46 protein-coding genes and 5 pseudogenes are annotated in these 48,268 nt (G+C 68.2%); 25 read left to right on the top strand and 26 right to left on the bottom strand.

Going from position 1 to position 48,268, the window contains the following annotated elements:
- Positions 1 to 328 precede the first annotated feature (328 nt).
- Together ACFPZJ_RS38030 and ACFPZJ_RS38025 are read left to right on the top strand one after the other, a co-directional pair.
- Entirely contained in the window at positions 329 to 949 is a 621-nt protein-coding gene (locus ACFPZJ_RS38030) for a hypothetical protein (RefSeq protein ID WP_381031414.1), read from the top strand.
- Positions 950 to 988: 39 nt separating this feature from the next.
- Positions 989 to 1,711: a hypothetical protein gene (locus tag ACFPZJ_RS38025; protein WP_381031412.1), complete on the top strand. Its 723-nt coding sequence runs from the start codon at positions 989 to 991 to the stop codon at positions 1,709 to 1,711.
- 104 nt (positions 1,712 to 1,815) lie between these two features.
- Here the strand turns inward: ACFPZJ_RS38025 and ACFPZJ_RS38020 are convergent, their stop codons facing one another.
- The 6 genes from ACFPZJ_RS38020 to ACFPZJ_RS37995 all read right to left on the bottom strand — a co-directional run bounded on the left by ACFPZJ_RS38020 (position 1,816) and on the right by ACFPZJ_RS37995 (position 9,277).
- Positions 1,816 to 2,976, bottom strand: coding sequence for a cytochrome P450 family protein (locus tag ACFPZJ_RS38020; protein WP_381031410.1), 1,161 nt, complete (start codon positions 2,974 to 2,976; stop codon positions 1,816 to 1,818).
- A 96-nt stretch (positions 2,977 to 3,072) separates the two neighbouring features.
- On the bottom strand, positions 3,073 to 4,023 hold the full coding sequence (locus ACFPZJ_RS38015) for a hypothetical protein (RefSeq protein WP_381031408.1): 951 nt from the start codon (positions 4,021 to 4,023) through the stop codon (positions 3,073 to 3,075).
- A gap of 104 nt (positions 4,024 to 4,127) precedes the next feature.
- Positions 4,128 to 5,162: a hypothetical protein gene (locus ACFPZJ_RS38010; protein WP_381031406.1), complete on the bottom strand. Its 1,035-nt coding sequence runs from the start codon at positions 5,160 to 5,162 to the stop codon at positions 4,128 to 4,130.
- A 41-nt stretch (positions 5,163 to 5,203) separates the two neighbouring features.
- The gene (locus tag ACFPZJ_RS38005) at positions 5,204 to 7,213 is read right to left on the bottom strand and encodes a hypothetical protein (RefSeq protein ID WP_381031404.1); all 2,010 of its coding nucleotides are present in this window, start codon (positions 7,211 to 7,213) and stop codon (positions 5,204 to 5,206) included.
- Complete coding sequence (locus ACFPZJ_RS38000; RefSeq protein ID WP_381031402.1) at positions 7,210 to 7,914, bottom strand: hypothetical protein; 705 nt, start codon at positions 7,912 to 7,914, stop codon at positions 7,210 to 7,212. The genes ACFPZJ_RS38005 and ACFPZJ_RS38000 overlap by 4 nt, the downstream gene beginning before the upstream one ends.
- A 487-nt stretch (positions 7,915 to 8,401) precedes the next feature.
- On the bottom strand, positions 8,402 to 9,277 hold the full coding sequence (locus ACFPZJ_RS37995; RefSeq protein WP_381031400.1) for a DnaB-like helicase C-terminal domain-containing protein: 876 nt from the start codon (positions 9,275 to 9,277) through the stop codon (positions 8,402 to 8,404).
- A 751-nt stretch (positions 9,278 to 10,028) separates the two neighbouring features.
- On the opposite strand from ACFPZJ_RS37995, the gene ACFPZJ_RS37990 reads away from it, so the two are divergent.
- The 3 genes from ACFPZJ_RS37990 to ACFPZJ_RS37980 are packed head-to-tail and all read left to right on the top strand — an operon-like array spanning position 10,029 to position 11,614.
- Entirely contained in the window at positions 10,029 to 10,319 is a 291-nt protein-coding gene (locus tag ACFPZJ_RS37990; protein ID WP_381031398.1) for a hypothetical protein, read from the top strand.
- A complete protein-coding gene (locus tag ACFPZJ_RS37985) occupies positions 10,316 to 11,278 on the top strand; it encodes a hypothetical protein (RefSeq protein WP_381031396.1) in 963 nt (320 codons plus the stop codon). Before ACFPZJ_RS37990 ends, ACFPZJ_RS37985 begins: the two co-directional genes overlap by 4 nt.
- 33 nt (positions 11,279 to 11,311) lie before the next feature.
- Positions 11,312 to 11,614, top strand: a complete 303-nt coding sequence (locus ACFPZJ_RS37980; protein WP_381031395.1) for a hypothetical protein — start codon at positions 11,312 to 11,314, stop codon at positions 11,612 to 11,614.
- A 619-nt stretch (positions 11,615 to 12,233) separates the two neighbouring features.
- Here the strand turns inward: ACFPZJ_RS37980 and ACFPZJ_RS37975 are convergent.
- Together ACFPZJ_RS37975 and ACFPZJ_RS37970 are read right to left on the bottom strand one after the other, a co-directional pair.
- The gene (locus ACFPZJ_RS37975) at positions 12,234 to 12,671 is read right to left on the bottom strand and encodes a hypothetical protein (RefSeq protein WP_381031393.1); all 438 of its coding nucleotides are present in this window, start codon (positions 12,669 to 12,671) and stop codon (positions 12,234 to 12,236) included.
- Complete coding sequence (locus ACFPZJ_RS37970; protein WP_381031392.1) at positions 12,668 to 12,931, bottom strand: hypothetical protein; 264 nt, start codon at positions 12,929 to 12,931, stop codon at positions 12,668 to 12,670. Before ACFPZJ_RS37970 ends, ACFPZJ_RS37975 begins: the two co-directional genes overlap by 4 nt.
- 116 nt (positions 12,932 to 13,047) lie before the next feature.
- Between ACFPZJ_RS37970 and ACFPZJ_RS37965 the strand changes: the two genes are divergently transcribed.
- The 3 genes from ACFPZJ_RS37965 to ACFPZJ_RS37955 all read left to right on the top strand — a co-directional run bounded on the left by ACFPZJ_RS37965 (position 13,048) and on the right by ACFPZJ_RS37955 (position 14,938).
- A complete protein-coding gene (locus ACFPZJ_RS37965; protein WP_381031390.1) occupies positions 13,048 to 13,749 on the top strand; it encodes a hypothetical protein in 702 nt (233 codons plus the stop codon).
- Positions 13,715 to 14,404, top strand: coding sequence for a hypothetical protein (locus ACFPZJ_RS37960; RefSeq protein ID WP_381031388.1), 690 nt, complete (start codon positions 13,715 to 13,717; stop codon positions 14,402 to 14,404). Before ACFPZJ_RS37965 ends, ACFPZJ_RS37960 begins: the two co-directional genes overlap by 35 nt.
- A gap of 234 nt (positions 14,405 to 14,638) precedes the next feature.
- Positions 14,639 to 14,938, top strand: a complete 300-nt coding sequence (locus ACFPZJ_RS37955) for a hypothetical protein (RefSeq protein WP_381031387.1) — start codon at positions 14,639 to 14,641, stop codon at positions 14,936 to 14,938.
- 168 nt (positions 14,939 to 15,106) lie between these two features.
- Here ACFPZJ_RS37955 and ACFPZJ_RS37950 read toward each other — a convergent pair whose 3' ends face one another.
- A complete protein-coding gene (locus ACFPZJ_RS37950; RefSeq protein WP_381031385.1) occupies positions 15,107 to 15,304 on the bottom strand; it encodes a hypothetical protein in 198 nt (65 codons plus the stop codon).
- Between the two features lie 76 nt (positions 15,305 to 15,380).
- Here ACFPZJ_RS37950 and ACFPZJ_RS37945 point away from each other — a divergent pair, with 76 nt between their 5' ends.
- Both ACFPZJ_RS37945 and ACFPZJ_RS37940 read left to right on the top strand, forming a co-directional pair.
- A complete protein-coding gene (locus tag ACFPZJ_RS37945) occupies positions 15,381 to 17,729 on the top strand; it encodes an SEL1-like repeat protein (protein WP_381031383.1) in 2,349 nt (782 codons plus the stop codon).
- Between the two features lie 173 nt (positions 17,730 to 17,902).
- Entirely contained in the window at positions 17,903 to 18,484 is a 582-nt protein-coding gene (locus ACFPZJ_RS37940) for a hypothetical protein (protein ID WP_381031381.1), read from the top strand.
- A 312-nt stretch (positions 18,485 to 18,796) separates the two neighbouring features.
- Here the strand turns inward: ACFPZJ_RS37940 and ACFPZJ_RS37935 are convergent, their stop codons facing one another.
- Positions 18,797 to 19,147 carry a hypothetical protein gene (locus ACFPZJ_RS37935; protein WP_381031379.1) on the bottom strand — a complete coding sequence of 117 codons (351 nt, stop codon included), beginning with the start codon at positions 19,145 to 19,147 and terminating at the stop codon, positions 18,797 to 18,799.
- A 209-nt stretch (positions 19,148 to 19,356) separates the two neighbouring features.
- On the opposite strand from ACFPZJ_RS37935, the gene ACFPZJ_RS37930 reads away from it, so the two are divergent.
- Positions 19,357 to 19,674, top strand: a complete 318-nt coding sequence (locus ACFPZJ_RS37930; RefSeq protein ID WP_381031377.1) for a hypothetical protein — start codon at positions 19,357 to 19,359, stop codon at positions 19,672 to 19,674.
- 582 nt (positions 19,675 to 20,256) lie between these two features.
- Positions 20,257 to 20,412, top strand: a complete 156-nt coding sequence (locus tag ACFPZJ_RS37925) for a hypothetical protein (protein ID WP_381031376.1) — start codon at positions 20,257 to 20,259, stop codon at positions 20,410 to 20,412.
- 157 nt (positions 20,413 to 20,569) lie between these two features.
- Here the strand turns inward: ACFPZJ_RS37925 and ACFPZJ_RS37920 are convergent, their stop codons facing one another.
- Positions 20,570 to 22,915, bottom strand: coding sequence for a hypothetical protein (locus ACFPZJ_RS37920; protein WP_381031374.1), 2,346 nt, complete (start codon positions 22,913 to 22,915; stop codon positions 20,570 to 20,572).
- Between the two features lie 276 nt (positions 22,916 to 23,191).
- Here ACFPZJ_RS37920 and ACFPZJ_RS37915 point away from each other — a divergent pair, with 276 nt between their 5' ends.
- Positions 23,192 to 24,157 carry a hypothetical protein gene (locus tag ACFPZJ_RS37915; RefSeq protein WP_381031372.1) on the top strand — a complete coding sequence of 322 codons (966 nt, stop codon included), beginning with the start codon at positions 23,192 to 23,194 and terminating at the stop codon, positions 24,155 to 24,157.
- 249 nt (positions 24,158 to 24,406) lie between these two features.
- Here the strand turns inward: ACFPZJ_RS37915 and ACFPZJ_RS37910 are convergent.
- From ACFPZJ_RS37910 to ACFPZJ_RS37900, 3 genes and pseudogenes are all read right to left on the bottom strand, one after another.
- A pseudogene (locus ACFPZJ_RS37910) lies at positions 24,407 to 25,821 on the bottom strand (transposase).
- A gap of 1,102 nt (positions 25,822 to 26,923) precedes the next feature.
- Positions 26,924 to 27,470: pseudogene (locus tag ACFPZJ_RS37905) on the bottom strand (DUF4158 domain-containing protein).
- 166 nt (positions 27,471 to 27,636) lie between these two features.
- A complete protein-coding gene (locus ACFPZJ_RS37900) occupies positions 27,637 to 27,921 on the bottom strand; it encodes a hypothetical protein (RefSeq protein ID WP_381031370.1) in 285 nt (94 codons plus the stop codon).
- 64 nt (positions 27,922 to 27,985) lie between these two features.
- Between ACFPZJ_RS37900 and ACFPZJ_RS37895 the strand changes: the two are divergent.
- Positions 27,986 to 28,177, top strand: a pseudogene (locus ACFPZJ_RS37895) (LexA family protein); the annotation flags it as partial.
- A gap of 177 nt (positions 28,178 to 28,354) precedes the next feature.
- Here the strand turns inward: ACFPZJ_RS37895 and ACFPZJ_RS37890 are convergent.
- The gene (locus ACFPZJ_RS37890) at positions 28,355 to 29,752 is read right to left on the bottom strand and encodes a phospholipase D-like domain-containing protein (protein WP_381031369.1); all 1,398 of its coding nucleotides are present in this window, start codon (positions 29,750 to 29,752) and stop codon (positions 28,355 to 28,357) included.
- Positions 29,745 to 33,164 (bottom strand): AAA domain-containing protein, encoded by a 3,420-nt coding sequence (locus tag ACFPZJ_RS37885; protein WP_381031367.1) that lies wholly within the window; start codon positions 33,162 to 33,164, stop codon positions 29,745 to 29,747. Before ACFPZJ_RS37885 ends, ACFPZJ_RS37890 begins: the two co-directional genes overlap by 8 nt.
- 193 nt (positions 33,165 to 33,357) lie before the next feature.
- On the opposite strand from ACFPZJ_RS37885, the gene ACFPZJ_RS37880 reads away from it, so the two are divergent.
- Positions 33,358 to 33,483, top strand: a complete 126-nt coding sequence (locus ACFPZJ_RS37880) for a hypothetical protein (RefSeq protein ID WP_381031365.1) — start codon at positions 33,358 to 33,360, stop codon at positions 33,481 to 33,483.
- 30 nt (positions 33,484 to 33,513) lie between these two features.
- Here ACFPZJ_RS37880 and ACFPZJ_RS37875 read toward each other — a convergent pair whose 3' ends face one another.
- On the bottom strand, positions 33,514 to 34,035 hold the full coding sequence (locus tag ACFPZJ_RS37875) for a hypothetical protein (protein WP_381031363.1): 522 nt from the start codon (positions 34,033 to 34,035) through the stop codon (positions 33,514 to 33,516).
- Between the two features lie 106 nt (positions 34,036 to 34,141).
- Positions 34,142 to 34,867 carry a hypothetical protein gene (locus ACFPZJ_RS37870; RefSeq protein ID WP_381031361.1) on the bottom strand — a complete coding sequence of 242 codons (726 nt, stop codon included), beginning with the start codon at positions 34,865 to 34,867 and terminating at the stop codon, positions 34,142 to 34,144.
- A gap of 192 nt (positions 34,868 to 35,059) precedes the next feature.
- On the opposite strand from ACFPZJ_RS37870, the gene ACFPZJ_RS37865 reads away from it, so the two are divergent.
- Both ACFPZJ_RS37865 and ACFPZJ_RS37860 read left to right on the top strand, forming a co-directional pair.
- On the top strand, positions 35,060 to 35,605 hold the full coding sequence (locus tag ACFPZJ_RS37865; RefSeq protein ID WP_381031359.1) for a hypothetical protein: 546 nt from the start codon (positions 35,060 to 35,062) through the stop codon (positions 35,603 to 35,605).
- An 84-nt stretch (positions 35,606 to 35,689) separates the two neighbouring features.
- Positions 35,690 to 36,529, top strand: a complete 840-nt coding sequence (locus ACFPZJ_RS37860; RefSeq protein WP_381031357.1) for a hypothetical protein — start codon at positions 35,690 to 35,692, stop codon at positions 36,527 to 36,529.
- 759 nt (positions 36,530 to 37,288) lie between these two features.
- Here ACFPZJ_RS37860 and ACFPZJ_RS37855 read toward each other — a convergent pair.
- Positions 37,289 to 37,411, bottom strand: a complete 123-nt coding sequence (locus ACFPZJ_RS37855; RefSeq protein ID WP_381031355.1) for a hypothetical protein — start codon at positions 37,409 to 37,411, stop codon at positions 37,289 to 37,291.
- A 215-nt stretch (positions 37,412 to 37,626) separates the two neighbouring features.
- Between ACFPZJ_RS37855 and ACFPZJ_RS37850 the strand changes: the two genes are divergently transcribed.
- The 3 genes from ACFPZJ_RS37850 (at position 37,627) to ACFPZJ_RS37840 (ending at position 38,896) form a co-directional block, all read left to right on the top strand.
- On the top strand, positions 37,627 to 37,992 hold the full coding sequence (locus ACFPZJ_RS37850; RefSeq protein WP_381031353.1) for a hypothetical protein: 366 nt from the start codon (positions 37,627 to 37,629) through the stop codon (positions 37,990 to 37,992).
- A 122-nt stretch (positions 37,993 to 38,114) separates the two neighbouring features.
- The gene (locus tag ACFPZJ_RS37845; RefSeq protein WP_381031420.1) at positions 38,115 to 38,510 is read left to right on the top strand and encodes a hypothetical protein; all 396 of its coding nucleotides are present in this window, start codon (positions 38,115 to 38,117) and stop codon (positions 38,508 to 38,510) included.
- Entirely contained in the window at positions 38,507 to 38,896 is a 390-nt protein-coding gene (locus ACFPZJ_RS37840; protein WP_381031418.1) for a transposase family protein, read from the top strand. The genes ACFPZJ_RS37845 and ACFPZJ_RS37840 overlap by 4 nt, the downstream gene beginning before the upstream one ends.
- Positions 38,897 to 38,954: 58 nt before the next feature.
- Here ACFPZJ_RS37840 and ACFPZJ_RS37835 read toward each other — a convergent pair whose 3' ends face one another.
- Positions 38,955 to 39,317 carry a hypothetical protein gene (locus ACFPZJ_RS37835; protein ID WP_381031351.1) on the bottom strand — a complete coding sequence of 121 codons (363 nt, stop codon included), beginning with the start codon at positions 39,315 to 39,317 and terminating at the stop codon, positions 38,955 to 38,957.
- A gap of 593 nt (positions 39,318 to 39,910) precedes the next feature.
- On the opposite strand from ACFPZJ_RS37835, the gene ACFPZJ_RS37830 reads away from it, so the two are divergent.
- The 3 genes from ACFPZJ_RS37830 to ACFPZJ_RS37820 all read left to right on the top strand — a co-directional run bounded on the left by ACFPZJ_RS37830 (position 39,911) and on the right by ACFPZJ_RS37820 (position 43,421).
- Complete coding sequence (locus tag ACFPZJ_RS37830; protein WP_381031350.1) at positions 39,911 to 40,816, top strand: polyprenyl synthetase family protein; 906 nt, start codon at positions 39,911 to 39,913, stop codon at positions 40,814 to 40,816.
- Positions 40,817 to 41,039: 223 nt separating this feature from the next.
- Positions 41,040 to 42,326, top strand: a complete 1,287-nt coding sequence (locus tag ACFPZJ_RS37825; RefSeq protein WP_381031416.1) for a cytochrome P450 — start codon at positions 41,040 to 41,042, stop codon at positions 42,324 to 42,326.
- 36 nt (positions 42,327 to 42,362) lie between these two features.
- Positions 42,363 to 43,421 (top strand): terpene synthase family protein, encoded by a 1,059-nt coding sequence (locus ACFPZJ_RS37820; RefSeq protein ID WP_381031348.1) that lies wholly within the window; start codon positions 42,363 to 42,365, stop codon positions 43,419 to 43,421.
- Positions 43,422 to 43,994: 573 nt separating this feature from the next.
- Here ACFPZJ_RS37820 and ACFPZJ_RS37815 read toward each other — a convergent pair.
- The gene (locus ACFPZJ_RS37815) at positions 43,995 to 44,552 is read right to left on the bottom strand and encodes a CGNR zinc finger domain-containing protein (protein ID WP_381031346.1); all 558 of its coding nucleotides are present in this window, start codon (positions 44,550 to 44,552) and stop codon (positions 43,995 to 43,997) included.
- Between the two features lie 127 nt (positions 44,553 to 44,679).
- Here ACFPZJ_RS37815 and ACFPZJ_RS37810 point away from each other — a divergent pair, with 127 nt between their 5' ends.
- Both ACFPZJ_RS37810 and ACFPZJ_RS37805 read left to right on the top strand, forming a co-directional pair.
- Entirely contained in the window at positions 44,680 to 45,576 is an 897-nt protein-coding gene (locus ACFPZJ_RS37810; protein WP_381031345.1) for an EamA family transporter, read from the top strand.
- Positions 45,577 to 45,631: 55 nt separating this feature from the next.
- Positions 45,632 to 45,838 carry a hypothetical protein gene (locus tag ACFPZJ_RS37805; RefSeq protein ID WP_381031343.1) on the top strand — a complete coding sequence of 69 codons (207 nt, stop codon included), beginning with the start codon at positions 45,632 to 45,634 and terminating at the stop codon, positions 45,836 to 45,838.
- Positions 45,839 to 45,877: 39 nt separating this feature from the next.
- Here ACFPZJ_RS37805 and istB read toward each other — a convergent pair.
- From istB to ACFPZJ_RS37790, 5 genes and pseudogenes are all read right to left on the bottom strand, one after another.
- A pseudogene (gene istB, locus ACFPZJ_RS37800) lies at positions 45,878 to 46,675 on the bottom strand (IS21-like element helper ATPase IstB).
- Positions 46,672 to 47,067, bottom strand: a complete 396-nt coding sequence (locus ACFPZJ_RS39880; protein ID WP_417801346.1) for a hypothetical protein — start codon at positions 47,065 to 47,067, stop codon at positions 46,672 to 46,674. Before ACFPZJ_RS39880 ends, istB begins: the two are co-directional and overlap by 4 nt.
- 85 nt (positions 47,068 to 47,152) lie before the next feature.
- Complete coding sequence (locus ACFPZJ_RS39875) at positions 47,153 to 47,593, bottom strand: hypothetical protein (RefSeq protein ID WP_417801345.1); 441 nt, start codon at positions 47,591 to 47,593, stop codon at positions 47,153 to 47,155.
- On the bottom strand, positions 47,594 to 47,890 hold the full coding sequence (locus ACFPZJ_RS39870) for a hypothetical protein (protein ID WP_417801344.1): 297 nt from the start codon (positions 47,888 to 47,890) through the stop codon (positions 47,594 to 47,596).
- A gap of 261 nt (positions 47,891 to 48,151) precedes the next feature.
- A pseudogene (locus ACFPZJ_RS37790) lies at positions 48,152 to 48,268 on the bottom strand (IS5/IS1182 family transposase); the annotation flags it as partial.

The following is a 48,268-nucleotide window of genomic DNA, read 5'->3' as shown; positions in this document are numbered from 1 at the left end:
TGCGTCCTCGTTCTCCACCGCTTGATGGGCCGGTGTCCAGGTGTTCTCCACGGCGGCATTCAACCGTTGCCGCACCAGTCCGGCCAGCGCAATCCGGCGGAACTGATCGCCAATTGAGATGACTTGTTAGCGCTGGGAGCACACGGCGGGGCCACGGACCGCCGAAGCTCCAAGTGACGATGGCTCCATCCGTGTGTGGTTGTTCGGGCACCAACGACCTCTTGACCGAGGCTGTGGACTCCAGTCCGGCTCACAGGCATGAGGACGTCCAGCAGGCGTCTCTGACCAGGTGGAAACGAGAGCCTGCCGATATCGTGATCCTGCCCTTGTGCCCGACGGCGTGTCAACTAAAGTACACAAGAGCAAGATCAACGATGGCGAGAGAGATCACTACGTGGGTGTGAGCAGTGGCGAGGGAGAGTCTCTGAGAGGCGCTGCCGCCGAAGCGCAGGGCTCGCACTCTCTTGCGCACAAGCTGAAGTCACTCATGGCTCGCCGAAAGGATGCCAGGGGCAAAGCGTACGTTTCGCGCACATTGTCACAGGCTGTCGACGACTTGCCAGATCCGCCCACATCGACGTCGTTCGCGCTCATTGCGAAACTCGCAAACGGCCAGCAGGACAACCCGACCATCAAGACCGTCCTCGCGCTGTGCCAAGCTCTCGGCGACGTGCCGCCGGCCTATCTGCTGCCGCATGCGAGCTACGACGACCTCGAGGCGCTCGAGGCTTTCGAGAACCCCCTTGCCCGTCACCTGCTCGCCCTGCTGAGTGACCTGCCAGAGAGCGAGATGCGAGATGTCATCGCCCATTTGAAGCGACGACGGGAAGATCTCGGCTTGCCACCCGTGCCGGACAGTTCGAGCGTTGAGAAACCGAAGAAGGCCAGGCGACGACGTACCGGAACCGAAGCCGCCCAGTATGCGGCGGATGCACTGGAAGGGCTCTAATTGGACGGCATAATCTTCGGCTCCTGCACCGTGGTAGGGGTGATCCTCACCGCGCTTTGTACTCGGAGAGCCATTCATCACCCACGGGTGTTCACCTGGTCAATCGCCGTGGCGTTCGGTGTGTGCACCCTGGGAGTCTTCTTCGCGGTACCCACGGTCGCTCAAGCAGCCGAGCAAGTTACTGGCCTGGACAACGCAGGCAAGTTAATGGCGCACATCTGCGCCATTCTCTGGTGCGCATCACTGCAGATCACCATGGTGGACCTGGCCTATCGCCCGGAGTACCTGCGAACTGCCATGCTTCAGCGGATATTCGCAGCTGCTGTCGAGTTGGCCATCATGGTTCCGCTCTTCCTCGCAACGAACGGCGATGACGTTGAGTTCACCACAGCGTACGTCGACCACCCGTCCGTGGCCGCCTATCTGCTCATCTACCTCTCCTACGTTCTGATCACCTGCGGTGAGCTCGCTTTCATGTGCGGCAGGACCGCCCTTCGCAGCTGGACTACTCGCCCCTGGACTGGCGCTGGCTTCGCCGTGTGTTCTGTCGCGGCCGCCTTGGGCGTCGGGTACACGATGTCCAAGGGGTCGTACATCGTCTTCTACACACTCGGCAACCCGTGGTCCCTCGACGTCGAGGAGGCTGTGAGCCCAGCACTGAGTGGGCTCGCTGTCCTGTTCCTCTTCGCCGGCCTGACCATGCCGATGCTCGGTGGGCTGCTCCAGCGGCTGCGTGAACGGAAGGAAAGCACGGGAGGCTGAGCTGGATTTCCCACGTCTGCGTAGGCCGCATCACCTTTGGTGCGGCCTACGTCGCGTGTGAGGATGCCAGCGCCCACCGATGGCCCGGCTTGGAGAGGATTTGGTCAGTAGCTGACAGGTAGGGCAGTCAAGCTGCGAGAGCGCAGCGAAGGCCGCCACTGGGGCTCGACGTCTGCCAGCTGAAGACCAGGGAGGCGTGCGAGTAGAGTCTGAAGGGCAATCTCCGCCTCCGTCCTGGCCAGTGTGGCCCCCAGGCAGTAGTGGATGCCGAGACCGAGAGCAAGATGCCCAGTGTGATCACGCCCGATGTCGAGCCGGTCCGGATTCTCGAAGTGCTCAGGATCATGATTTGCCGAGGCCAGGGACAGCAAGACTGTCTGCCCTGCTGGCACGGTAACGCCGAGCATCAGATCCTCGGTTGCGAAGCGCCTGATAGCGAGAAGCGCAGGTCCTTCGAACCGCGCGAGTTCCTCAACGGCGCCTGGCAGGCGAGTGGGGTCTTCGCGCAGAAGCGCCATCTGCTCTGGGTGCTGGAGGAGCGTTAGAGCCGCGTTGCCGATCAGATGCACGGTGTTCTCGAAACCGGCGAGGAGGATGAGAAAGGTGAGCGACATGAGCTCGTCCTCGCTGAGAGCGTCTCCCGCCTCGCGCACACTGATCAGGTCAGAAAGCAGGTCATCCGCTGGCTGCTGGCGCTTGTCCGCCAGGAGCTCGGTGAAGAAGCCGAGCATCGCGGCGATGGCATCACGGGCCGCTGCCGGGTGGGCAGGGTCGGGAGCGATGAGTGCGTTGGTCCAGCCGCGGAAGTCAACGCGGTGGCGATCCGGGACGCCGAGCAGATCGCAGATCACAGTGATCGACAGCGGCGCAGCGTAGGAAGCTATCAGGTCGGTGTGACCGTGTTCGCCCAACGCCTCGAGGAGTTGGTCCGCGGTCTTCCGTATCGGCCCACGAAGCTGCTGGATTCTGCTCGGGGTGAAGGCACGACTGACCAGACGGCGGATACGCGTGTGGTCGGGCGGGTCCATGTTGAGGAGGTTGGCATCGAGTGCAGGCGGCAGGGCGAAGCCTGTGTATCCGTCCGTGGAGTGCCTCTTGTCCAGCGAGACCCGGGGATCCAAGAGCGCCTGACGCACGTCGTCGTAGCGCGTGACCAACCAAGCCGTGGTCCCGTCCGGGCCGGCGATCGGATGCACTGGTGATGTGCTGCGCAGGCGCTGATATACCCGGTAGGGATCTTTGATGAGGTCGTCCGCAGGGTCCATGGGCCCCACCCTAGGGCCCTTCACCACGCGGAATGTCCACCGCGTCAACCATGCCCGGCGAAGGGCAACACCACCCGGAACTGACCGCCCGTGACTTCACGGCCCCGCTTGCCGAGCCGAGCGCCGTAGGCGCAGGGAGTGCGGGGTCGGACGTGCGGTCGGCAGGACGCCGGCCACGATCAGGCGGGGGATTTCCGTGGCACTACGGGCGTGCCTGATGATCCAGATGCTGTCTTCGATGTCGCGGTAGCCGCCGGAGTGGTCGCTGGCGTCGCCGACGAGGAGCAGGGCGAACGGCGGTCCGGTGGCGGTGTAGTTCGCGGCCTGGGCGAGGTAGTCACGCTCGACGGCTTGCTGGGTCTTCCACGGCTTGGTGCGCCACTTGATCTCGGCGACGAAGCGGCTGCCCGGCTCGGGCGTGTAGATGACGTCGGCGCGCCCGCCGGCGACGTCCCACTTTTCCCGCTCCACGGTGCCCGGTGGGAAGAGGGGGCTGAGGTGCTGGTGGAAGTCGTCCTGGAGGTTCTTCTCATTCCAGGGGACGACGGTGCCGTCGGTGTCCTTGCGCGCCGGCCCGAGGTAGGCGGTGCGCTCACCGTAGAGGTTGGCCTGGGCATCGAACCGGTCGTAGAGGAAACGCAGGAAGTGCTCCAGCAGGGGGGTGAAGTAGTGGCTGTCGCTCGGCTTCCAGGCCGGGCTGGTCTTCAGGATGTCGAGCAGGGTTTCCAGGTGGGTGTCCACGCGGGCGTTGCCGGTGGGGGTGTAGCCCCTGGCGAGTTGGTGCGCGAGCTGCTCGAGCCGGTCGAGCTGGTGAGGGTCGAGGTCGTCGCGCAGGCCGGTGGCGTCAGATTGAAAGAGCGCGGCAAGCGCGGGACGGCCCTCCAGGGCTTTTCCCGGCACCGCCTCCTGGCGTGCCGCTTCACCAGCCGACTGCTGGCGCCGCTGGCGTACAGCGTCGTAGAGCGTCTGGGCGTCGGGGTGGTCGGTGAACTGGGGGTCGTGGGCGAGGGCTTGCTCGAGCTGGTGCAGCAGGCCTTGGCTGCGCACGAACGGTGCTTCCACGGTCGGGCTGATCAGTGACGTGAGGCCCGGGGCGTCTTTGGCGGGGGTGTGGATGCTGCGGCTGGCGAGGTAGATCTGCAGGAGGTCGTTCAGGGCGTCGGCGGGGCTGTACCAGCTGGGCTGGTACAGGTGTGTCTGTGCTGCGTTGAGGGTGGTGACGAACTTGACCAGGCGCTTTGGGTCAGGCTGCGGGCGCTGAGCCAGTCGAGCTGGTGCATGCGGCCGGTCCAGGCGGCGAGGTGCGCGGCCGTGGTGTCCAGCTGCTCGGCTGCGTCGGTGAGGCGTTGCCGGGCGCTGTTGTCACCCGCCGGGTTCTGTTCGAGGTCGGCGAAGGCGAGGACGGCTTCGATAGCGGCGGCGTGGGCGCGGGCGTCCAGGCGTGCCTCGTGTGTGCGGTCGAGCTCGGTGAACCGCATCAGGGCTCGCCGGAGTTGTTCGTCGGCAGTGGTTCGGTCGGCGGCTTCCAGAGCGGTTCGCTCGTCGGCTATGGCAAGTTCGAAGCTCGCGTCGGCTCTGGTTGCCGGCGTTAGGTCGGGCTGATTCTCCAGCGCGCTGAGGACGTCGAGGAGGGGGTCGGTGTCGGCGAAGTGGTCGCGGGCGATGCCGATCAAGATCGGCAGGCGTTCCAGGGCGTCGGCAGGTTCGGTGCCGGTGATGTCGGTGAGCAGCGCGAGCAGACGGTGTGGGGAGCCTCCGGCTACCGCCAGGCGCAGCAGGCCGGCGATCGCCGGCTGGGCGAGGGCGGCGTCGCAGTCGCCGGCGAGCGCGTCCTCTGCGAGCGTGGCCAGATCTCGTACGGTTCGGTTGCCCAGGCGGGCGGCCAGTTCCGGCTGGGTGCAAACGACGTCGAGTGCGTCGGCGAGGACCCACGCCGAGTGAGGGCGGCGCAGGCCCCGAGCCGCGGCCGCGAGAAGGGGAGCAGCCTGGTCGGCCGGGATGGTGTCGAGGCTGTGGGACAGCGCGGTGAGAAGGTAGGGCAGTTGGGGACCGGCGGCCAGCGTGTCCGCCTCAGCCGCGACGGCGTCTGCTCCGCCGAGGTCCTTCAGGCGGGGTCCGGCGTCCAGTTCGTCATCGCTCGCCCGGCTGGCCCACTCCTGGAGGGCCTGGTCCACGCTCGGAGCCACTGTCCTCTCCTCTCTGCTGGGCCGCGCCGGAAGCGAGCAGCTTAGAACAGGTGTTCACTATCGCGGGTGATGAGGTGGTCGGCAGGCAGATCGTCGAGGAGTTCGGGCTGGGCGGTGGTCAGCACGACCTGCAGGTCGGGGAGGTCCTTGGTGATGGCCTGCAGCTCGGCGATCAGGGTTCGGGCCGGTACTTCGGTGACCTCTTCGGCGGCGACGGAGTCAATCAGCAGCAGACCGGGGTGGGCGGCCACGCCGCGGTCGGCGCCGACACGCAGCAGCGCGATGACCGTGGCGATCCGCATGCGCAGCCGGTCACCGCGGCTGAGGCGTTTGAACGGGGTCTTCACCCCGGCCTTGACGGCGTTGACCCGGCCGGAGCGGTCGAGGCGGACGCTGTCGAGGTTCTGCACCCCGAACCGGGTCGCCAGCTCAACGATCTGGGTATTCATCGTCGGGAAGAGCCGCTTGGCGGCCGCGTCGACGGCCTCTCGTACGGCCTCGGTCACGGCCTCCAGGACCTGGGCGGACACGGGAACGGGCGGCTCGTCGGGCCCGGAGCCGGTGGCGGCGAGGCGTCCTTCCAAGCCAGCTGCCTGAAGCTCCAGCTGGCGAAGCCGCTCATGGTTTTGCGACGTCGCCAGCGCTTCGTGCAGCGCGGCCGCGGACGCCTGCTGCTCGGCGAGCGCGGCGTTCACCGCGGCCGCCGCAGCATCGCGCTGACGACTCGCCGCGACTTCCGCCTCCCGCGCGCTCTCGGGCTGCTGCTCCAAGTCCTGCAGCAGCACTTCGGCGGTTTCTTCGTCGACCTCGGGCAGCGGCCGGGTGCACACGGCACAGGAGGCGTCCTCGCGCTCCTGCTGGCGGCGGTCACGATCGAGAGGCTCCTCGCATCGCGGACAGCACACCGGATCGAGTCGGCCCAGCACCCGCCGCGCCTGCCAGGTCTCACGGGCGTCCAGCAGCGCCTGGTCGGCGCGCACCCGCGCCGTGTTCATGTCGGTCAGGCTCTGTTCGGCCTCGTGGAGCACACTCTGCGTGTCCCGAAGCCTTGCTGCGGCCTGGTCGGCGGCTTGGAGCAGGGGGGACACATCCCGGCTCGCCGCGTCCCGAAGTTCGGCGATCTGCTGGGAAAGCTGATCCAGTTGCTCCTGCCACGCGGTTCGCTCGGCCTTGCGGGCGTCGGCGTCTCCTTCCGCACGGCGCTTTCCTTGCGCGAGGGTCTTGCGCTCGCGCTTGTCGGCGACCGACAGCTGGGTGAGGACGGTGCTGTAGGGGATGTCGACGAAGAGCTCCATGAGCCGGGCGGACAGGCCCACGGCGTTGACGTCGCCGAGGAGGATTTCGTCGCCCCCCGGGTTGAGGTAGCACGCTCCGAAGTACGAGGCCCACCCGTGGACCTGGGGTGCGCCTTCGCCGTCGGCGCCGCCGCTGGCCTGCCACAGGCTGGTGTGCCCCATCCGCAGCGCGTCGAGGAAGAAAGCGCCGATGCTGCGCCCCACCTCGTCGGTCCCGGAAGCCTGCTCCACCAGCCGCAGCCCGTCCCCGCCGTCGTCGGCGGCCAGCAGTTGTTCCATGGTGTCGGCGGTGAGGATCCGCCCGGTCAGCGAGGGATGGGCGCCGGGATCGATGTCCAGGACGATCCGGATGGGGCGTCCGGCCACCACGACATCCATGCTCAGATGCCGTACCCAGGAGCGGACGTCCAAAGGCAGGTCGCGAGGTTCTCCACGAAGCGGCCAGACCAAAAACTCCAGCAGGCTCGTCTTCCCAGCGCTGTTGTCGGGGTGGACGATCGCCCACACGCCGGCCGAGAAGTCCCGCTTCACGCTGAAGGGCTCGCCTGAGTGCTTCACTCCCTGGGCCCGAAGGCGCAGCATCCGCAGCCGGCGGTCGGCTGCTGCCGGATTCTTCAGGGTGATGTTGGCCTCCGCGAGCGACCGTTCCACCTGCTCCGCGGTCAGTCCCAGCTTCGCGGCGACGCTCTGCAGAATGTCGCCGGCCCCCGGGACATCGGCGACCTCCGCGATGGTGGTGTCGGACGACGCGGTCACGAGGCCTCCTGGTTGACGTCGCTCACCGGCATCTGGGCGGCAGCCTTCAGCTGGCGCAACCGTGCGCGGGCCTGCTCGGTGATGGGCGCGAAGTACTGCCTCCACGGGGTGTCGGCGTATTCGCTCAACAGATACTGCCGGTCCTTGATCTGCGTACCACCCAGCCCGTCGACCAATGCCACGACCAACTGGGTGCGCTTGACGTACCACTCCAGCGCCGGGGCGTCCCGCAACAGCGACCGGGCCACCTCACGGCCGCGTTCAAGGAGGAAGTAGACGTGCTCGACGACGCGGTTCTGGCCGGTCCGCCCGAGGATCTGCGTTTTGCGGATCAGTCCGCGCTCGACGAGCGGCGCCAGGGCGTCATCCAGCTCCTCGAAGGCACCGAATTTATGACGCAGCATCGGAAAGCGCCTCAGGTCCGGCTCTTCCGAGTCCAGGATGTCCGAGGCGAGGCTGAGCAGTCCCGCCTCCTCCGGCGCCGCCTCGTACTCGTTCATGAGCTCAAAGGCCAGATAGTCCGGGTAGCGCACCCAGAAATCCAGCTTCTGCAGGCGAACCTGCGTGTGGACCGCGCCCACCGTTGACGCGGGCACATTCTCGTCCTCGGCCGGCGACTTGGCGGCCGCGTCGATCAGCAGCAGCAGCCGGACGGAGTCCTGCCAGCGGCTTGCCTTGCGTACCGCTAAGGGTGCGACCATCGTGCTCCTTCACACCAGCTGTCCGCTCCGTCACCAGGTGTCATCCTGGCAGGTGGACGGCCCGGCAGACCAGACGTCGGAAACGGAATTCACCGTCGCCCGCGCCCTTTCTCGGCCGCAGACCGTCCTCTCGCACACGAAACCGATCCCAGCGGCGCCCAGGGTCCGGCACGCACTGACGTCTACCGTGAGGCTGGGGCTGGGACAAGCACGATCACTCGAACGTGTACCAGCACCTCAAATGGCGGCGCTCCGCCTTGCCTCTGCTGCAGCTGGGAACCCTCCCGCCGGTGCCTTCAGATTGACCGCGCGGTCTCCGCGCCGTGCTTCCGGCTCGACCACAGCGGCGAGCACGTTCGGGGCCGTGAACGTCGCCGGGCATCCCGTGCTGCCCGCCGCGTGACCCCTTACGGTCGGCGCGCGCTCCCCGAAGGGTGCGCGTGGGCACGCGGCGAGACGGATGTTTGTTGCGGATGAAGCGTCTGGATCAGCTGGCGGCGGTCATCCGGTGGGACTCGGGTTCGAAACGGACGCTCGTGCGGCCGAGGGATGCACCGTCGGCACCGGTGACGTGGAGGTCAACCAGATCGGGTTGGCCGACGGGCGGGTCCAGGCGGGCGGGGCGGTCGAGGAGGACGACGCGGTCGGCGTGCTGCAGAGCATGTGGGTCGCGCAAGTCTGCGGGATCAGGCGTGAGGCCGCGCGGGGGTCCCAGATGCGCGGTGGCGATGACGGGGACGGCCAGGTCGCGGGCGAGACGCGCGAGAGCGCCGGCAACGGCGCCTGGCGGGGCGGGCTGTTGGAAGTCGGAGGCAAGGCCCAGGTCGTCAAGGAGAAGCAGACCCGCGCGACTGCGGATCGCTTCGGCGCTCAGTCGTCCGAGGGCGTCCGCGCCGGGGACGGTGAGCCGCAAGGGGAGGCGCCGGAGCCGGGTTGCCACGGCGGCGAGCCGCGCGGGGTCGGCGGGGTGGGCTGCGGTGGGTCCGAGATCCTGACTGGCCTCGGCGGCGAGCAGCATCCGTCCTGTCTCCGTTTGGGTGCTTTGCAACTCTGCCAACATCACGGAGAGCCCGGATCGCGCGTTGTGGCGGGCGATGGTCAGCAGCAGGGCGGTTGACCCGGCCATGGTCCGGCCGGCCAGCAGGGTGAGCGTGCCTGGCTTCAGCGGGCCGAGCAATTGGTCGAGTCCCGGCAGGCCAGTGGCCGCCGCGCGGCGCCGCGGCGTGCGATCGGCGGCGCGGGGAGTGCGCAGAGAGGTGAGAGCTGCGGTGTGGGGGATACCGGCTTGCTTGGCCAGTCGTTTGGCGCGGCCGCTGAGGCCGCCGTTGGTTTTCCGGCTCATGAGATCGTCGCTTTCCGGCACACGCCCACGCAGCGTGCCGAGGTCTGCCAACGGCTCGCTGCACGGGCCCTCGTCCCCTTCGGGATGCCGGTATCCGTGTCCGGCGGACCTTTGACCTGATGTGGCGGCGCTGCGTGGGAGCGGCCGCGGCGGTCTGGGTGCGTGCGTGTCCAGCACCGTGGGCGACGATATCGGATCCCGCGGATCTCATGCCGGTGCTTGAGAAGGGGAAGACGAGGCGTTTACCCCGCTCTGCCACCCGGGGCCGAGGCGGTCGCGGCCGCCTCGGCCCCGGGTGCTCCACCGTCCACCGTGACCAGCAGCCGTCTGCCGACGGCTGGGCCAGCAAGCGACCGCTGACAGCCGCAAACAGCACGTCACCAGCCCTTCAGGACAAAGATCACGCCAGCCTGGCCCAACACCCAACGCCATGAACCAGCGAGCGCGATACTCGGTCTGCCGCGTGACCACACATGATCACGGCATGAGTGGGGGGATACCGCGCTGGAGAATGAGGGGGAGTCGGTGGCCGCGACGGAACGCGAACTACACGAGCAGCACCGGACCATGAACACAGACCTGACCGCTCAGCACGCCCGCGTCAAGGAACTCAACCCCGACGACGCGGAGTTCGACAGCCAGTACACCGCAATGGTGCAAACGCGCACAGGATCTCCTCGCGTTCGAGCAGACGCTGCCGACCCGGCTGGCCGAGCCGCAGCGGCTGCGGAGCGCGAAGATCGTGCGCTGGTCGTGGCGAGGGCAGACCGCAGTGGCCCTCGCGCTCATCACCGTCGTCCTCGCCTTCGACCGTACGGCCTGGTGGCTTCTGCTGCTCATCCCCCACCTGCTGGCCACCCTGCTGGGCTGGACGATCAAGGTGACCATCCAGCAGCACAAGCAACAACGCGGCATCGCTCTCGCTCTGCACGCCCTGTGCCTCCTCGTGATCCTTGTGGCCCTGGGAGTGCTGTCCGCCTGGTGGATCATCGCGGTCCTCATCGGCTGGGCTTTGATCGGCGGGGCCTCTGCCGATTCTCCGCAACAGGGGGCGAAGAAGTGACCGAGGATCTCGACCGCCGCCTCCGGGATACCGAACGCCGCCTCCGCGATCTCGACTATCGAGTCGACGACCTCGACACCGAACACCAGAGCCTGAAGAGCAAGTTCGGCTACACCGAGGACCTCGACTACGAGCTGCGCGACATCCGCAGCGACATATCCGAGTGCGACGACAAGATCGACAAGGTTGACGAGGAACTGGGCGCCCGCATCACAGACACAGAGCAGGCCATCAAACGCCTCACGCAGCACGTGCGGCTGCTCGACGGCCAGCTCAAGGTGTCCGGGGGAGTGCCCGCTGCGGACCTGGATACCTTCACTGCAGACCAGCGCGCCCTCGCCCGCACCATGGAACAGGGCTGGAACGCCCGTAGCCTGCTCCTCGGCGACCATGACCGCCATACCTACCAGGTGCGTGTCCGGCACCACCGGGAAACAGCCGACAGGCACCGGACAGCGCTCGCATCAGTCGTCGACGCCGTCGGCGCCTTCACCTCCAGCCGCTACGGCACCACCGAACATTCCGAAGCCGCGGGTCGGCTCCGCACGGCAATCGCTGACGAGGCAAGACTGCGCCAGGACCTTGCCCGGCAGGCCCCTCACGCCGAGGAGGCCGCGAACGCCCTGGCGGACGACGCCTCGACCCGCGCAGACAAACAGCCGACGATGTCGGCCGGCGACCGCGCTGAAAAGCGCCTCACGATGGCTTTGCGCAGCCGCCTGACCGACGCCATCAGCAGCCGCTCACTACTGCCGGCCTGGTTCGTCACCGTCCTCGGAGCAGCACCGCCCGCCCGAGCAACGGACCAGTGGCTGGAGACCGCCACCCGCGTGCTGCTGTACCGCCTGACCTACGACATCACCGACCAGGTCGTCGCCCTCGGCCCCGAGCCATCGGACGCCGACAGGTATCGCCGCGGCTGGTACGAACAGCTGCGCAAAGACCTACGGCGCTGGTGAACAGTTCCTGCCCCCATGCCCCGAAGGGTGACCATGCTCCGCGACGCCACCCACTCCCAGCTCTCCGGCCACTTCGACCGCTGGATCGGCCCGCTGTGCGGCGTTTGGCCCGATGGCCACGACGACGACTGGTACACCCTCCTCGGCACCGCGCAAGAGCGCCTGCAACCGGTTCTGCAACCATCCGAGGCTGACCCCTACCGACGCGTTGTGCACCTGCTTGCGCGAGCGTCCGCAAGCATCGGAGACCCGAAGAATGCCGCCTCCGCGCTGGAAGCCCTCGGTGCCGCAGAGGCGATCGCCGACCAGGCCCGTACCACGGCCGGCCAGGAGTGACTCGTCGGGCTCCGTTCGGCCAACGCGGCCGCTGCCAGCCACTGCTGGCAGCGAAAACCGGTTACGTCGGCTGGCGGTTGGAAGGTGCGGTGCGAGGCGTAGAGGAGAATGGGCAAGGCACGGAACGCTCGCGGCGCTCGGTGAGGAGAAGAACGGTGGATTTGCAGGCCGGTGTAGGCGTCTAACAGTTCGCTCGCGACCGACAGGACGGTCTTCGGGACGAACACCACCCGGAGGGCCACGACGCGTACGTCCAGTCCTGGCGCGACGCCCACGAGCTCAGCCAGGGGTACGCCACTGCGGTCCAGGCGGGCAACACCGATGAGGCCCGCCGTCTTCTCGACGCGCTCATGACCATGGCCGACCAGTGGAAGAGCCACCCTGACTTCCCCGTCGCAACCCGCGCCGTCCGCGCTGAGTACGAAGCGGACACCACAGCGGAGCGGTGACCGTCAAGTGCTTCTGGTTTCTCATGTCGGGGGCGGTCGTCGTCATGCTGCTCCTCAGGCCCCTCGTGATCCGGCCATCGCATCACTTCGGTGGACAGCGGGGTGGCTGGCCATCCTGCTGGGCTCCGTCGCCGTGATGGCCCTGCTGGGTCTGACAGCACGCCTCACCGCTACGGATGGCCGGCCGACGCTCGTTGACGACCTGGAATGCTGACCCAGCACGGAGCGCGGGAAGAGCCTGCTCGATCAGCTCGTGGTCTTGATCTGAGCGGCCTCTCCCGCACCGGGAGCCCGTCCCGGGCCGCGCGGGCCAAGGGGAGAACGGTGTCCAGGCCAGGGCTCACCGGCATCCCGCACGCCGAAAGGTAGGCCGCGGTCACCGTGGCCGCGAACAGCAGGTTTCGCATCTCCAGGCTCGGGTTTCTCGCCAGCTCGCACAGGAGCGCCGCGGCCTTGTGATGGGGCTTGGGGTAGACCTCGTGGTCAAGGATCTCCGCCCGGTGACGTGCTTCCGCCGCGACCGGGACGCCGTAGTCGACGACCTGGGGATCTCCCGGAATCTGCTGCGCCACTGCCAGGATCCACGCGAGGTCGATGCGGAGGTTCACGCGGCGTCCCTCGGTGCCGTGTCCGCCGGGGCGTCCGGGAGGCCGGGGTACCGATCCTCGCCGACTTCCGCATCGAACACGTCCTTGTACGCGGCCAGGAATGATGAGGCACCGGCCATGAAGGCCGCGCGGGACTGGTTCACGTCGGCCTCGATCAGGTCAGCCACGTACCCCTGCAAGCTCAGGCCCCGGCGCTTGGCCCGGTCCTCGGCGGCTGCTTTGACGTCTTCGTCCAGGCGGATGTTCGTCTGCTTTCCCATACCAGCGCTGTAGCTATGTGCTGGTACCAGTACATAGCAAATGGCGAGGTCGGCTCCGGAGCGGAAGGTGGGATCATTCCGGGGGCAAGTGGGACGGGCGTGCCGGGAGGGGCAACATGATCGACCTTGAAGAGCGCGTGAACCGCGTGTTCAATCCGGACCTGCGTCCTCTCGTCAGCGAGGCATACCGCTGTTACGTGTCCGGCTCGGCCCGCGGTGCGATCGTCCTGACGTGGACAGCTATCTGCGCCGACCTCATCGCCAAGGCCCAGATCCTCCACGAAGAGGGCGAGAGCCACGCGAAGGACCTTGTCGCCGATGTGGAGCGAGCGCAGGGCAGTGCGGAGTCCGAAGCGATTCCGATCATGCTCGCCCTGGAGAAGACGCTGCTCGACACGGCGGAGAAGCTCGAACTGATCGACTTCACCCAGCGCAAGCAACTGGAGCGGATCCGCGACGACCGCCACCTGTGTGCGCACCCGTCCATCCGTCCCCTGGGCGAGCTCTACGAGCCGACGATGGAGTACGCCCGCGCCCACCTCGCGGCCGCGCTGGAAGCCGTGCTCATCCATCCTCCGAGCCAAGGCCGCAAGATCGTCGACAGCTTCCTCAAACACGTCGTGGACCCCGGCTTCGTCTACGACACCGAGTACCTCACCCACACCTTCTTCGACCGCGTCCGCCCCAGTGCCAGAGCCAAGGTCGTCGAGGCCGCGGCCATTCGCCGTCCTCGCGATCGAAGACCCTGCGATCAAGATCAAGCCGGAGAAGTTCGCGGACCGGATGGCCAAGTGCCTGCGCAGCTTCGCCGCACGTGACGCCGACCTCGTTAAGAAGGCCGTCGCCAAGCAGATGGCCCGCCTAGAGACGGCCGAACCCGCCGTCCAACTTCAGGCACTCGGCAGGCTCGGCGACCTCCCCGCCTTCTGGGCCTCCCTGGGCACCCCCGTGCGCAACCTCCTGAACACGAAGATCGAGACGATCGGGAACCGGGCGCCGTACAAAGACATCACCACCGCCGAGGCCAAGGCCCTGGCCCTGGTCGCCCACCCCGAGCTCCGCGCAACGCTGCCCGCGCTCACCGAAGCGTTCTCCAACCTCTGGTACATCCCCCGCGCCGACATCATCGAGCAGCGCCCCGACCCGTACTTCACACCGTTTCTCCCGGCGCTCCTCAAGGACGTGGGCTCCTTCGACCGCGGGCAGGAAGTCGCGGAGAAGGCCGTCCTCCCCTGCGCCGGCTTCCTGTCCCTGCCGGAGCTGGAACAAGTCCTCACGGAGTGGAACGACAACGACCAGTGCTGGGGCCGTGCCATGCCCGGCTACCTCGTCGAGCTCTGCACCCTCACGAGCCACCTCGGCGATGCGCGCAGGAGCCTCTGGGCGCCGATCCTGGACGAGGTCCGGGGCGACGAGCGGATCTTCACTCTTCTCGCCTCCGGCATCGGATCAGCCGAGGCCCCCAGCACCTGACGGCTGGCTGTGTCGAACCCAGAGGACATGATGATCCTCATGACGGACGAAGAGGCCCCTGCGCTGCCCCTGACGGCGGGTGCCGCGCGCCGCCGGCTGACCGTCGCGGTGTGGTGGTCGGCGCTCGCCTGGCCCGCTCGCTCTCGCCCTGACACCGTGCCTTCTGTGGTGGCTCGACATGGGCATTGACGAACTGACCATGGGAGCAGCCGGGGTGATGTCGGCTGCCGTCGCGTGGCCTACTTCGCCTGGCAGGCCGCGCAGTCCGTGCGCGCGGAGCAGCGGACGATCGCAGACAAGGCCCGCGAACTCGACTTCGCCGCCGCCCTGCCGGACAACCACTCCCAGCTGTCCCGCGCAGCACACGACTTCGGCACCGCCCTTCTGTCGGCCTACAGCCCCTTCAACACCTGTCTCCTGCCCCGGCAAGCGGCGGTGACGGCTGCACGCCAAATCTCCCGTGAAGCGGAGGCCAAGGGCCTGAAGCCCGAGACGGTGCAGTTCGTCCACGGACTTGCCCGAATGACGCCGTAGCCGACGGTCGCCGCGGCCTGCCATGAGGGACACCGACGGATTGCGCTGTCCTGGGGACACTTTCTCTAGGTGAAGGGGCCTTCCCGCGTTGTGGTGTGATGTTTCCCGTCGCACATGTACCTCGCGGCATCAGTCTGTGCGGTCTGTTCGTGTCTGGCTGTGGTCGGATCAGCGGAGTATGGAGGCGAGAGCCGCGGTGATGGCGCAAGCGAGGGTCAAGGCTGCGGCGAACACGGCGGCAGCGGTCCGGGTGGCGACGGGGAGGGTGGCTCCGTCCATGCGGGCAAGGATCCCGGCCGCGATGGCGGCCAGCGCCGCCAGGGCCACCACGAGCCCTGTGGAGAGGAGGACGACGGCGATAGTCACGGCAGACTCCCGTAGGCGGGCATGTTGTTGACCTGATCGTTGTCGTCGATTCGATGTACGCCGGGGTCCGAACCGGATGAAGATGAACATCGTCGGACACTCACGTCGGGGGGTAAGGGTGCGGGGCCACCAGGCGACGCCCGAGCAGGCGCTAGCGGAGTTGCGGCGCCAACTCGATGACGGCTTGGCCCTCTCGCGGCTGAGCAAGACGCAACTGGCCACGAAGGCGCAGCTTTCGCGCACCATCGTTTACGAGGCGTTGCGCGCGGAGGGCCCTGTGCCGTCGTCGGAGACGGTGTCGGCGCTGGCGACGGTGCTAAAGCTGCCGGTGGAGGAACTGCTGACACTCCGGCGCTGCGCTGCCACACCCGCGAGTCCGGCGGCGGGAAGGGAGAGAGGCCCTGGCCGGCCGTTGTCCGCTTGGGATCCGCACGACCTGGAGGTGCATCCCGCCGGGCCAGCCGCGGGGGTGCGGGAGCAGCGGGTGCTTCCGGGGTACGTGCCGCGGCAGCACGATCGGGTGCTGGCCGATGCCGTGCGGGGTGTGACCTTGGGGCGCAGTCGGATGCTGGTGCTGGTCGGTACGTCCTCGACGGGCAAGACCCGGGCGTGCTGGGAGGCCGTCCAGCCGCTGGCCGCCCTGGGTTGGAGGCTGTGGCATCCCTTCCAGCCCGGTCGGGCCGAAGCCGCGCTGGAGGATTTGCACCGGGTCACACCGCGAACGGTGGTGTGGCTGAATGAGGCCCAGCATTACATCGGCGATTCCATGTACGGGGAGCGCATCGCGGCCGCCCTGCATGACTTGCTCATCACGCCGGAGCGGGCCCCCGTCCTGGTCCTGGGGACGCTGTGGCCGGGGCACGCCGACCGCTACATGGCCCTTCCCTTGCCGAGCCAAGCGGACCTCCACAGCCGCGCCCGCGAACTGCTCAGCGGACGGCGCGTCCCAGTCCCGGACACCTTCGACAAGTCGGCCCTGGTCGCCGCAAGAGCGCTGGCGAAGGCAGGCGACGCTCTGTTGGCCGATGCCCTGTCCCGTGCTTACGGCCACGGCCGTGTGGCTCAGGACCTGGCCGGGGCACCCGAACTCCTTCGGCGGTACGAAGACGGTTCTCCCGGCGCCAAGGCGGTTCTCGAAGCAGCGATGGATGCCCGGCGCCTGGGAGCCGGACCGTACCTCCCTCAGGCTTTCCTGACCGACGCAGCACTCGACTACCTGACCGAGGCCGACTACCAGCAGCTCAGCGAGGACTGGGCGGAGGCGGCCTACGCCGAACTCGCACACCCGGCCCACGGCAAGCAGGCCCCCCTTCACCGCGTCCGTCAGCGTCCCCCGCGCCACCCACCCGGTAACCCGCCATCGACCGACGCGCTGGCATCGACGTTGGCGGGGCCGGTCTTCCGGCTTGCCGACTACCTCGAACAGCATGGCCGCGCCCTCCGCCGTAGGCAGTGCCCGCCCGCGTCCTTCTGGTACGCCGCCCACACTCACCTCACTAGCCCCGACGATCTAGGCAATCTCGCCGAAGCAGCCCGTCATAGGCACCGTCTTCAATGGGCACACCACCTCCATCAGCGGGCTGCCGATGCTGGGAACCCCGACGCTCTCTACCAGTTGGCCGCAATGCGAGAGAAGGCCGGGGACCGGCAAGGTGCCGAGTCCCTTGCCCAACGGGCCGCCGACGCCGGGAGCCCCGGGATCTTGTTCCGGCTGGCTGAGATCCGGGAGGAGACTGGCGACGAGGAAGGTGCCGAGGCACTTTTGCTGCGGGCCGCCGACGCCGGTGTCATCTTTGCCCTATATCGGCTGATCGCGCGGCGGATTGCGGATGAAGACCGGGGAGGTGCCGAGGCACTGTTGCTGCGGGCTGTCGACGCCGGCGAATCCCCCGCCTTGTGCGTGCTGGCCGTGATGCGGGATGCGGACTGGGACTGGGAGAGAGCCAACGTTCTGCTGCCCCTTGACCGTGACATCGATGCCTTAAATCGGCTGATAGGGAGGCGTGAGGAGGCTGGGGATCAGGAGGGCGCCAAGGCCCTTGCCCGGGTAGCCGCCGAGGCCGGTGACGCCCGGCGGGTGTGGTTGCCAGACGAGACCCTCGCCCGGTTGGCCGCGGACTACGCCGGTGCCACCAGCACCCGGTTTTGGCCGGTCGCGTTGCGAGTGAAGGCTGGGGACCGAGAAGGTGTTGAGGCCCTTGCACAACAGGCCGCCGAGGCCGGCGACTCCGCCACGTTGGGCTCGCTGGCAATGATGCTGGAGGAGGCTGAGGACCGGCAGGGTACGGAGGCCCTATTGCGACTAGTTTGTGACGTTGGCGCCGACTTTGATTGCGTTACACGCCGGCCGCTGGGACAGACGCTTGCGAGGATGTGGCCCCATGGGCTGGATCCGGACGGCACACCGACCGCCCCTTGGCAATAGACGCTTTCCCTCACCACTCTGGGCGACAGGCTGCAGCGCCAGTCATTTCGTCACCGCCCGCAGGCGTATTTCGTCGGTGCCCCCATGAGACGCAGAGGTGCGCTGCCGCGGTGAAAGGGGAGCGGAACCGGGCCCTGCCGGGACGGCCGCGTCCGCCGACTACGGTGATCACCATGACACTGGGGGACATGCTGCAACGTCACGCCGGGCAGGCCGTGGTGGCAACGGCGATCATCACCGAGGCCGTCATGACGCAGCTGCGCGGACCGGCGGCCGGGATCGCCGTCGGCGTCGCGGCGGCGGCCGGCGGACTGTGGGCGGCACAGGGCCGCGCCCGGCAGAAGTCGGCAGTCTCCATGGGGGCAGCGGCCCAGGCACTGACCTGGCAGCCCCACGCGGGCCGTAGGCCCCGCCCCTCCGAGGGCGACACGTACCGCCACCTCGCGGCCAGGATGCGGCAGACCACCGAACACGTACGGCGCACCACCACCGAGCGCGGATTGGAGAAGGTCAGCCTGGCCACCTTCGACGAGACCGGCAGCTGGGCCGACGCCCGCTCCACCGGCCACGGCCGCCGGGGACACGTCTGGCTCGGCATGCGGTGGCTCCACCCCCGTCACACCACCCACCTTCCCGCGGTTCTGGAGCACGAGCTCGCCCACCTCCAGCGCCGCGACACCGGCAAGCGCATCGCCGCCGAGTCCACCGCCGTGGCGACAGCCGGCCTGGCCGCCGGCTTCCTGCCTTTGCCCTGATGGCGATTCTTGAAATCGGCCGAGGATGCTCCTCACCTCACTCGCTCCGCTATTCAAAGATGTGGGGAGCTTCAGCGAGCGTCGTGCCTGGTCCTCGGCCGGCGCCCGCTAATGGAGGTGCGGGCCGGGTCGAGCCGTCACGGACGACTGCGGCGCCCACTGCGAAGGGGGTCGCCCATCCTGGACGGCTCGCCCCGCTCCTGGACGGGTGGCATCGGACAGCCTCTCCAGTGTGGCGTCCGGCCCGGGCCCGACGTACGTTGCCGCCCGCTGCGACGAAGGCTTCGGCTGCCGGGGAAAGGGCAACGTCGACTATGCGGCTCGATAGAGGCCGCGTTTTACTCGCACAACCTTCCCCATCTTCAGGAGCCCATCGAGATACACGGAGGCGCCGTCTGGCTTGAGGATCGAACCCGCCGCAGTCACGGCGTCCGCGATCTGCCCCAGCGTCATGGGTTCTGAGGACTGGGCGAGGGCAGCAACGATGGCTTCCGCCTTCGTCATCCCTTGGATGTTCAGCTCCGGGGCCTTGACGATCAGCCCCTCCAGCGTCGCCTCCTTGGCCCGCAGGGCCGCGATTTGAGCTTCGAGCCGCTGAGATTCGAGCTCGGCCGCGGCCAGCTCAATCCTCACCTGCTTCAGGTCATCCTCGAGTGGGTTCACACACGCAACCCTACAGGAATCTAAGAATCATCCTAGGCTTCTAGGGTTATTTCTTAGAGTTTGCTAGATGGTTGGTCGAGGTGGCGCCAAGGCTCTGCCAGTCCCTTCGGTAGTAGTTGAGTGACGTCCCGTCCCAGGTCAGATGCCGTATGAGTGGGGAGACACATCGAGCAGGTATGGGTCACCCCCGAGCAGGGTTGGGGATTTTCGTGGAGCGCCATCAGCCCGCCTTCGTCATGACCGCAGCGGCCGCCTGGATGCTGAACACCCTGTTCTTCTGGTGGGGCGAACTCGCCTGCGACCTCGCGGCCGTCCGCGCCTGCGGCCGGACCGCGGTGGCCGACATGTGGCGCGAGGACCTCGAGCGAGAGCGCGCCCGCTCCCTCCTGCCCCGGATCTGGGTGACGGCCCGAAGCGTGCGCACCCATCCACCCATGCGCCTACGGATTCTGTGGGCCGAACATGTCCCGCAGCCCGACGGACTCGGCCAGGATCCGCACCCGCTGCACACGGCGGCGGCCAGCTGACCTGGCATCCTCGTCTTCGCAGCGTCCCGCTCTGCGCCCAGACCGGGTTTGCCCCGCCCCGACCCGCGATCCGATTCCCCGATATGTGCAAGGCCAGTTGGCGCGGTATGTTGAGCAGCAGTCCCCTGGACGCCGCGTCCCCCCGTGCGCTGCGTCCGGGGGCATACTCCGCCGGTCCGGCCTGATCATCGGCCGCCGCCCGTCCCGCAACGACGTTCCGCGCGGTGCCGCCCAGGCCCGGCCGGGCGGGAAGATCTTGCTCACGCTGTCGGGCAGGCTCTACGGGTACGCGGGGGTGCTGCTGACGGTGGCCGAGGACGGCACCTCCAAGTGGCAGCTGCTGCCCGGCACGGTGTCCTTCAGGTCTTTGGAGGAGATACGCCCGAAGGGCGCCCCCGCGGGGGCGCCCTTCGGGCGTATCTCCTCCAAAGACCAAGAGCCTGTGGTTGGGACACATCCCTCGGCTAGTGAATACGCAGAGTGATGAACGAGAAGAGGACACTTCCCTTGCCCGCTGCCGCCTAATCGGCCCCGGTGTCCTATCTCTGACCCACGGTGCAACGTAGCGTCCAGGCGCTGACCGTGCCGCACAACCAACACGACGACCCCTCGATGTACGAGGACGACTTCGACTCCAGCCAGCACGTCCCCATCGAGGTGCCCGTCGGTCCGTGGGAGTGCCTCGATCGGGCCTGCGAGCAGTATGAAGCGCCCGACGGAAGCAACCGCCCGACGTGACCTACTGCTCTCACGTCACCGTGCTGGTCCTCTGCTCCGCATGCTCCGGCGCCAGCGCCAACCAGGCCATCAAGAGTGATCGGCAGGCCGACGTCACGCAGACCCCAGCGTTCGGGAGGAGTCCGGGCGGGCTTCCCGCCGAGTGCGGCGCCGGGGGCTAACCCTCGGCTGCCTTGCGCCGGCGTATCCACCACACCAGGGCCGCACCGGCGGCTATGACCGCGGCGGCAATGCCGGTGATCAGGCCGACGGGGAGGTCGGAGCCGGTGTCGGCAATGTCGCCGTCCGATTCCTGCGGGTCGTGGCTGGGCTCGGTGCCGCCAGGCGTGGATGTGGTGGGGGCCGGGGCCGGGGCATCCGTCGGTGTCGGCGTGGGCCTCGGCTCGTCGTCTTTGCCGTCGGTCGCGCCGTAGTTGTTTCCGCCAAGGTAGCCGGTGCCCGGGTCACCGTCGTACTGGACGACCGACTTCGACGACTGTCGCGCGGTGTCCGGCAGATCAGGGTGATCGGCCTGGAACTCGGTCTTGGAGATGTTGTCCGGCTTCGGCTGCTTAGAGAAGTCCACGCCGCCGGTGGCGAACTCGAACTCGAGGACGGCGCCGTCCTGCTCGTACTTTCGCTTGAAGTGGAAGTCATACTCCTTGTACGACTTCAGGTAGTCGGCGTAGATCTTGTTCCTGTCCCACTTGGTGCGCGAGGGCCACGCCGTGGCGTCGTCGGAGCCAATGATCAAATGGAAGTCGCCGGGCCGCTTCACGTCCTTCTGCTTGATCCACTCGGCCGCGATGCGGGAGGTGTAGACGCTGCGGAGGTCGGCGTACGCGGGAGCCGTGTTGACGGTCTTCTCGAGTTCCAGGATCGCGATCTCCTGGATCTTCCGGAAGTTGTGGTCCTGGACCTCCTTGGGCTGCTCGCACTTCCCGGAATCGCTGGTCTTCAGCTTCTCGGCCATGACGTCCATCGGAGCGTCGAGGATGTAGAGCCTCCCGTCCTCTTCGCGGACCTTGGCTGGGTAGGGCTCGATGAAGTACCGGAAGGTGTCCCAGCAGGGTGCGCCGTTGACGTGCCGGAAAGAGTCCCACAGCCTGTTACCGACGGGGTTGTCGGGAACCATGATCTTGGCGAGGTCGTGCTTCATTTGGAGATCGGCTTCTAGCAGCACTCTGCCGGCGTCGGTCTTGGCCAATTTGTCGTCGGTGACCTGGTCGGGCTGGTCGGGGTTGAGATTGACCCAGAACCGGTTGGGATGCAGCGCGAGCCACGTGAACATGGCATCGGACGAGAGGTCGATCTTCTCGCCGCCGCCCCACGAGGGGTTGTTGTCCTCGTCCTCGTTCAGCTTGGCCTTGAACCCGTAGTCCATGCCCTTGCCCTTGACGGGCTCGGTGATGTAGCGCAGCTCCATCGTGGAGAAGTCGATCCCGCCGGGTCCGCGCACCCGGTTGATCGCGCCCGGGGCTTTCGCGCGGGCCTGCGCGCGGCGCTGGGCTTCTTCCTTGCTCCTGCCGGAGCCGCGGGCCATGTCGTTGGCGGCACCGCGGGAGGACCGCCCCCGACAAGGCTGTGCCTGTGCTGCTACCTTCACGGAATTGAGCTGTACTGCAGGGCAGTTGTTCCTGGGGCCGTTAAACGCGCTGTCTTCCCGTGTGTGGACACCGGGGGTGAAGCGCCCGCTCTCCACAGCACGGTGCTGGTACCAGTTCATCCCGTACTGGCGCAGCAGCCTCTGCGTGGGCTGGGTGGGCTCGCGGCCGAAGACGTAAACGACGCGGTAGCCGCGCTTGGCCATTGCCCTGTCGATGAGGACCTGGTTCCTGCTGATTTCGCGGCCCGACTTGAACTCGTAGATGATCTTTTGGCCGCGGCTGTTGCGGTAGGCGTCGAACCGGCGGTCCTCCTTGAGGACCTTCTTCGCCTCTTCCCGGCCCTTCTGCTCTCCATGTTCGGCGATCATCTCCTGAGTGATCTCTTCGACGATCTCGGCCCAGATCTCAGGTAACTCCTCACGAAGACTGTACTGGCAGTACCAGTCACGGCCGCCGAGCTTGAAGTACTGTGCGTTCTCACGCTCGTAGGCGACACCGCGGCGGCTGTTGCCTTCGCCGTTGACGTACAGCGTGTTCACGTACTCGTTGAACGAGCCCGGGTAGCGGTCCTTGACTGGTTTGCGCTGGTTCTGCTTCCAATACGCCCAGGCGTGCTCGGGCGTGGCGTTGTCGTACAGGTCGGGGTTGGGCTTGACCTGGTCGAAGGCCCTCTTCGCCGCCCCGCTTTCAGGGATTTCGAGGCCGGACAGGGCTTTGCGCGGGTTGTCGTAGGTGTAAGTGCGCTTGGTGTCGCCCCTGGTACGCCACTGGTACTTGCCGGGCGCCCTGAAGCCGGGCAGGCTCCCGAGGCGCGGTGCCCGGTTGGGTGTGCCGTACATGTCGGTGCATCGCTTGGGGGCGGCTTCGGCGTCCTGGACGTTGTCCAGGACGGGGAGTCCGCCGGTGAGGATGCCCACGCTCAACGCGAGGATGCCTGAGCGGCCGAACCAGTTTGAGCGCCGTGGTTGGGCGTGGCTCATATCTGCTGTGTCCCTTTGGTCGGGGGGCACGGGAGCAGGTGGTGCGGGCAAGGGTCATCGCCCCCGTAGAGATGACCTCGTGCATGACAAACCGTAGGATCGCGGTGTACCACAAGTCACGGTGCGGCTCGCTGATGATGCGCGATCGCAACTTGCCGTCGTGGTAAGCGAGTTGCCCCGTTCGGTTCGCGGGTCCGGTCTAGAGTGCGCGCCATGCCTGAGAACACGATGGATGCAACGGTCGATGGTGAGGATCTGGTGCGGTGGATCAGCGACGTGCCCGCCCTGGTGATGCGCCTGGACACCTGGCACACCCCCGAGCACTTCCGCACGGACCTGTCCGTGGACTCCCTTCAGCTGCTGGAGGAGGCCATTGTCTTCACCTACGCGCCGGAAGAGACAGACGATTCCCAAGACTGGCTCCAGGGGGCGATGGCCTATCTGGGCGAAGCACTGATGCACATCGGCGGCGGCCGGTGGGGATGGAGCAGGGCAGGACATCCGGTCGTACTGCCGGATACGGAGCTGGGCATGGACCCGCTGGACCCGCTGAACCTGATCAATGCCGCGCATGAGCGAAGCGACGTGGGGGTGTTCGAGGAAGCGGCCGGTCGATTGCGGGCCGCGGTCGCCGCCCGCCGCGAGAAGGATCCCGTGTGGAAGCCGACGAAGGAGGCCACACCTGGACTAGATCCGTGGGAGCCGGAGGAGCCGCATCCGTGGCTGGTGCGGTGGCTTGGCGTCCGCAAAGCCGGTTTCGATGCCTGGGCTGCCGAGACCGGAAGCAGCACGACGGTGTGGGACTTCACACCTGGGTCGCTGGATCTGCTGGGAAGGCTGGTGATCGAGCGCTATGAGACGCGAGAGAACCTCCAGACACGCGAGGACGACTCCTTCGTACAGGGAGCGATCTGGTACGTCGGGGAAATCGCCGTGCGGCACCGCGCGGGCGTGTGGGAGTACCGTGAGCCTGGCGCGGGGACATCGCCGGACGACCCGTACTCGGGGAAGCCCTTCGTGAATCAGCCGACGGTGCGTGACGGGGGTGCTGATGTCCCTATGGACGCAGTGAAGGTGACGCTGGATGAGGGGGACGAGACGGTCCTGCGGGAGCGGCTGGACTGGTACAAGGACCCCGGGGAAGCCGAGGACGCGCCGGTCATCTACCGGTACGGCTGATGGGCCCGCCAATGCCGCAGCGGTTTCGCCCGTAAGGCGACCACTCTTGCCGCACGCCCGCCCCTTTGGCCTCGATCACTCGATCAGACCAACGACGGCGCCCAGGGCAGGGAAACGGGGCCCGTCCAACTACCCGCGACCTACCTTTGCGGCTGGTGTCTGAGCTAGGACACCAGGGCCAAGATGCCCGGATTTACTGCAGTTCCGTTCCGGCTGTATTCCGGTTGGCCGCCATCTCGCCTGAACGGTTCAGAGACCATTCGCAGGAAGGCGTAGCGCGCTGTCGTACGGGCCGGGCGGGATGTGCAGGGTGGCGGTGTCGTAGTCGCCGAAGCGGAGGACGTTGTCCCTGCGGTGCGGGCTGAGCGCGGCGACGTCGTCAGGGTTCACCTCCCGGCCTTGGGCGGCCATCTGGCGCAGTGTGTCGGTCATGTCGACGGTGGTGGAGAAGATGATGCTGTTGGCCATCAGGTCGAGGAACTTGACGGCCTTCTCCTGGAGTTCGGGGTCACGGGAGCGCAGGTAGCCGTCCCGCCGAAGTGCAGCCATTTCGTGTACCCGTTGTATGCCTCGGCCTTGTTCGTCGCCCTGGTGATCTGCTCCCGCAGTTGCGGGTCCGAGAGGTAGCGGAGCAGGACGATTGTCCGGACAGCGCGGCCGACCTCCCGGAAGACCCGGTAGATCTGGTTTTTGCGGGAGTGGTTGTTCAGGCGCCGCAGGAGGGTGACGGAGGACACGGTGCCTTCGCGTACCGACAGGCCGACTTGCATGAGGTCGTTGAAACCGCTTTCGATGAGCTGCCAGTCGATGCAGGTACGCGGATCGGCGGAGAACAGCGCGTCGATATGCCAGTAGCGCACCTGGGGATCGGGGCGGTGGAAGGTGAGGTCCTGGAAGTTCCGGATCCGCGGCAGCAGGTCGATGCCGAGCAGGTGGGCGAGCCCGAAGACCGGGAAGGACTGGCCCTGGGTGTCGGCGTGTACGGTGTCCGGCCTGACCTCAGACTCGTTCGCAAGGAGCGAGTCGATGAGGTAGACGGCCTCCCACACCCCGCACGGGATGAACCGTGAGAAGAGCGCAACGTAGGTGTCGGAGACGAGATGGTGGGCGATCCCGCCGTAGCCGCCGTAGCGGATCGAGGTCTCGGCGAGGAGGTTGTCAATGACGGTGTCCATCATGGTGCCGTCCACCGCCGCCACCGACCCATCACCCCACACCGCCGTCAGGTCCAGGCCGGCGTGGGTGTTGACAACGTCGGCCCCGCACCGGTTGAGAACCGGGATGGTGAAGTGGCGCTTCGCGATCGCGCCGAGCTCGTGCGCGGCCACGCTGCCCCGCATGTGGCGCACCGCCTGGGCAGGGCCGAGCCCGGAACCGTAGACGAACGCGGTGGTCACGTAGCGCGGCAAGGGCTCTTTCAGCTTCGGCTCGCTGCCCGAGCGCGGGCCGGGCCGTTTCCACCAGTCCGTCCAGTGCGCCGCCCGCGCCAGATGTTCCAGCACACTGCGGACGGGAAGCCGCTCGGAGAGAGCTTCTTCCAGCTTCCCCGCGGAGGCGGTGCGCTCGCCTGCTCTGCGTACGGCAAGGGAGGGGACGCCGGTGACCGGGTCGATGGTGAGGTCCTTGTTGTCCGGATACCCGGCGTCCACGGTTTCGGCGATCATGGTGAGCCGCTCGCGCAGCCGAACGGTGAACTCGCTCGCGGTGGCCGCGAAGCCCGCCTGCTCGCAGAAGCCGGCGAGCTTGGGCTCGCACTGCTCCCAAGGCAGGAGCATGCGGGTCCAGTCACCGTAGTCCTCCGCGCCGATCACGGCGACATCACCGCAGCGCAGCTCCTCCACGAGACAGGCGAACACCATTGCCTCGAAATGGCGGCGGACCAGCATCCCCGGCTGTTCACGGGAGTAGACAGTCTTCAGCCACATCTTCGGCGCGAACGACAGGTCCAGCCGTACCGGCTCCCCGTTCTCGTCCTTGCGGGTGGAATGCGTGTCCGCCACGAGGGGCCGGGTGAGGTGCTGGTGAGCGAGGACGTGCTCCAGCGCGTCCAGCACGCTGCGGTCGGTCGAGGTCGCGGTGAACGACAGACGGCGGGCGATCTTGAACATGGTCGGCCGGTCCGGCTTGAAGAAGCGCTCTACCAGCGCCGTGTAGTTACTGCCCCGGTAGGCGTCCAGGGCCTCCAGCTCCGCCAGCTGGGCCTCGAACCCGCCCGCCGTCTCGATCGCAGCCCGGGCGTTCTTCAGCGCCAGCAGATCATCCAGCGACGCCTCCCCCTCCCACGCGCCGGGAGCGGCCTCGCCGCTGCCGCGCAGGGCGGTCAGCACGTCCCGGAAAGTGGCCAGGAGCCGCTCGGTAGTCTCCTTCTGCTGCTTCTCGATCTCCAGCAGCTCTTCCTGGGCCCGCTTGAGGTGCCGGGACATGCGCTTGGAGAGCATGACCACGGTCTCGTCCCGCACCGCCGCCTGCACCTGCGCCAGCAGGCACACGGTCATCGCGGTGCGGCGGGGCTCGGCGATGTCCTTCATCTCGCCCACCGACAGCACTCTCGCCTGCTCTGCCAGCGCGGCCACCTTCGCCGGCGGTGTCTTCCCCACCCAGAAGACGGCATCCCCCAGACCGTCCACCCTCTCCATCCGCTCCGCATGCGCCCTAAACCGTGACCACGTCGCCCGCCGGGCGGGCTGCTTGATCCACGCGAACAGGCTCTGGTACTCGCCCTCGACGACCTCCAGCATGCCCGCGACCGCTGCCGCGCCGCGTCACTCATGCGCGCGACGATCGCCTCGCACTGTGAGGCTTCCACCTCGGAGCGGATACGGGCAGCCATCCGGTCCAGGGTGGAGAACGCCGGCAGCCCAGCCGCTCCTTCTGCCGGACCAGCTCCTCCAGCGCCACGTTCACCAGGTCCGCGGTATGCGCCTTCACCGGCGCCGCCGCCTGCATCGCGGCTTCCGCGACCGCGCGGGCCTCGCCCGGCTTGTGCTTCAGCTCCAGACGGTCACGTACGGCGGAACGGTAGCGTTCCTCGCTCCTTTCGGAATCGGCCTCTGGCACCGTCCCCGCAGAGAGCCCCACCTGATCGCGCACGTGGGCCACGACCACCTCGGGTATCTCCCTAATCTTGGGGACGGCCCAGCCGTGATGCGAACTTCAGCATCACCAGCAGTGCCAGGACCCTGCCCGGGCGGTCACGCGTACGCTCACGTGCCCACGCCACCTCCTCCGCCGACGGCGTGAAGAACTCCCGCAACTCCCTTTCCGAGATCAGCCTCTTGAACCTCGGATACGCCGTCCGCTCCAGCGACGCCACACCAACCGCCCCACGCCCGACCGACTGACAGCGGCCACCATAAACAGCGACGATCCCGGGAGCGGGGCCAGGGCCAGATCACGGAGCGTAGCCACACTCACCGTATTCGAGCGTCACGCTCTGCCATGAAGTGGCGGCTTTTACGCGCATCTCCTCCGCCCACCCTTCAGCGCCGGCGTCCGGCAACCCCGCACACTGGACCGGAGAAGTACCGGACCACACGGCACAGCCCCGAGCGGATCACCGCCGCCGAGGACGTGTTCCACCTGCGGTTCCTCGCCCGGAGTCGGTGCCCGAAGCGCAGATGACCACCGTCGGCGAGGTGGTGCACCTGGTCGATGTCGTCACCTGCTCCGCCGCCACCCTCACCCACGACGGACAGCTGGGCCGTACGCGAGGACAGGCCGGTGAACCTCTCGGCGTGGATCGAGCGCGTCCTGTGCGCCCACATGACGCTCATGATGCCGACCGGTCTGTGACCGCCAGGTAGGCGGAACCCCTTCGCCGGGCTCGGGGTACGGCGCCAGCAGGTCGCCGAGCCGGGCGACATCGTCGCCGCCATTCTCGACGGCGAAGCGACCGTGAAGAGGTTCCAGCGCGACGCGGCCGGCCACGTCTGGCTCGTCGCGCACAACCCCAGGTTCCAGCCGCTCGCGGCCGACGACGCGGTCATCCTGGGCAAGGTCGTCGCCGTGATGCGCGCCATCTATTCGCCGCAGCCCTGGCCGCCGCCGAGTAGCGCCTTGCCCGTGCTGCCGACGCCTACAACGCGGCCGATGCCGAACTTGATGCCCTCACCCGCGAGGCCCTGCGCCGCGGCATGCCCGTGCCGACCGCAGGCCGTGGAACGGACAACACAGCCAGCAGCCATCGGCGAAGCGCGGCTATCGGCGTTGCTCGTCAATGAGCTCGAGGTAGCGGGTGTACTGGGCGCCGGTGATCTGGCGGTTGCGGACGAGGCTTCCTTCTTCCATGCGGTAGGTGCGGTCGGGATCGCCCTTGAAGGAGAGCCAGTTGAAGGACGTGGTGACCCAGACGTCGTCGTAGACGAGGACCTTGGCGTGGGTGCTCTTGAGGCGGGTGAAGGTGAACTTGTCCTGGTGGCGGGCGGCGAGGTTGTTGAGCTTGCGGACGGCCGCCGGGTCGGTCTTGGTGTCGTTGTCTTCGTAGCCGTAGGCGATGTCGACCTTCACGCCGCGCGCCAGGCGGGTTTCCAGCTTGCTGAGGAACGTGGTGGTGATGATCGCGTTCTTGATCCACGGTGAGATGATGAGCAGGCGGCGCCGGGCGTGGGTGAGGGCTTCGTCGAGGATTTCCGGGTGCTCGAAGACGCCGATGGCGCGGATCTCGTCCGCTTGCGGCTGCGGTGCCGCCGGCGGGGCTGGGGTAGGGCTTTGGGCGCCGAGCTGGAAGGCAGCCTGCTCGGCGCGGTGCTGGATGACTTCCTGCAGGGGGACCCGGGCCCTTTCCAGGTCGGGTTCCAGGACGGGCCGCTCTGGCGGCGGGGCGACTGTGATGCCGAGGGCCTTGGCACCGCCGTGGCCGATCAGGGCGAGTTCGTGAGCGTGGCTGAGTTCCCCGTCGACGACGACGCCGAGCTGGATCTCGCTGCGCTCTTCGTCGGCGTACACGAGGATCTTGACTGGGAGCACGCGGCGTGACGGGGCCTGGGTGATGGTCTTGACCTGGAGTACCTCGCGGTCGGTGGTGCCGTTCTCGCGGAGCAGGGCGGTGATGTCGGCCGCAGTGATGTCGCTGTCATCGACCGGTCCGGACCGTGCGGAAGGCAGCATGATCAGGCCGTCGTCCTCGGCCTGGCCGCGCCGCAGGGTGGTGTGCCGGTAGTAGGGGGCCACCTTCCACAGCACCTGGTCGTAGACCAGGGGCTGGTTGACACGGACGGGTGCGACGGCGGCAGCCTTCTGGACGGTGACGCGGCCCCGGTCGGTCAGTCGCAGCGCTCGGCTGCCGGAATCGGCTCCCTGCGCTGAAGGCGCCCACTTGAGGCTGTCCGAGTGGAACAGGTCGGCGACGGTCTGGTCCACCATGCGCTCGGGGAGGCCGAGCATGCCGGAGATGCCGCGCTGGCTGTTCACGCCCTGGTCGACCAGCCGCAGCACGAACTCCTCCATCAGCGGAAGGTCCTTGCTGTCCTGGGCGAGGACCTCGGCCGTGAGCAGGGCGACGGGCAGCGCGGCGTCGACGATGGTGACCAGTTCGAGCCCGGGGCGGGCGTTGCGGAAGCGGACGGCCAGGAGGCTGTCGGGGCTGAAGCTAGGCATTGCGGATCTCGCACTCCTCCGGGTGGCCGCTGATGTAGTCGAGGACGTCGCGCAGGGCCCCGGGCTTGCTCCGGCAGAAGCCGGCGTCGCCGACGATGATCAGACCGAAGCGCGCCCGGCTGAGGGCGACGTTGATGCGGCGCCAGTAGGGCTGGCCGAGGAACCCGAAATGCCCGTGCATGTTGCTGCGGGTCACGGAGAAGACGGTGAGGTCGCATTCGCGGCCCTGGACGGCGTCGACCGACAAGACTTCCGGGGTGATGTGCTTGAGCTTCAGGGAGGCCAGGCGGCGCGTGAGCTCTTGGACCTGGCGGCCGTACGGGGCGATGACCAGGACGTCGAGGCGCTTGCCTTCGGGAACCTTGATCACTTTTTTGTCGATGGCCTGGTCGATCACCTCCAGGCGGCTCATCGCCAGCTTGGCTTCGAGGGGGTTGGAGATGCTGGTCTCGGCGGTGGTCCGGTCGGATTCACGCCTGCCGGGCAGGGCGCTGGTGTCCAGCCAGAGCACCGGCTTGTTGATCGTGTCGTATCCGGGCAGCGTGTGGTCGTTGGGCGAGATCAGCTTCCCGTTGTAGAAGCAGGTGCTGATCATGTTGCCGATCGTCGGCGTCATCCGGTACTGCTCGCGCAGCAGGTGCTTGACGGGAGTGTCCGTGCAGTTGGCGAGGTACTGGAACAGCGTGGTCATCACCAGCTCGGGGATGAGCTGGTGGTCGGCCATGATCTTCTCGTCGCGCAGCAGATCCTCGTCGATGGGCGGCAGCTGGTTGGTGTCGCCGACCAGGACCCACCGCTTGGCCCGGGCCAGCGGCACCAGGGCCTCGGTCGCGGTGGCCTTCGATGCCTCGTCGAAGATGCACAGGTCGAAGTCCAGGTCCCTCACCGCGCGGTGGCCGAGGAAGCCCAGAGCGGTACCGCCGATGACCTGCCGGGTCCGCAGGAACGCGCTGATGAGATTCTGGTCGGTGCCGATACGCTGCAGCCACTCACCCTGCAGGCGCAGCAGATCCATCAGCTCCCGCCCCGGCCTGGACGGGCCGAGGAGGGCTTCGACCGCGTCGCGGGCATCCGCGGCGCTGAGGTCCTCGCGAAGGGTGAGTTCGCCGGTGAGCATGGACTGGACCTGGGCGAACAGCTCGGAGCGCTGCTGGAGGAGCTGTTCGTGGCGGGCGCGGGTGGTGACGAGCTCCTCGGCGAGATCCCGGGCGGAGCTGGTGCGGTCGGGTGCCGGCCGGTTCGACAGTTCCTCCAGCTTGGCCGCCACGTGCGCCAGACTGGCGGCCACGGAGGCGAGTTCCTCCAGCACGAGGGCCGCCTTCAGATGGCGGGCCTCCATCTGGTTGCCGGCCGCCACCGCGTCCAGGTACTTCTCCGCCCGCGCCCGAACGCCCTGGGTCCACTTTTTGATCTGCTTGTCCAGCAGCAGCGGCTGGGCGCTCTCGGCCACCCGCGGATCGCCGACGTGGCCCAGGCGGACCAGGCCGCTGATGCCGGCGTCCTCGATGCGCTTGAGCGCGTTGTCGATGGCGATATGGGTCTGGGAGACGATGAGGATCCGGGCGTGAGGGTTGCGCTTGAGGGTCTGCTCGACGATCTCGGCGATCACGGTGGTCTTGCCGGTGCCGGGTGGCCCCTCGACGAGGAGGAGGTCCTGGCTGCCCAGGGCGTGGGCGACGACGTCCCGCTTGCTCTTGTCGAGGTCGGCGCGGAACCAGCTGGTGACCTCTGCGGGCGGTCGCGAGGGGATGGCCGCCGGGTTGTCGATGATCTGCCGAAGGAGCGGGTTGGCTGTCTGACCGGCGGCGACGGCGCTCAACGCATCGCGCTGACGGCTGATGGCGACCTGACTCGGCCCGAGGAAAGGCAGCAGGACGCCCCGGGAAGGAAGGACCGCCTTGGGGCGCGTCATCCGCAGCACGACGGTGTCGCCGGTGTGGTTGGTCATCTCGCCGCGGTCGATGGTTCTGCTGTAGGGGTACTCCGCCACCGACCACTCCTGGCCGATCTCCACAACGGTGTCCGGCGAGGCCAGGTGGAACACGCGGGTCTGACCGCCGCCCTCCATCCGCTCGTACTCGATCGGCAGCCGGCCCTCGGCCGCGACATCCTCGCGAGCATCCAGCACCCGGCGCCAGCCATCGAACAAGTCACCGAGCTGGTGGCTCTTGCGGACCTTGGCCTGCTGCTCGCGCGCGTCCAGATGCTCGTCGAGGCTCTCCAGCAGCAGGTTGAGCCCGAGGTACGCCGGATCCTCACCCGGATCGTCGAAGGTCCAGGTCAGGATGGGCCCGAGCTTGAGCGCGGACGCGCGGCGCTTGGCCAGCCACTCATCCGGCTTCTCCTCCGCGGAGATGATCACGCACCGGTCCGAGTGCTCCTCGTCGTTGACCAGGCGCAGAAACAGCGTCCGGCCGAACACTCGCACTGTGGTGGTGTCGATCTCACTGGTCTGCGGGTTGTAGCCGTAGTCGACGTGCACGGTGCCGGAGATGTCCTGGAGGACATCGGCCTTCACCCGGGTCCAGTCGATCTCCCCGCCGGCTGGGGCGCTGCTGAGACTCTCGGCCGCGCGGCGCGTCATCTTCAGCCAGAGCCCGTTGCGGCGGCGGGCGTCCCGGTTGCCGCACACCCGTTCGGCTTCCAGAAGCCGGTGCTCCAGCACGCTGGCGTTGGCCGGCCGCTTCTGCGGGTCGTAGTCGATGCAGGACTTCAAGATGTCCCGGATCTCCGCATCCAGATCCAGCTCATCGAGAACGTTCGCCAGGTCGGGATAGTCGCGGGCCTTGTTGCGGGAGAGGACCTGGATGGCGAGGACCGCGTAGGCGTAGACGTCCCGGACATAGGGGATCGCATCGCTCTGCTCCGGCGGCGCATACAGAGTGGAGCGGAAGTCGGCCACGGTCTCGTCCGTGACGGTCGCGGCCTTGGAGAGAATCTTGGCGATCCCGAAGTCGGCGAGCTTGACCGTGCCGTCGTCGCTCAGCAGCACGTTGCCCGGTTTCAGGTCCCGGTGCTCGATCTGGTGCTCATGCGCGTAGGAGAGCGCGGACGCCAGTGGCCTGCCGATGCGGGTGAAGTACGCCTGCCAGTCCAGAGGGCGGCCGCCTGCCATGTCCTCTTTGAGGCTGCGATCGATCCACTCCAGCGCGATGAAATACCGCTCGCTTTCGGCATCCCAGCCGGAGTCGAGCATGCGCACGATGTGGGGGTGCTCTAGGGCCTTGAGCGCCCCAGTCTCCCGCTCCAGGAAGATCCGGCTGACCGCGTCATCCCGCTGCTTGAGCAGCTTGACGGCCACGTAGTCACCACCCTCGCTGGTGACATCGACCGCCTTGCGGACCTCTGACAGACCACCGCGCCTGGCTTCCTGAGGGAGCAACAGAAACCGGCCGTTGATCGTCGTCCCCACCCACTGCTCCTCGCTCAACGCTGCTGCCTGTGCAGCTAGCCCCGAACTCTTCATCTTGCCAGGGGGCCGCGCCACCGATCAGTCGTTTGGCGAGATGGCCGATGCGAAGGGGTGCTCGCGGGCGGGAACACGCGACTGGCCAGGGCCTTTCCGACAACCTCGCGGTCCTCACCCCCGCGGAACTGGACCTGCTGTGCCCCCCCGCCACGGCGCCTACGGCCGGATCTGCGCCCGCATGGCCGATCACACGCCGGACCTTCACCTGGGCCGGGCCCAGGACGGCGCGTGGATCGCCTGGCTGACGACGGCTGACGCCTGACCGCCCGACCCGGCGCGAGAACGTCGGCGCTCAGAACTCGTCGGCGCGCAGCGGGACGAGTTCGGCGACCTCGAACTGGGTCGTCTCCGGGTGCAGTTCGAGGAAGCGGGCGATGACCTGGGCGTGCGCCTGACCGGTAAAGAGGTCCAGCGCCACGCGGTCGAGGGGACCGTCGTCCAGCTGCAGGTACGTCATGGCCAGATGGGCGCCGTGGTGCAGAGCGTCTTTCTCGGTGGGGTAGGTCCAGGTGCTCAGCCCGCGTTCCGGCTCGCTGCGGTGCAGCAGAACCCACGGGCCGCCAGCCGCCCCCTCAGGCGCGTCGACCAGGGCCCGGCAGGTGCGGCACCACGTCGCGTTCGCGGCAAGCCGCTCCGCCGAACCGGCACCCCACACCGGCTCCGGCACGGTGACGGGCGCGACATCCGGCCATACGGGCAGGGCCCGCGGCTCCCGGGTGAGCAGTTCGGGGACCCGGTAGGCGGTGCGGGCGCGGCCCTTCCTGCCGGCCGAAGGCTGCCACAGTGCCCGCGGCCACGGCTCGTCGAGCGTCACCGAGGGGCCGCGGCTGAGGGGGGATGGCCGAGGTCGACCGAGTCCCCGTCGGAGGGGATCGGCTCCTCCCCCGGAGGCAGCGGAAGCAGCCACCCGGCCGTGTCCTTCACCCAGGGCTGCCCGCAGCCGCCGCACCAGTGCACGGCGGCATCCTGCTCGGCGGGGCTGTCGTACCAGTCCGGCTCCTCCTCGCCCAGCCCGAGGCGCGCCATGGCGGCCGACTTCTCGCACGGGCAGGACGGGAACCGGTAGAGCTGCACATCGGGCTGCTCGTCGCGCGAAGCGTGCAGCCACGCCGGATGGACACCCAGCGCCCCCGCCAGCGCCTCCCGCTCACGATTCCGGGCCGGGAGCGGCCCGCCGTCCAGTGCCCGATCTGGTGCGCGCCGACGCCGACGTCGCCCCCCAGGCCGACCGCGGTCCTCGCGGCCGCCTCCTGCAACAGCCGCAGACGCCGCGCGAAAGGGGACATCTCCAGCAGCACCCACACCGGGTGCTCCCCACGGGGTTCGAAGTGATCCGGATCGTCTTCCCACACCTCATGGAGCTCGTTGTAGGACGAGGCGTGCTCGGCCAGCGTCTCGGTCACCCACCGGCGCACCGCGGCGTCGTCCATCCACTGCTCATCGGTAGGCCCCTGAGCTGCCGCGTCCGCGTTCTCCGCCACTACCAGTTCCTCGTGCAGCGGGAACAGCCACTCCTCGACGGCCAGCAGCGCCCGGGAGGCGACGACACGGCGAGCCGGCTCCGGCGCCGCGCCGCTCAGCACTCCCGACAGCACGTCGACGGCTCGCACCACCAGCCGGTCCTGCTGCTTCCCCCAACTGCTCACCCTTGACCCCACTCCCGCAGCCGCCGCGGCCCCGCACGTGCCACATCATCCCGCCCACGACACGGACGCGGGTGGCAACGCCCGAAGTTCACCCACACCAAAACAGACCTGCCACGCACCCCACGCCAACCAGCAACGCCCGCCAACAGACCCAGCACAACCGCCAGCTACACGGCCGCATACGCTGTGCCGATGCCCGTCGTACCCCCGCTCTTCAGCGATGCTGAGACCGACCACCCCGCCATCGCCCAGTGGTGCTCCACCATCCTGGCTGGCGACACTGCCCGCCTGCTCCTCCTGGGACCGCACTGGTCCGGCGAGTCCCACGCCGCTTACGCCGGGCTGCGCCGTCTCCTCGCCGCCGGCTACCGCGAGGAGAACATCACCGTCCACCAGGCCCACGATCTCGGGCGCAGCTACGAGCCCAGCTTGATCGAGAACACCACCGCCGTCACGGTCATCGACGACCTGACCCCCTCCGTCGACCTGGTGCGCGAGGCGAAGGTGCCGCTGAAGCCGGCCCCCGCCGACGTCCAGGCCATGATGGCCCTGGAGACCGGAGCACTCGCGGATGCCGTCGCCCGCCTGAGCCTGCTGCCGCGGCGCTCCTGGCTCCTGATTGCCTCGAACATCGACTGCCTCGTCGACGCGGTCGGCCACGAGACCGCCGAGCGCCTCGTCGCCGTCGCCGAGCAGGCCGAACTCGCCCCCCGCCCTCGGCCGACCCTGCGCTGGTAGCAGCCGGACACGCAGCACGCCCGCCGCACCTCAACCAGCTGGACTACGCTGCGCGTCGTCGTCGGGGAGAAGGAAGGGCGGGCTGTGGCCAAGCGGACGAACGGCTCCGAGAAGAACCGCAAGGAGCCGCTGTCCGGCGTTGCGCGCCGGCTGTGGGCGTTCTCCGGCAACGAATGCGCCTGGGGCGACCCGCACTGCTCAACGCGGCTGGTCACGGAGGAGGGTGCCTGGGTCGGCAAGATCGCCCACATTATCGGCGCCGAGCCCGGCAGTGCCCGTCACGAGGCGTGGGACGGCAAGGACGTCGATCAGCTGCGTGACTTCGACAACCTGATGCTGCTGTGCGGGGTGCACCACGACCTGATCGACAGCAGCGTCACCCGGCACGACTACACCGTCGAGTACCTGCGGGCGGTCAAACAGAAGCACGAGGCCAAGTACCGGTACACGGTCGACGACATCGAAGCCGAGTTCCGGGACACGGTCAACGGCTCCCTGGTCCGGCCCGCCACCACGATGCGCCGCTTCTTCGCCTGGGAGGATGCCAACCAGGATCCGGAGGACGAACAGGACGTCCTTGAGCTGGTCAACCGCTTCGCGGGGCGTGTCGGCGGTCTTACGCGGATGGCCCGACAGGTCCTCGCCCTCGTGGTGCACGAGGAGACCACGGACTTCGAACTGGTGCTGAGGCGCTTCTCGACGGACCGTACGACGCTGCTCAGCGTCGTACGCGAACTCCAGAAGGCGGAGATGGTCTACCTCCACGCCGAGGAGTACGACGAGGACCGCGGACAACTGTCCCTGCTCGGTGGCGCTCTGGAGGGCGTCCCCGAAATGTGGGACGAGCTTCGAGGCTTCTGCCGCGACGAGAAGGTAGACCTCAAGGAAATCCTGGTGGATCTCGACTTCTCCCGCTTGGACTGAGCCGCCGACGGGCCTTCCCAGCTCGATGACTGAGGCCACGGTATCGGCGTGGGCCGGTGCGCACGCGGGTGGTTGAGGGATGGATTTGGCGTCGGGATCGAGTTGGAGAACGTGCGCGACGTAGGGCCACCAGTAGTCGGGCGTACGCTCGCCGGTCATCCATTTGCGCGCGTATTGGCGCTGTAATCGGCCAGGACCGCTGCCCTCGGCCTGGCCCACGGCGCGCGCCAGCTGGCTGGGGCCCCAGCCGCGTTCCCGGCAGGCCGCGCGGATCAGGTGCGCGAGGTGCTGAGCGTGCGGTGTGCGCGTCATTCCGTCACCCCGTCCCTGGACTACGCGGGACTACGGAGGAGTCCATCCTTCCCTCTTCCTGGGGCGCGCACGCGGCGCTTGACTGAACTTTCCCTCCGTTCGAACACGTGCCGCCTGTAAGGAGCCCACTGGGTCGCGTGTAGGTCGCTCCACGTCCAGGAGCGGTCCCGCGCAACGTGCGAAGGAAGCGCGGGACCGCAGGCCGCGGCCGTCCTGTCCGAGCCGGGCACTTGGACCGTACGTCGCCCTGCCGCGAGATGCCTCCGCGGTACCCCGTTCGGGGGACCGCCGCACCAACGGCGGTAGGCCTCGCCAGCACCCACGATTCCGTTTGCCCAGGTCACCTTGCGACACCAGGGTCAGGCACATGAGGCACGCTTTTCGTGTCGTGCCGGGGCCGCGCGCCGTACAGCCCGGGCACAGTGTTTCCTCCGTGGCCCGGGTGGGTTACGGGGAGAGCTGCTCCAGAAGCCAGGTGATGACGGCCCGGACGGTTCCGGAGACAGCACCACTGAGAGCGGCGCCGGTCAGGGTCAGGCGCTCGTGGCGCGTCTGAGGCGTGCGGGGCATGGAACCTCCACAGTCGTGGTCATCTGGTGGGCAGCCGGCCGGCTCGCTGTCCACGTTCGACCCCGGCCGCGGTCGGTTCGCTGGTTCCTTCACGTGAGGGTCGGACGGCCTTCTACGATCCGACGCATGCTGGATCCCGAACTGCTGGAACGGATCACCGCGCGCCGTGCGGAACTGGACGACTCGAAGAACAGCTGGCCAAGCAGTTGGAGGAGGTGCGGGCCGAGCGGGACGAACTCGCCGTCGCCGAACGCGTCCTTGAGCGGGTGAGCGAGCAGCTCGCCGACGAACGCGCCTCGGCCGCCCCGGCGCCGGGGCAGGTGGGCGGCCGTGCGGTGATGCTGATCCCGCACCGCACTCCGGACGCGGAGGAGACCGTGCTCCCGCCGGACTACCAGCGCATCCTCGCTGCCGTGCGACAGGCCGCCGGACCGGTCATGGCCCGCCAGGTCGGCGAGATGCTGGGAGTCGACGTCACCGTGCGGGCCAAGCTGGAGCCGCTGCGCGGGAGACTGGTCAGACTCGTCGATCGCGGCTGGCTGCGCAAACTGCCCGACGGCCGCTTCACCACCCGCCTCTGACCGGGGACGCTATCGCCCCCAGTGGTGCGCCGTAGGCGTAACCACGGTGCCTCCGGCCGCCGTTGCATTTGTGTCATGAAAACCAAGGAACGCGCCGAGGACACCTGCCCGCTTGTTTACCAGTGCCGTCTGCCGCTGTCACGCGCACCGTCAAGCACCTCGCAGATCTCCTGCGTCGCCACCTGAAGGCGATACGGTCCCGGTGGCGGATCCTGCCGCCCGGGAAGATCGCGGTGATCGTGCTGGCCGTGCTGCGTCACGACCAGCGCCTGGCCGACATGGCCGGCGGGAACAACGTCTCCGAGTCCACCGTCCGCCGCTGGCGCGACGAGCTGATCACCCTGCTCGCTGCCCAGGACCCGCGCCTGGACCGGGCCTTGAAGAAGGTCGCCAAGCAGGGCGGGGAGGTGGTCCTGATCGACGGCACCCTCATCCCCACCCAGCGCCGCACCGGAAAGGCCGACCGGCGCAACTACTCCGGAAAGCACCCCCATCACGGCCTACACTCCTCGCCCTGACCGACGAGAGAGGCCGCCTGATCTGGATATCAGCCGCCAGACCCGGCCGTACCCACGACGACAGCGCCGCCCGCCACGACCACATCCTGGCCCACCTACGCGCCGCCGGCCTCGGGGCGCTCGCGGACCTCGGATTCCGCGGCCTGGACAACGACGTACGCAACCCCGTGATCGTCACCGGCTTTCACGCCAGCCGCACCCACAAGCTCACCTCCGCCGCAAAAACCGCCAACCGAGTCCTCGCCGTCGGACGCGCGCCGGTCGAACACGGCTTCGCCCACCTCAAGAACTGGCGAATACTCACCAAGCTCCGCACCGATCCCGCTCGCGCAACGGGTCTTCTACCAGCCCTGCTCATTCTGACGAACCTCGAAGTCAACCGCTGACAGACGATCTACTCAGCGGACTGCCGCCCGCGACCAGCGTTAGCACCCAGAGGAGCGGTCACGCCAGCCCTTCGACCTGTGTCTTCAGGTTGGCGGAGGCTCGGTGCAGAGCCACCACGGTCTCCACCACCGCACGGGCCCGCTCCACCTGTTCATCGCGCAGCGCCTGCAGAGCCCGGACGACGTCCGTCGGTGCATCGGCGAGGACCTGGCCGACGAAGTGCGCGATGGTGCGGGCGATCCCCGGCGCGGCAGCCGCGGGGGCATGCGTGGCCCACTCCCTGATCGCCATCAGGGAGATGACGCCGACCTCGTCCAGGACGAAGGAGTCAGCGCAAGGGTCGGTGTCGTCGGACAACGCGGTCACGGGGAAGACGATCAGTTCCGCGATGCCCGGCAGCAGCCCGGGAAGCTGTTCCACCTCGGGTGCGAGCCGCGCGGCCTGGACGTCGTCTCCGGCCTCAACCGCCAGGATGTAGTCGAAGCCGAGCTGGACCAGGTGCCGGGGGAAGCGAGGGAACGATGGGGGACATGGGCAGCTCCTGACGTACGGACGCCGTGCCGATCACGGCGATGTCCCAGCAGGGTCCGCCCGTGAGCCTGTGGACAGAGGACGGAGAACCCTCCCTCCCCGTCCGGGCGGGATAAATCGTGTGACGTTGCTCGATAGCTGGCGGATTCGCTCAGTAGCTGGCGGACAGTGGCCAGGTATGCGGGGATGCGGTCCCTTCAGGCACCTGGGTCACTCCTGTGAGGTACGCCAGTGCTGGGCCCACGCGCAATGCGCTCCCACTGCTTCTCGTGCGCCGGCAGACCGCTCAGTACAGGGGGAAGGTGCACGGCAAAGGCGTTGGACGTGACTGCTGGCGGGTGAGTATGCGGCACAGCGAGTTGGCATCGGAGTCGAGCACCGCAGCTTGCTTACAGTCTGGGACCGGGACGCCGACTGGGACGACCCTGGTGCGACAAGCCCTTGGGGATCTGATTGGTGCCTTGCCGGAGGGGATCCGGCCGGTGGCCGAGTATCACCTGGCGGTCGGTCCGTCGTGGCAGGCCGGGGAGGCGCAGGGCGGTAAGGGCACCAGGGGTGCGCTGGTGCTGGCCTGTGCCCGGGCGGTGGGCGGGTGCGAGAGGTCAGCGGTGCCCGGGGCTGTGGCGGTGGAGCTGGTGCACGGCTTCTCACTGCTGCATGACGACATCATGGACGGTGACCGGCTGCGTCGTCATCGTCCGGCGGCCTGGGTGCGGTTCGGCGTGGCGGCGGCCTTGCTGACCGGGGATGCCCTGCTGGCGCAGGCGGTCCGGGTGCTTGAGCAGACCGGCTCTCAGCGGGCGGTGTCGGTGCTCGCCGAGACCTTGGACGGCCTGATGCGGGGTCAGAGCATGGACATGGCCTTCGAACAGCGCGACCGGGTGACGCGTGAGGAGTACCTGGTCATGGTGGAGGCCAAGTCCGGGTCTTTGATCGGTGCTGCCTGCGCCTTGGGCGCCGTGCTTGCCGGAGCACCCGATGCGACCGTAGCGGCTCTGGAGCAGTTCGGACGGCGGGCCGGGACCGCCTTCCAGTGTGTCGATGACGTGCTGGGGCTGTGGGGGGACCCGCAGCGAACGGGCAAACCGTCGGGCGGGGACGTGATCCGAGGAAAGAAGACGTATCCCTTGGTAGCTGCCCTGGGCGGTGACGGCCCGGCGGCCCGCCGCACCCGGGAGCTGTACGCGTGCCCGGGCGCCTGGTCGCCTGGGCGGGTGGCTGAGCTGGCGCGGGCGGTGGAGGAGGCGGACGGCCGGGCCACGGCCGAGCGGGAAGCCGCTGCGCAAATCCGTCAAGGACTTGGATGCCTGGATGAGATCCAGCTGCCTGCACGGGCGAGGGCGGAACTGGCCGAGCTGGCCGAGGGGATGATCCGCCGCCAGTGCTGAGCCGTACCCGACAGTTGCCAGCGGGCGCGGGGGAGATGAGGGGGCGAGCATGACGGCAAACGACCGGCCGGACCAGGCTCCGCAGGAGCAGGCACAAGGGCCGACGAAGGCAGTGTCACCGGCGTCCACCCCACAGCACGGGGACAGGCGGCCGCCACGTGGTGGGCGTGCCGGGCCCGTCCGGACCTTTCGTGCAGGTCGAGCACCTGGCGGGCTACCGGGCCTGGGACACCTGCCGCGAATGGTGGCCGATCCCTGGGCGTTCCTCCGGACGCTGCCCGCGCATGGCGATCTGGTGACGGTGATGATCGGCCCTCAGGCGGTGCACACGCTGTGCGACCCTGCCTTGCTGCACCAGGTCCTGGTCGATGATCGCCGCTACGACAAGGGCGGTCCGCTGTTCGACAAGGCGCGTGAGGTGCTCGGCGACGGTCTGGCCACCTGCCCGCACGAGGTTCACCGGCGGCTGCGCCGCCTGGTCCAGCCGGCCTTCCACCCCTCACGGCTGCCCGGATACGCGGACTTGATGGCCCGGCAGATCGCCGACGTGATCGACGGGTGGCAGGACGGGCAGGTCATCGACGTGCCCGGGCAGACGCACGCGATCGCCGCCGGCGTGGCAACCACGACGATGTTCTCCACCCGGATCGATCCCCGCCAAGTGGCCGCAACCCGCCGTAGCGTACAGATCGCGATGAGCGGCATCTACCGCCGGCTGCTGACCCCGAACGGCCTGGACCGGCTTCCCCTGCCCGCCAACCGCCGCTACGACCAGGCCCGCGCCCGGCTGCACCGCACCGTCGACGACATCGTCACCCGCGCCTGCGACGGGCCCGGCACCGATCACGGCGACCTGCTGTCCACCCTGCTGGCCGCCAGTGACGGCCCGGACGGCCTGTCCCCACGAGAGATCACCGACCAGGTGGTCACCTTCTTCGTCAGCGGCGTCACCAGCATCACCAGCGGACTGGCCTGGGCCCTGCACATGCTCACCCAACACCCGGACCTCGCCGACCAGGTGCATCAGGAGGCCGACGACGTCCTCGGCGGCCGCACCGCAACCTGGCAGGACTGGCCCCACCTTGGCCTGACCCGCCGGTTCGTCACCGAGACGATGCGCCTTTACCCACCCGGTTGGATCTTCACGCGCAAGGTCACGGCCCACACCCACCTCGCCGGACGCATCCTGCCAGCCGGTTCCGTCCTGGCCTTCAGCCCCTACCTGCTGCACCACCGCCCCGACCTGTTCCCGGAGCCCGAGCGGTTCGACCCCGGCCGGTGGACACCGGAACGCGCCGCGGACATCCCGCCATACGCCTACGTGCCCTTCGGCGCGGGCCCGCGCAAGTGCATCGGCGAGACCTTCACCCTCCTGCAGTCCACCCTGGTCCTTGCCTCCATCGCGGCCCGCTGGCGCCTGCACCCCGTTCCCGGGCAGCGGGTCCGCCCGGCCCTCCGCGCCACGCTTGTACCCCGCCGTCTGCACCTTCGACTCGAGGCCCGCCCCTGACAGGCCCGCCGCACACCCGAGCAGAAAGGCCCGCACATGGACAGCAGCCCCACGAGCCATACCGCTGCTCCCGTCCCGGCCCTGACGATACCCCCGCTGCGACGGCGTTACCCGCTGCGTCGCAGCGCCCACTACGACGCCGCCCTCGCCGACGAAGTCGACACCTGGTTCCTGTCCTTCGGACTCCCGACCCCGCAGCAGCAGGCGTACCGCCGCACCAACCACGCCTACTTAGCCGCGGTCTGCTGGCCTTCCGCCGACCGGCGCACCCTGGCCGACCTCGCCCGTCTGGCAGCCGCCGTGATGGCCCGCGACCACGAGATCGACTCTGCACCCCACCCGCGGGCCCTCGCCGCCGCCCGCTCCTTCCTGAACGACGCCCGCCACCACTTCACCCCCCACGCCGACTCCGACCCCCGCTGGGCACCGGTCTTCATCAACCTGTGGCAGCGCATCGCCACTCACCGAACGGACCGGTTCATGGACCGTCTCGCCGACGCCATCGCCACCTACCTCACCGGATGCCTCACCTGGCTCCAGACCACCGCCAACGACAGCCCACCCGCCGGCCTCGATGCGTACCTGGCCACCCGCCGCACCACCATCGCCCAGCGCGTCGACCACCTGCTCACCGAGATGAGCCTGGGTCTGGACCTGTCCCCCGCCGCTCTGGCCCACTCGTTGACAAAGCGCCTGCACGCCCTGGACGTGGAGCGCACCATCCTCGTCCAAGACCTGCTGTCCGCTCCCAAGGAACTCGCCGATGGCGAAACGGAAAACCTGCTCACGGTCCTGGCGGCCGAGCGGCAGTGCACCTTCGCCGAGGCCCTGCCCGACGCGCTACGCCTGTACGAGCAGGCCATGGACGCTTACGACCACGCCCACCACCAACTGCTGCACACCGAGCTCGGCCGCCAGCCACCCATCCGCGCCTACCTGAACGCCCTGAACGACTTCAACACCGGCCTGATCGAGTGGACCACCCACTCCCCGCGCTATGCCCGTACCGCACAGGCCGACTGGACGACACCCGACGAGATCATCCAGCCAGCTGACGCCGCCCTCCCCGGAAGCAGCGGGCGCGCCGACAGGTAGTCACAGATGGCAGGGAAACGCCGGACACCGGCATCCTCGACCCGTCACGTGTTGGCTCCCACCAAGGACCAGGGCACCGGGAGGACACTCACACCCCGACTCGCCGACTGCCAAGCAACAAACTCGCCAACCACGATGCAACATGCTCCGCCGACCAGCAGTGACACGCGGCCGACTCGCCAACTATCGCGCGCATGCACAAATCAGGCTGCAAGGGCCAAACCCGGCCCCCTTGTCCACCATGGTCGGCCCGACCACGCACCCCTTGTCGATGTGCGCGCCGCCGTCCCCACGTTCCGCGTTTCCCCTAATCCAGGGTGTAAGCGGCTCGAACCGGCGCCCGCAAGAGGGCAGCGAGCGGCTTGCGACGGACAGCGGTACGCCTTGGCCCTCTCCGGCCCTTGAGCCCGTGGCCTTGGAGGTGAGGGCCGACACCGGTTGTCGACGACTTCGGGCAGCGCTTGTCGATCACCGGACCGTGAAATGTTGCCGCTCTGGGAAGGGAGGTGTTGTCGGTGGGTGAGGCCAGCGGCGCCGTTGCCGTGGGAAGTGAAATGGCGGCGTCCCGGACAGTCACGTTCGCCGGGTCTTTCGTGTAGTTGACGGCCGCGTGTCACCGTGGAGCCGCTCGCGGTGACGCGCCACGGCATCGTTGTTGGCGCAGCGCACGGAGCAGTAGACGCGTCGGCCGTTGCGGGAGGTGTCGACGAATGCCAGACCGCAGTCGTGGCGCGCGCAGCGCCCCAGCCGCTCGGCACCGGCGGAACACACGACGTAGGCGAGTCCGGCTGCGGTGACGGCTCTGACGTGCGCGGCTGCGTCGGCGCCAGTGGCGCTGTAGTGCAGATGGGGCCGGCCGTCGTGCAGGGAGATCCGGGGGCTGCTGGAGGCGTCGGCGAGAAGTGCATTGACTGCCTGGCACCGCTCTTCGAGATCCTGCCGCCCGAAGCACGCGGCCAGGCGCCGGCTCCATGTCCAGATCGTCTCGGCCTGCACGGCGGTGAGTGCGCGGTGCACCACGCCGTGCGTGGCGAGTAGTGGTTCCAGGTGCTCGGGCGGTGGCGGCGCGGTCAGGTTGACCAGGTCCGCGGCCAGCCGGGCGGTCTCCCCGCCGTAATGGTTGAAATGCATAAGGCGATTACATCATCGTATGGCGTCCGAGCCGTAGTGGTGCGCGGCGGCAGGCCGGGTGGCCAGCACGGCCGTCAGGCAGAGCCTGGCAGCGCTGACCCCGGAGAGGACCCGGAGGAGCACGACGGTGAAGATCCCCCGCGCACCGTGGCAGGGCGCCGCGACGGCTCCGGCGTTGATGCTGGCTCAGATCGTCAGCCTTCAAGCGGGTTCGGCCGTGGCCAAGGATGCCTATGGGACAGTCGGTCCCACGGCGCTGGCCGGTATGCGGTTGTTTTTCTCGGCCGCGATCCTGTGGGTACTGGTCCGGCCGCGACTGCGGGAGGTCACGGCTGTGCAGTGGCGGGCGGCGATCTCACTTGGTCTGGTTTTCGCGGCCATGAACTTGGCGTACTTCCAGGCCATCAGCCGCCTGCCGATCGGGGTGGCCGCAACCTTGGAGCTGCTCGGGCCGCTCACCTTGTCGATCGTTCTGTCCCGTCGGCTTGAGCACCTCGCGGTGGCGTTGCTGGCGCTTGCGGGTGTACTCCTGCTGGCCACCCCGGGAGCCTCGCTCTCCGCCGCCGGGCTGCTGCTGGGGGGCGCCGCCGCGCTGTGCCGGGCCAGGTATGTGGTCCTGAGTCAGCAAGTCGGGCGCCTGTTGCCCGACTGGACGGGCCTGACCCTGGCGCCGGCCTGCGGCTCCTGCGTGCTGACTCCGATCACCGCCGTCACAGACGGTGGCACGGTGGCGGCCCACCCTGCCGTCCTCGGCACCGGGCTCATGGTGGCCCTCTTCTCCTCCCTGATCCCGTACTCGCTGGATATGACGGTCCTGCGGCGCATTGATGTGCGCGCCTTCGGAGTGCTGCTCGCACTGAGCCCCGCCGTCGCGGCGGGGGTCGGTTTCGTCTTGCTGCACGAGCAGCTCACAGCACGTCAACTGTGTGCCATAACGCTGGTAGTCCTAGCCGGCGCCTGGTCGGTGCGCCGCGCCGCTCAGCGTGTCGGACCTCCCAATCGCACCGGCGCTCGTCCCGCGTGAGCCCCGCCCAATGTAATGGTTGAAGTGCCTTAGACAGTGACGCCATGTTGGTGGCATGACTCCCGCATCCGCGGTCACGCCGTCGGACGACCGCTGCCCCGTCTGCCACGCGCCGACTCCGGCGGAAACGCAGTTGTGGACGCTGAGGTCCCACCACCGCACTTCTGAAGGTGAGGTCGAATACTGCGTCGGCGGCTGCGGCTGTCTCGTCATCCTGGTCAACGGCGAGATGATCAAGAGCCTCTCCGTCGACCGCCGGTAGCCCTTGCTGAAGCCCCACCAGTAGGGCGAGGCATACGGGTCAGCCCGCGGTAGTGCCCTGAGCGGCGGCCCTCGCTTGGGTGAGGGCGAGGCGGTAGGAGTCGGTGCCGGTCTGGATCAGGTTGCCGCCGAAGGTGAGCCGGTCGACGATGGCCGCGCAAAGCCGGGGATCGGCGAAGGTCTTGGTCCAGCCGCTGAAACTCTCGTTCGAGGCGACGCTGTTCTTCTCCTCGCGTTCCGTCAGAACCTGGAACAGCAGCTCAGCACCCCGGCGGTCCAGCTCCATATAGCCCAGCTCATCAATGCAGAGAAGATCGACTCGGCCGTATCAGGCGATGGTCTTGGTCAGTACTTTCTCGTCCGCGGCCTCGACCAGTTCGTTGACGAGTTTCGTGGCGAGTGTGTAGCGGACCCGGTAGCCGGCCATCGCGGCTTCGGTACCCAGCGCGATCAGCAGATGCGACTTGCCGGTGCCCGAGTCGCCGATCAGGCAGAGCGGCATGCCCTTCTTGCCCCACTCGCAGGTCGCCAGGGTGTGGATGACCGCCGGGTCCACGCTGGGGTTCGCCTCGAAGTCGAAGGCTCGCAGTGATTTCTCGCGTGGGAACTGGGCGGCCTTGATCCGCCGTTCCGAACGGCGGCGGGCCCGGTCGTCGCATTCGGCCATCAGCAGTTCGGCGAGGAAGCCGCGATACGACATCTGGTCACGGGCGGCTGCCTCGGCCAGCTCGGGGAACTGGGCCCGGATGGTGGGCAGCCGCAGCATGCGGCATGCCTGGTCGACAGCCGCGTCGGCGGCCTGTTCGGTCAGTCCGCGCTGGCGTTTGAACGTCGTCATGGCCTGTCTGCCTCGACGGCGGACCGCTCCGGCCGCTGCCTCGGTCTCAGCAACTGGTCGTAGGCCGCGACCGACGGCAGCGGCCGGTTGTCGGGCGGCAGGTGGGCCAGCCGCCGTTCGGTCAGGAACGTCACACTCGCCCGGTCCGGCTCCGGATCCGCCGTAGCGGGCGTGGCTTCGTCGGCCTCGGCGGCCTTGCGGACCTCCAGCGCGACCGCGTCTGCGGTCAGTGCGCCGGCCCGCAGGGCGGCGGCCAGCCCGGTCACCAGGTACTCGTGGTGAAAATGTCGGCCCAGCAGCAGGACCTCGATCAGCGCCCGGGTGCCGTCCCGGTCGCCGTGGGCCTTGCAGGCTGCCGCCCACCATGCAAGACATCGCGTTGAGTTCAGCAAGGGAGTCGACTTCCGGGACGGGGACCAGGTGGTTTCTCCGGAACCAGCCGATCTGGCCTTCCACCCCGCCCTTCTCATGGGCTCCTTAGAGTCCCGGGCGGCAGTACATGCTTTCGATGCCGTAGTGCGAACGGAACGCGGTCCACCGCTCGTTCTCCAACCGTGCTCTCGACAGGACCAGCACCCGGGCGACCGCGGCCCGCAGGTTGCCATAGCGCACCTTGCCCCAGGGGACGCCGCCCAGCACGCTGAGAGCGTGGACGTGGCCTTCGAAGAACGCCTCCTGGCCGCAGGAGGCGAAGACGCGGTGCACCGACTTGCCCGAATACGACAGGCGCATCGCGAACAGGAACACCTTGACCTGCTCATCGGCCAGACGGATCGTCACGTCCCCGAAGTCGACCTCGGCTTCCGCCCCCGGCAGGTGGGTCTGCGGGATGAACGTGTTCAGCGGCCCGCGTCCCGCCTCGATCCGTATCTGCGGTCGGCGCACAGCGACATAAGCCCGCACCATCGGATAGGTCACCTACACCGCACCGTGCTCGTCCAACAGCCCGTCGAAGATCCGCTTAACGGTGTGCCGCTGCTTGCGCGGCGCGTCCAGATCCGCCCGCAGCATCTGGTCGATCACCGGCTTGAACGCATCCAGCCGCTTCTTGCGGGGCGGCAGCTGCTTGCGCGGCTCCGGCCAGACGGACTCCACAGCCGCCTTCACCGTCCGGAAGCCAACCCCGTACTTTCGCTGCAGGGCTCGGTTCGACATCCCCGCTCGGACATCACGGCGGATCGCCGCGTACAGATCGACCTTGGACTTCGGTGGCACCGGCGCTCCCTCACCACGCAGAGCACTCCAAGCCTCCCACAGCAAGCACCCAAGTGGTGTCAAAACTCAGCGATATCCCTCTCCGCCAACACCGGGCGATGTCGACGCCGATCGACAACCGGTGTCACGACTCACCGATAAAGCCAGGCCCGCTCTGAGACTGGCGCCGCTGTCCACCCGGTGGGTTTCGTGGCGGTGACGTGGGTGTCGGGCAACGCCTGAAGTCAGCCTGGCCCGCGAGGCCTCCCGTTAGGGGTCCTTTCAGAATGCTGGGATCTTGCGGGCGAGGGTCATGCAGTGGGCGAGCTGGAGGAACGCGTCGTGCATGTCGTCTCGGGTTTCCCAGCGGGTCCGTAAGCGGCGAGGGCCGTGGAGCCA

Source organism: Streptomyces bullii, from assembly GCF_042657145.1.
GTDB classification, from domain to species: domain Bacteria; phylum Actinomycetota; class Actinomycetes; order Streptomycetales; family Streptomycetaceae; genus Streptomyces; species Streptomyces bullii.
Note: the sequence above shows the minus strand (reverse complement) of the source record. Positions and strands in the feature narration are given on the sequence as shown.

Coding starts and splice junctions, on each gene's coding strand:
- ACFPZJ_RS38020 (WP_381031410.1), bottom strand. CDS start 2,976: ATGGACCCTGCGGACGACCTCATCAAAGATCCCTACCGGGTATATCAG.
- ACFPZJ_RS38000 (WP_381031402.1), bottom strand. CDS start 7,914: ATGGTCGCACCCTTAGCGGTACGCAAGGCAAGCCGCTGGCAGGACTCC.
- ACFPZJ_RS37980 (WP_381031395.1), top strand. CDS start 11,312: ATGCTCCGCGACGCCACCCACTCCCAGCTCTCCGGCCACTTCGACCGC.
- ACFPZJ_RS37970 (WP_381031392.1), bottom strand. CDS start 12,931: ATGGGAAAGCAGACGAACATCCGCCTGGACGAAGACGTCAAAGCAGCC.
- ACFPZJ_RS37965 (WP_381031390.1), top strand. CDS start 13,048: ATGATCGACCTTGAAGAGCGCGTGAACCGCGTGTTCAATCCGGACCTG.
- ACFPZJ_RS37960 (WP_381031388.1), top strand. CDS start 13,715: ATGGCCAAGTGCCTGCGCAGCTTCGCCGCACGTGACGCCGACCTCGTT.
- ACFPZJ_RS37945 (WP_381031383.1), top strand. CDS start 15,381: ATGAAGATGAACATCGTCGGACACTCACGTCGGGGGGTAAGGGTGCGG.
- ACFPZJ_RS37940 (WP_381031381.1), top strand. CDS start 17,903: ATGACACTGGGGGACATGCTGCAACGTCACGCCGGGCAGGCCGTGGTG.
- ACFPZJ_RS37915 (WP_381031372.1), top strand. CDS start 23,192: ATGCCTGAGAACACGATGGATGCAACGGTCGATGGTGAGGATCTGGTG.
- ACFPZJ_RS37900 (WP_381031370.1), bottom strand. CDS start 27,921: ATGTGGGCGCACAGGACGCGCTCGATCCACGCCGAGAGGTTCACCGGC.
- ACFPZJ_RS37890 (WP_381031369.1), bottom strand. CDS start 29,752: ATGCCTAGCTTCAGCCCCGACAGCCTCCTGGCCGTCCGCTTCCGCAAC.
- ACFPZJ_RS37865 (WP_381031359.1), top strand. CDS start 35,060: ATGCCCGTCGTACCCCCGCTCTTCAGCGATGCTGAGACCGACCACCCC.
- ACFPZJ_RS37855 (WP_381031355.1), bottom strand. CDS start 37,411: ATGCCCCGCACGCCTCAGACGCGCCACGAGCGCCTGACCCTGACCGGC.
- ACFPZJ_RS37820 (WP_381031348.1), top strand. CDS start 42,363: ATGGACAGCAGCCCCACGAGCCATACCGCTGCTCCCGTCCCGGCCCTG.
- ACFPZJ_RS37815 (WP_381031346.1), bottom strand. CDS start 44,552: ATGCATTTCAACCATTACGGCGGGGAGACCGCCCGGCTGGCCGCGGAC.
- ACFPZJ_RS37805 (WP_381031343.1), top strand. CDS start 45,632: ATGACTCCCGCATCCGCGGTCACGCCGTCGGACGACCGCTGCCCCGTC.